We start from the raw sequence: 57,671 nt of genomic DNA on the forward strand, positions 1-57,671 counted from the left end.
GTCGGCCTTCCCTCTTTTTCAGAAGGAGGAAATATCTCGAATCAATCTTGGTTTGGCAGAGCAGTGGTCATCTACAACTGTAGGACTAGGCTGGGATGGAGGCTTGACGACGCTTTCAGGTAGAGCATATGCAAGTGTTCCAGGTCAAGGCTGTAGTGAAACGAGCACTCATCAGCGGTACTGCGCCGCTCACGAACGAGACCAGCCTGGCGGAGCTGGCGTAAGTGGTAGGAGACCAGGTTGAGTAGCTGTTTTACCTGCGCAACGAGTTCAGCCACACGGTAATCACTCTGTGTGAGCCGTTGGAGTAACGTCCACCGCAGATCGTGCGCCAGCAGTTTGAGCACTGACGGCGCTGGCTGTTCCATTGTCTGCATCGTCTCTTTTGCCCTAATCTTATTTGAAGCAATCCATTTTGAGATAACTATACCCAAGAATGGCTGATAAGTCAAGAGAGAAGGTCTGTGGCTCTGGGGAAGACAGCCTCATGATGGGGCTCGCGTGAGCCAGCCACCTATGCTTGGAACTACTGAGGAGGATCTCGCGGCTGGCGACAAAAGGAGGGACCAGATCTCGCTGGAATCCATATGCAGCCCTCCCACAACACACGAGACAGTCACCGGCTGTCCTCTGACCTTGCCTTTTTTGAGAAGGCGTGCTATAGTTCTGTTAAGCCTATTTGCTTCAAATGAGATTGGAATAAAATTTTCCTATTCATCCGAGGCAAGGATCTCTGCAAGCGGGGAAGCCCTTCTTTCGTTGAAGCGGAGAGCATGGGGGACGCGCAAAGATGTGGTTCTCCCCCTTCATTCCCGGACCTGTCGTTCAGTTGCCTATGTCAAAGAGAAAGGATACCTTCCCTTGACTGTCAACAATCGCTCTTTCGTGAGAAACGCATCGACCTACGTTCTTTGGCTTCTGGTTGTGGTTTATGCAGTAGTTAAACTGATGAATTCAGTGCTTCCACTCCATATTCCCACGGCGATCGGGCTTTTGATCCCGATCGTTTTTTTGGCTGCTTCATGGAGCTTTGCGCTACAAATGGAGCGGCATTCTCATCTTTCTTGTCCTTTGTCTGGTCGTCAGTAATCTTCTGGAAAACACCAGTATTCTGACTGGCTTTCCATTTGGTCACTATTATTACACCGACGGGTTTGGTCCCAAGCTCTTTCAGGTGCCTCTGCTGGTCGGTTTTGCCTACTTCCCCGGCTACTCCGCCTGGGTGCTTGCCACGGTGCTGATTGGTGATATTGACCGCAAGTCTAGTGCGTTCACCACGTTCGCCGTTCCGTTTATTGCTTCCTTTGGCATGGTCGCCAATGATCTGGGCTTGGATCCAACACTCTCGACGATCAATCATGTCTACATCTGGGAACAAGGCGGTGGCTACTTCGGGGTGCCATTCACCAACTACGCGGGGTGGCTCTTCACGGCGTATGTGCTCTTCCAATTGTTTGCCCTCTTTCTGCGTTTGCGCAGGACTGACAGCAAAGAGGAGGCGTCGGCCTTTCCCAAGTCGTACTACGCTCAGGCGATCATCGTGTTTGCCGTGGTTGGGTTGGCATATGTTGTGGCCTATCTCTCAGGCAGCGGCGATACGCTGGTTACTGACGCGATGGGGGTGGTCTGGCATACCAGAAGCATTGCTGAGGGGGAAGCGACGGTCATCATCTTTACGATGATCTTCATGGCAGCTTTATCAGCCGTGAAACTGCTTCAAAGGTCAGCCGTTGCTACGAGCATATCAAGTGAAACAGGATCAGGTGAAACAACTGCCAGAGAAGTCTCTCCAACGTTGAAATAACAAGGGAACTTTGGAAGTCACGCTTTTGCCCATGTGGAAATTTCATGAGTCTGGCACGAATTTGGAACTCCCAGGTTTGAGACCAACGGTTCTACAAGCGAACATCTGCACACCGCTTTTGTCAATTCGGGAGACAAACGCATCATGCATCACGCACCCAACCATCACCAGTCCACACAAACCGGTTTGCATCGCGCGAGCCTGCGAAATGGGCAAGCGCGTGGCCCCAGCGGACCCCAGGGGTGGGAAGCAAGAACAATGTGAAGCGCTTTCTTTAGCTTGCACAATTGTTCTTGTGTCACAACTAAGTCGTCTGTTTCAGCTTGTGTGTAAGGGGTGAAGCGAGAGAACACCTTGGAACTCCAAGAGGATAGGAGCAATGGCTCTCTGCCGCTCTCAATACGCTTCGAATGCGCACAAGCATCTGGCCGCACGGTCAGACAGAACACAACAAGAAAAGAATATATTGATGACGACACATTCGCATATTCAACCTCCGATGATCATTACAATCTTCGCTTGAGGATTTCGAGAGTACGGCGCTGAACCATCCAGTGTTTTTCTTGGAGAGGAAAGAGTGCCTGTCATACAGGGAAGAAATGGAGATGTCTGCGCTTTGGCAGGACAATCTCTAAGAGAAAGAGGGCGTTCTGATGAATATTACACATCTTTTGCGAATCATAGCCACAATTGCCGCGGTGGTAGCGGTTACGTTTGACATGGGCACGTATACTCACGCGAATTTTACCAGTATCCATATGCTGTTCGGGCTGTTTGTCGCTCTGATTCTACTGTTTCTGGCTCTCATGGCTGTTTTCAGCCGCGGGCTGAGAAGGCTGGGGACTGTGACGACTCCCCACGGCTAAAAGCCTGACACTTACACACAAATCTCAAAGCTTGCAGAAGATTCACAGAGGCATGCGATGGAGAGGCGCAGAAAAAAATACCCGCTGTTGTGCTTCCACTCTGGCAAGGCACAGGGCTTCTTCGCCAAAAGCAACCCACGAGTCATGCTGAAGAGACAAAGGCTGTGCAGCGCACCGCTTCCGTGTTTTTCTTCCAGGTTTCATATTTGTGTGTAAGTGTCAGGGCTAAAAGCCGGGGGCTTCTCAGGAGGCTTGCGCGCCCTGAAGGCTCCGTCCGAGCCAAAGCGCTTTGATGTTTATGGCGGCGTTGTGGTCACGGTCCAATTCAGTGCCGCACTCGCAGTGGGTGCGGCACGGTGGTCAAGCGTCTTCTTGATCACCGTGCCGCACCCACTGCATACCTGGCTGGTATACCTGGGGTCCACCTTTAAAACCCTCTCACAAATCGCTTCGGAGTATGGAACGCATACCAATGTCATTTCCCGATGGCGAGATCAAGCGCTTGCAGCTCTGCCAGGAGCCTTTAATGACCAGGCTGCAACAGATCAGGCAGCCAAAGAAGCAGCCTGGGAAAAAGAACGAGAGGAATTGTACGCCGAGATTGGGCGCGTTGAGTACACAACTGGCCTGGATCAAAAAAAATGTGGTCACCTGCTTGAGCCGCGATGAACGAGTCAGGCTGATAGACTGGAGCAAGGCAGACCTTTCCTTAAGCGTGCAAGCTCAATTATTGGGACTCAATCGAAGCAGCCTGTACTATCAGCCGGTTCCGCCTTCAGCCGAAGAAATTGCACTCAAGCATCGGATTGATCAGATCTCCACCGACCATCCCTGCTATGGATCGCGCCGAATCACAGAGCAACTCAAGCGGGAAGGGATGCAGGTCAATCGCAAAGCGGTCATCCGGCATATGCACGAGATGGGGTTGGTCGCTGTCTATCCCGGCCCCAATCTCTCCAAACGCGCTCATCAGGCTGCGATCTCTCCGTACTTGCTTACCAATATCACTGCAAGTTACCCCAACCATATCTGGGGGTTAGACATTTGCCAACCCACTGCTCACCGACTGGTGGGCTAAATCCACTAACCGCTGGGCCGTCTCACGCCCATAGTTGCGGGGAGCCGTCGCGCGCAAGATAGCCGCAATGGTATCCACTCCTGCGGCGCGGATGGCTCTTGCGCTGGGATGCGCCTGGAGCACCTCCGTAGCAGTCATGCGGCAGGGATCGGCAAACACCTGGGTGAACTCGCGGCGTGAGGACCACCAGCAACCCCTGGATCTCGTTCTTGTCACGAGCCAGCTTATCGCTCAATTGGGTATGCAATGGGAGGCAAAAGAGAGGAGCGGTTTGCTAACAAGACGAAAGAACAACCGCCGAAGTTCGGCGCGACTTCGGGGAACCATCACCGGGAGATCAGGAGACAGGTTGGCTTGGACAGAATCAGAGGCTTCTGACTCTGGTGTCTGTTCAAACTTTTTTTTAGCACATCTTCTTCCCCGTTGACTCGCAGGGCTGTTAAAAAGGCCATGGCAAGCATGGAGAGAGTCACGTGACGGAACTATCCCTGCCAGGAACACACTTCGTACTCATCCAGACCCACCTCTCCTTTCGCTTCCTCAAAACACTGTTCCACTGTCCAGCGCGCCCGCAATCCGCCTCCACCATCTCCTGTAACTTTTCGGCAGATATCATTCTCGATCCAGCCATGTGTGTCCACGCGAACTCGCTGAGGTGCGAAACACGCCTATCTGGCAATTTTCGATGCGTCCAGCCGTACCACTGTACTGAGCGCTCTCCTCCCACCGATTTGTGCCCCTTTTTGAGAAACCCAGTCTCGTCGATCACCAACACCGCATTGGGAGCTGCAAGCATCTCACGAACATATGCGCGCAACGCATCTCGCACCCTGTCACAATCCCACTTGGCTCGGTCCGTGCCGTTGTTGCATCGCATACGGAGTTGCTTCTCCCAACTCTTCCGCCACTTGCCACCCGTTTTTTCGTTCCACTGAACTCATCAGTCCCTGCATGTAGGCCAGGGCTCGCTGATAAGACTCTGATCGGACGAAAAAGCCGCTTATCTGCTGACTCAGTTGGTTGAATGCCATGGTCCATACCTCGCGCAGCGGGAAGAAGATGGACTTGCTGTAGGGAAAAGAAAGGGCATCTGAAGATTCCTTTGATGTTCTCATGTGCTTTTCGTGAAAAAGATCTTTGTAAGGTTTGCGCATACGGCGAAGAGGGATCAATACGCCGAACGAGCACGTGACGGATGAGGAAATGGAGAGGATTTCCCTCGTTTCCTCGCCATTTCCTCATGCTCTCTTCACTTACAGGGAGGTCGGAGTGGTAGACCGGCACAGGATGCGCGAAAGTACCTGTTCAAGGAACAACACTGGGTTCTTAGGCTGTATACTGCTGCGCCAGGCCACAAATCCATCAGGCCGCACCAGCACCACTCCCTCAACTGAGACTCCCATTTTTGTTTGCCAGCTATTCTCTCCATCCAGCAGCCCACCATCCGAGCCGATACGGTAGGCTGCTAGTTCGATCCCAAGTGACGCTGCCACCTCTGGTGCTGCCGCATCCCAGGCTGTACCACCAGGACCGGCAAGCAGAATGAAACGACCATCAAGCAGGTCCAGCGTGGAGAGGCGTTGCCCCTCTCGTTCGACCCATAGATGTGGCACCCGTGTCCCAGGCAATCCGTTCAACTCCAGGGGCTTGAGCAACTCGATCCCATCACGCGCTGGCGTGATCGCCTCTTCTGAAAGGATGGCCTCTGAACGATAGCGATACCCGACGATGGGATGCATGATGGAAAGCTGTTCCTGAAGATCAGGGAGGGCACTTCCCCTGGCTTCACTGATTTCTTTCCCAAACAAGATCGCTCCCGATCCCACCATCGACTGCTGAGCTGCCAACAAGCCGACGGGGCGCCGCTCCGTCTGATAGGTCGCCAACAGCTCTGGTGTCGCCTGCCTCTTGAGGACCGCAGCCAGTTTCCAGCCCAGGTTTTGCGCGCTTTGAATAGCTGTATTGACGCCCAGTCCCAGGTAGGGCGGCATGGTATGGGCCGCATCCCCCACCAGGAAGATCCGCCCTTGCTGGAACCGATCAGCCACCCGTTGAATGGGCTTCCAGTCGGCGATATCGACGACCGAGACGTCCAGATCTGCTTTCCCCAACGCCAGGCGAATCATCTCCTGACAGCGCTCGGCGGGATACTCCTGCGCCGTTTCCCCTCGGGCAGAGGAATAGCTGATCATAAATAAGCCACGCTGCTGATCGGTGATCATAAACATGCCGCGCACGTCCTTGTTCACGATCTGGAACACGTCATTTTCATAGCCTGCGACCAAAGACCCCCAGTTTGCGCGAAAGTACGCAAAGATCTGGCACTCTGGAAGCTCCCCGAGTCCTTGTGTGGAGATGGCGAGGGTCTCACGAATCCGGCTGTGCGCGCCATCAGCCGCAATCAGGTAGTCTGCGCGCACCTCGCTTTCTTTTCCGGTCGCGCGATCCTTGATGGCCGCAGTCACGCCTGCCTCATCTTGCGTGAAGGAGACGAGTTCGGTGCCATATCGGACATCCACGCTGCGTCTCCGCGCGTCAGCGAGCAGTAATGGTTCGAGCTTACTCTGGGGATAATACCAGGCGAGGGGCTCCTGGGTGATGTCTTCCAGATGCTCAACCATCGCGATGGGATTGAGGATTTCCTCTTGTTCGCTGGCGGCCAGACTGTGTTTGCGGAACATCCGCGAGAGCCTGGCTCCTCCAGCAAGGACCTCCGCTTCCAGTCCCAACCCTCGCAGCACTTCGATGGTACGGAAATTGAGGGAACGCGCGCGCGGATACCACGAGGTGTCGATCCGTCGCTCGATCAACCACGAGGAAATACCCTGCTGGTGCAACAAGAGGGACAGGGACAGGCCCGCGCCACCTGCTCCCACAATTAAAACGGGCACGTGTTCTTGAGTCATCACCAAATTCCTTTCTTTTTCACTGGTTGACATACTTCAATGATTTTTTCCTGCGCATGACTCTCAACCTGGTCATCTTCAGATGATGGGATTTGCCCACAGTTGGAGCAGAAAGTCGGAATCTGTTTGATTTTCTCCCCGTTAAGCTTGGAGAAGATAGGCTCTCCCTTTCCCATCCCAGGCGATTTCATTGACGAGTAAGCAGACAGTACGATACAAATGAGGCAAAACTGGAGCGACGCCGATATTGCCTGGATACGATAAGATTCCGACGTACCTCACCCCGGAACAGCGCCATACCCTGACCCATATTCCGCAAGATCCCTCTGATCGCGAGATTGCCCGCTACTACACCTTCACCGAAAAGGAGCTAGAACTCATCAATTACCGCAGACGAGGATCGAACCGCCTCGGCTTTGCCGTCCAATTAGCCCTGTTGAAATTTCCTGGGCGCACAGGGTCAATGGGGACAGGGAGGGAACAGATGAGGACGCCTGCTCCCTCTCTTGCCTCGCACGTCGGACAACTTGCGAGCTTCCCTGTCTCACTCACTCCTGCACCATCCACGTGCCACACGCATCAAGCCGAAGGCGTATGAGGACTGCCCTCCGTTCCCAGTAGGAACAACCAACCACTCGATAGCATCATCGATCATCTCAAGCAGTGGGTTTAGGTCCTTCCCAAAGAGTGCGTCGAAGTACCTCTGCATCATTTGCAGGTTTCCTTGAATGCGCTGTATACGCACCTGGAGATCCGTTTCGCTCACGGGATTGAGATTGGTCTGCATTTCATCTCTCTCTTTTCTCTGGTGATTCCCACTAGCTTGGCCGAAGCTCGCGCTTCTGGCATCACCTGTATCCATCTGACAGATTCAGTGGTCGGGCCTGCCGACTTGCGCCAAAGACAATCATCGCGCTGACGACTCACCATCGGGAGGAATGCCTCTTGGAGCCAGAGCCCTTTGCATCGCAGCCACGAATGACCTGGAGATTGTCAAACCCATTCCAGTCTTGGATGGATCAAGATGCCAGGTCACGCGAATGCGACAATGCACTGCTTCGCTTCCCTCCCGATACTTCTGCTCGTCTTCAAACAGTATAGAGAGCAGGAGGCTGGGGTGGCTTCGTCCTTTGGGACGATCTGCGGGATGAGAAATGGGAGCGCGTTGGGAGTTAGAGCAACTGGAGATTGCGTGCCCGAGCCAGTGCCTGGGTACGGCTGTTCACATGTAGTTTGCCATACCGGTTTCTGAGATGCGTTTTCACGGTACTGCGGGACACCACCAGCATCTGCGGCCATCTCTTGGGTCGAGCGACCTGCGGCCAGCAGGTGTAACACACGCTGTTCCTGAGCGGTCAGCGGTTCCAAATGATATATCCTTTCTTAAAAAACCAATAGCCACCTCTTCTATGATACCAAGCCAATGTCACAGTTTAGCTGTGATAATTGGCGAAAGCTGACGATAATTCTCTGGTAGTAAAATCTCTTTCCCTGGTAGTGCCATGCCTTGATAAGGACTGAGCAGTTCTGGCAAGATTGGAAGCCGCTTCTGAAGTGGCTTCCAATGTGCTGTATTGCTGTGCTGCTCAACCTTCGGATCTGTCCCGCTTTTGGTGATGGAGAGTGCCTTCACACAAGGCGACGAGCCTTGGGATAGAAAAACAGGTGTACCAGTGGGAAAAAGAGCCTCTTGCGAGACGAGGGCTGGCTTGAGAGCATTTCTGCATCACCAAAAGCGAGACAGACCCACATGGTAGGTCATTTACCAGTAGAGATTCGAGCTGGCACGAAAATCTGTCGGATTATCAAACCGGCCCGTAAAACCCCTGCCTTTAGGCATGGGGATAGAAGGGCCGTTCCTTATTGGAGTGGCTTGTGGAGCGGGGTAACAAGAATGCTTGACAGTATACAGATTCGTGCTATATACTGGTATATATGAGTGCAATACGATACAAATCGAACCGGAACGTCTATTACTCGTGCAAGTATCACGTGGTCTGGTGTCCCAAATATCGGCGCAAGGTGCTTGAAGAACCAATAGCACAACAGCTAAAGCACATCATTACGCAGGTGTGCCAGGAGCATCAGGCCGATATTTTGAGCATGGAAATCATGCCAGATCATGTGCATCTGCTTGTGGAATGCGACCCACAGTTTGGCATTCATCGCCTTGTGCGGCTGCTGAAAGGTCGCTCGTCACGTTTGTTACGTCAGGAGTTCCCGACGCTGAAGAGCAAGCTTCCAACGCTGTGGACGACAAGTTACTTTGTCTCGACGGTTGGGGGCGCTCCCCTTTCCGCCATCAAGCACTATATTGAGAACCAAAAACATGTCTAGCTTGAAAAGCTATAAATTCCGCTTGTATCCCACCAGAACACAAACTGAAAAGCTGGAATGGACGCTTGCCAGATGTTGTGAGTTGTACAATGCTGCTTTGCAAGAGCGTCGTGAGATGTACACGTACACTGGCAAGGGAACCACCTACAATGCGCAAGCCATGCAGCTCCCCGAGATCAAAGAGATCAGAGAGGAATATAAGCAGATTCACTCTCAGGTGTTGCAAGATGTGCTCAGGCGGGTGGATAAGGCGTTCAAAGCCTTCTTCAAGCGGGTCAAAGTAGGAAAGCGAGGGTTTCCACGCTTCCAGGGACGCAACCACTATGAGAGCTTTTGCTATCCTCAAGCTGGCTTCTCACTAGAGAACGGGCGTCTTGAATTGTCCAAGATTGGTCACGTGAAGATCAAGCTTCATCGCAAGGTGCATGGCACGATCAAAACCTGTACGCTCAAACGAGAGGGCGCGTGCTGGTATGTGTGCTTCTCCTGTGAAGTGGAAAGCGTCCCACGCACGCCTTACACAGATGAGGCGGTGGGCATTGACCTTGGTATCTCGAAGCTGGCAACCCTTTCTACTGGTGACGTGATTGAGAACCCGAAGCATTACCGACAGGCTGAAAAGCGTCTAGCGAAGGCACAGCAAGCCTTGTCTCGTAAAAAGCGGGGTTCCAAGAGGCGCAAGAAGGCCGTGCAGCGTGTGGCTCGTCTGCACAGGAAGGTAAGGAATCAGCGCAATGACTACTTGCATCAATGGTCGCGTCGTCTGGTGGACACCTACGAAACGATTGTCTTTGAGGACATTGCCCCTACCAATCTCTCTCGAAGAGCCAGACCCAGGCAAGACGAAGAGACAGGCAAGTATCTCCCGAATGGGGCGAGCGCGAAATCTGGTTTGAACAAATCGATACTCGATGCTGGTTGGAGTCAATTCATCGCCTTTTGTGAGTACAAAGCTGAGAATGCTGGTACAGTGCAAGTAGCGAAGGTTGACCCACGGATGACCAGCCAAGTATGCAGTGGGTGCGGTTCTGTGGTCAAGAAAGAGCTATCCGAGCGCTGGCATTCTTGTGAATGTGGCACTGAGCTAGATAGGGACCACAACGCCTCCATCAACATCAAACATCGTTGGCTCGGACGGAGCCTTCAGGAGACGCAAGCCTCCTGAGAAGCCCCCGGATTTATCCGTGGGGAGTCGTCACAAAGCGAAGTGATGCAAAAGCCGGGCCGAAATGGCAATGGTTTGAGAATTGTACCTATTTATCCCTTTTCGGGCCGGATCGAGCTTGGTATACTGAGGTTTATATGTCTCAAGCAAGAGGTAGTGGAAGTAGGGATAGAGGGACAGAGAGTATTTCCTCGGACTCTTTTTAATTAGCTGATGATGGAATATCGGAATAATTCTATGGGTAAGGCTTATGATTGGTAAATCGACGCAGGACTTAGTCAATCAACCAATTATTGACCGTTATCGCTTGCTGCACTTCATCAACCGTGGAGAGACGAAATCGGTCTACCAGGCTGTTGATGTCCGCACGGCACGGCCTGTCGCGTTCAAGCTTATGCGTCTGGACCAGGGGCCAACGGATAGGCAACAACGCATCCAACATTTCGGAAAGATTATGGAGGGGATTGTCACACTGGATCATCCCCATATTCTTCCGGTTCTTGATTTCGGGGTCATGGTAGACGAGCAGATTGATCGTGAGCACGATTATGTCTATGTTGTCATGCCACTGGTAGCGGAGCGCTCGCTTGATGGATGGCTTCGTGATTACTGGAAGAGAAGGAATAGCCCCCCGGCGCAGTTAGAGTTGCAGGATGTACAACAACTCGTACACCAGGCCGCGCAGAGCTTGCAATACGCGTACGAACGCAATGTGCTCCACCTTGGTATCAAGCAGACAAACTTCCTGGTACGACGTGAAAGCGATGATGAGCGTTTTCCGTACCTGGAGCTAGCGGATTTTAGTGTAGCTCGTTTGGCCACTCCTTCTCGTGACCAAACGGCGATGGCACCAGAACAGTTAGCGGGACGACCAGTAGCGGCTAGCGATCAATACGCGCTCGCGGCCATGGCCTATGAACTCCTCACAGGACATCCCTCTACATTTATGAGGCCGAATGGGCAGAGCTACTCCGCGTTGTTTGCCGCTGACGTGCAGGCTTCCAGGCTTTCAGCCGGGGCCAGTGAAGTACTGCAACGGGCACTCGCGCCTGACCCCCAGGCGCGATACACGTCAATTATTGAGTTCGCCGAAGAGTTCGCTCACGTGGCGGAGCGGGGAAAGCGCGGGGAGAACCTCTACATCTTGCTTGGCATCAGCCGAGCAGAGGCGCAATCCGGCACGAGCTTACCAGTGACGCTGGCGGGTAAGCGCCAGGTAATGGTCAACGTGCCGCCAAATGCGCATGCGGGACAGGTCTTGCAAATCGAGGATGCCGGAAAGCCATCGCAGTCGAGCGGCCCACGCGGCGCGCTGGTGGTGACGCTGGCGCTTCGTCCTGATCCCCCTGGCATCCAGCCGGGCAATAATCAGCCTGTGCTGGAAGAATTACAGCGCCTCTCTCATGATATTAAAGCTCTACAGGCGCGACCCACCAATGCCAGCACGACTCCTGCCAATGCCAGCGCAGACATGGCCGGGTTGTCGGAGCAGGTGACTAGGATTGAGCACATGATACGCATCCTCAGGACATTCGAGGATTATGTAGAGGTGGAAGGGCCGCAGGACATCCCACGCTATCTCGCCAAACAATTTCGGCCAGGGTTGGTCGTTGTTGGCATCGTGCTGGCGCTCATTATCATCTTGAGCAACTGTGTGCTTTCGGGTCAGCTCAAGGAGGCCATTTATTTGAATGGCACCAGCAATATCGATGCGATAATGGAAACCAACAAGGGCATGACAGCCACTGCTCAGGCAAATGTTAATGGCACCGCAACCACGAGCAAGAACGCCCAGGCTACGGCGACCGCTACATACTTACAGTCGGTACAGGCGGCGGCGGACTCGCAGACTATCCCTGCACTCTACCATACGAACGCTGCTCCTGAAAACGTGAGCCTTGTCTTTAACGACCTGTTAAATAAGTCCAATTCGGGACAATGGGAGAACTCCGCGACCGACGATGGCTCCGATTCTACATCTCAACAGAATCTTCCCTGCTTCTTTGGTAAGAGTGATAACTTCTATCACGCCAAAGCGAGCAAGAGTGGCACAGTACAGTTATGCCATTCATCAGGACCGGTGGGAACGCTCGAACGTGGAACTCACTTATTACTACAGGTGCAGGCATTTATCCTGATAGGTGATAGTAGTGGGATGCAATTCGGAACGAAAGATTCGTACTGCTACTTCTATATCACTCAAACCGGAGAGTACGAGATTGGTATGAACGGGAAGCCATTCACGAATGGCAAGGGGAAGAGTAGCGCGATCAATACCGGAACTGGAACGAAGGTCTCCAACTTAATCGCGATCAATATTAGCGATACTACTGTCACATTCTATGTGAACTTGCAACCCGTACTGACCGTCAACGAGGTTACGCTACCCGATAATGGCACTATAGCCCTGGCCGCGCGTAGCATTGGAGATCCAACGGATGCCGCTTATCAGAAGATAAAGGCATGGCAGTACTAATCGCTTGCCAGAGGATTCTGCGCAAGCGATTGAGCGACACAGACAGGGTAGTGGGAGCGCCTCTTCCCACTACCCTGCCTGTGTCATAGTTGTGCATCAAACAGGCCGATGAGGTACTCGCTGATCCGTTGAAGTTGGCGACGCGCGGCCACATTGATCTATACAATAGAACCAAGAGCAAAAGAAAAGGTCTACCGTTTATTCACTGTAAATGATAGACTTTTGAAGAGAGACATGGTTGTTTATCTTGACATCCTCCCCATGGCTAAAGCCCTGACACTTATACACAAATATGAACGTTTGCAGAAGATCCTCAGCATGATGCGAGGGAAAGGTGTTGAAAAAAAAGTCCCTTGATGCACAATGATGTGCTTTCAGCTTGGCGAGACAAGCGACTTTTTCACCAAAAGTGTGTCACCTCTCGTGTGGGGGAAAACGAGGCACCTGCAGCACATCGCTTCCGTGTTCTTTCTCAAGATCATATATTTATGTGTAAGTGTCAATGTTTCAAAACAGGGGTCTTCTGGCGCGGTTTGATAAAATGATTTACAGATATAGACCAGTTTCTGCCTTTCTAAATCTCCTCAAATGTGCGCGAAGCCCATTCGAATAGATCCAATTGCTGCACTTACCCCTCACAGGAAGCCTCTTTGACTTCTCCGCTGCTTTGGGTCGCCTGCAGCACACCGCACTCCACAGAGGGAGTGTGTGGCCCTCGCCGGGCAAGGAACCTCGTCAAAATGTTCACCGCGCTATTCTCATCGCGATCCATGACGAGTCCACATTCGACGCAACAGTAGGTTCTCTTCCACAGCGGCATGGCTTGCAGCTTCCCACAGCCACTACACTGCTTGGAGGTGTTGCGCTCATCTAAGAAGTGCAATTCTTTCCCGTACAATTGGCATTTGTACTTCAGCATTTCGAGGAAGGTGGAGAGTCCCCACTCATTATAGACCGCTCTATTGAGCTGCTTATTGCGCTCTACATGCTGTTTTGTGACCATTTGTCTCTGGGAGAGATCGCCAACCACAACGGTTCTTTCAACCAGTTTGTGGGCTATCAGGTGGGATGCTTTATGCAAACTATCCCGTTGTTTCTTGCGTTTTTTCTGGGAAACGCGCTTGTACACTTTGCTGAGATGGAGGTATCGACGTGACTTTTTCTTGCATTTATCACGCTTGGATCGAATGTTGTCCAGTTGCTTGTTATACCATTTTGCCCCTTTGAATCCGCCAATGGTGTAGACTCTGCCTTGCTCATTCACGCCTGTTGCCAGGGTTTTGATGCCAAGATCAAAGGCGGCAACATCATCAGTTGAACAGGGCTTTGATGGCCGCTCAGCCGGGAAGGAAGCATAGTAGTTGCCTCTGGCATCCCGACTGATCGCCACCTTTTTGAACTGTTCTGGCGGTCTCTCAGTGAGACGGGCAGTGACGTTGGGATGTACCTTTGCCCCATGCTTCCCGCCACCACCTGTAGGCAAGATGAGCTTGTCACCCTCACGTTTGAGGTACATGGCAGGATAGCAGAGCGTAAAAAAGCCGTGTCTTGGACGTACACGTGGAAATCCAGGCTTTTCACCTGCTTTCACCCTACGATAGAATGCTTTCATGGCCCCATCAAGGCGATAGTAGACCTCTTGAAGCAACTTGCCATACACCTGAATAAGCTCAGGATCATGGTGCTTACTTTCTTGTAAACTCCGTTTGGCTTCGTAGAGATTCCACTTCTCTCCTTCCCTGAGCCTCATAACCCACCAGTTGTACAGCCCTCGACATTTGCTTTGCATGAACTCAAGCGTAGCAGCGTCCTGCTCGCTCACGTCAATCTTGATCTTTTTGCAAAGCAGCATCTTTCATCACTTTCTTGTAGGATCTGAGTCCGTGAAGCCTGGTACTAAATACGGTTATGATGGCGATAAGATCGCGCACAAGCTCTTGCTCAGGAGAAAGGTGGTCACCATGAAGAAGAACCAGTTGGGTGTGATGCCGTTCGCAGAACGCCTCAAAGTAGTCATACCCAAACCGCACTAAGCGATCCTTATGGGCAATGATAATCGTGCGAACCTGCCCTAACTCAACCATCTCCATCACATGATTGAAGCCTTTGCGTTTGTAATTGAGTCCACTGCCAATATCCTGTACCCATTCATCGACAGTGATCTCATGAGCAGTACAATACGCTTGTAAGGCAGTCATTTGGTTGGTAAGGTCAGGTTTTTGTGAGACCCCTGAAACGCGCGCATAGACAATGGTACGTCCCTGTTCTGGTGCTTTGAGCCCGCGATACTCAAGATACTGATCGTGGGTGTAGTAGCGCCTGTTTGATTGTGGAGAACGATGAGCAACTAACTTGCCATCGCGGTCCCATTTTTGCAGCGTCTTGGTTGACTTGCCAATAAGCTTCCCAAATGCCTGAATGCTATATGTGTTTTGCATAAGCATATTTTAACATATTTGAGTGCTTATGCCAAAACAGTTTTATTTCTCCCCAAAAACGGCCATATGCCGTGAGAAAAAGCCGACAACAAAGAAAAGAGGAGAGGATGCAAATTGCATCCTCTCCTCTTCTAGAGAGTGTACGTGAATGGTTATCACACACCCTCTACGTCACATGAGCTTATTTATACGTGTTCGTGTTAGCACAGGGGGAATCGCCGGACTTGTAGATGTTCGCCCATTGCTGTGGAGGAATGATACCCTGTGCATTGTCCACGATACCCTGGACACAGGGCTTGAGGACATAGCTCGAGGCACGCTGGTCGAAAGGAATCCAGGCCGCATCCTCGACAAGCTGCTGCTCAACCTTGTTGTACTGGGCGATACGCTCAGTGGTGTTCTGATTGACATCAGCCTGCAACATGAGATCCTGCGTCTGCTGCTGAAGGGCAACATCCTTGGCCTTACCCAGACCGTAGTTGGTATCATTATTGGGTGAGCCCTTACCAAAGAGCAAGGTGGTCCAGTCCTCAGGATCGGGATAGTCAGCACCCCAGGCGGCGGCCCACATCTGCAGTTTGCCATTGCCGACGGTACCAGCAACATCAGCAAGGCGCTTATTGAAGTCTTCATCGTTGATAGTGACGTTAACACCCAGGGTATCTTTCCACTGCTGCTGCGCGAACTCGAAGAGGTTCTTGGCAGTTTGTGAACCACCACTGGCCGTTATCATCGTGATGGCGGGGAAGTTGGCGGTCGTGTAGCCTTCCTCCTGCATACCTTCCTGGAAAAGCTTCTTGGCCAGGTCTTTGTCACCCTTGGTGCTGGTCACGCCAGCGGGACCCTTCAGGTCGGGATTGTAGCCAGGCATACCCTGAGGCACGATATGGTTGGTCGCCAAACGCGCGCCCTTATTGATGTTCTTCTCGATCGCGGCCTTGTCGATGGAGAGCGCAAAGGCCTGGCGGATCTTGACGTTGTTGAAAGGCTTGGCCAGCCAGTTCATGGAGAAGTAGTCGATGGTCAACTGAGGCACCTGGCGGTACTGCTTGTTGGGCAGAGCGCGCGCCTCGGACAGGTTAGCGGTCGGCACGCCAGCATTGTCAAGCTGGTTGGTCTTGTAGGCTTTGTAAGCCGTCTGCGGATCTTTGTAGAAGGCGTAGACGACTTTCTTCAGCTGTGGTTTGCCACCCCAGTAGTTGGTGTTGGGCACAAAGCTGATATACTTCCCGGAGGTGTACTGATCCAGCTTGAAGGGACCAGAGCAGCCACCCTCATTCAGGTGCTTCAGGAAATCAGTGTCGCCATACTTCTGCACAAAGCTCTTCTCCAAGACCCAGGAGGTCGGGTAGGTCAGCGACTGCAAGAAGTACTGGGCGTTGCTGCTGGTCACGATTTTGACAGTTGTAGGATCGGGAGCAAAAAGGCTGTCACCGATCAGCGTGGGGACTTTGCCCGCGAAACGCTTATCGGAGTCCTTGATAAGTGACAAGTAAGAGGGGGCAACCGTCGACTTCAGCTCTGGTTTGAGCGCGCGGTCGATGCTGAAGACCACGTCATCGGCAGTGATAGGATTGCCATCACTGAACTTAATGCCGGGGCGCAGTTTGAAGGTCCAGGTCAGGCCATCGCTTGAGACCGTATAGGACTGAGCCAGTTCGGGATACACCTTCAGGTTGTTGTCGAGCTGGACCAGGCCCGTGAACATCAGATCAATAGAGCTGATCGAGGGGCTGTCGGTCGAGAGGCCAGGGTCGAGCGTCGCGACATCAGATAGACCACTCAACGGAGTGACATAGATCTGCTGATCAGCAGACAACTTGGTTGAAGAGGCACTATTCCCTGCTGAGTTGCCACCGCATGCTGCAACAAGCACAGCAAGCAGGGTCAGGAGCAATGGCAAAAATAGCGTCACAGGTTTCTTACCAGACTGCATTGAGTACATTCTCCTTAGAAAAGTATACAATTGGCCACGTCTGTTGAAATAGCAAAGAGCAAATATCGCCGTTTGAATCGGCTTATATAGCCTTTTCTTGGCTTTATCCGAGGATAAATTAGGCCCTCTCTATTCCCAAGTTCGCAAATACAACTGCAATGTGTTGTTTGTCAAAATAAAATTCCGTATCCAGACCATAACTTTTCGCAGCATCTTCGGATTTGAGATGCAAAACTGGTACGCTCTGCCTTATAACTTTTCGTTGCAGCAACCCAAACGTTTTCTTGTCCATCAGGATCGTGCAAACGGCCTTTCTCACTGACTCACGAAAAGTTATAAGGCAGAAATGCTGCCTTCTGACGCCGCTTCAGGTACGCCTTTAAAGCGCTGCACGAACGGTTATGTGTCAGAAAACCGTATGTTTTCGTTTGCGAGAGAACGGCCTCAGTCGAGAAAAACCGCTTCATGCTGCCTGGAAAATTTATCTGGCAGAGTTGGACGACTCACAAATGGATCCAATCCGCTCTCCTGGCTCATTCAGAGATTGCCTGGGAAGATATGGTATCGGAAAAACGCAAATTTATTCGACAATCAACACCATGTAAGTCGAGTAAAGGCAGGATTAGATCGCCTTTCTTGCCTTCACCTTTTCATATCCTTAGAAATGGATACTACCTTACCGCAGCGTATTGTATGTATATACGTCACGATTTTGTGTAATCTCTCGTTCAAAGTCCCAAAAACCAAAATTCACCTGCTTTGATAACTTATCAAACCGCGCCGTAAAACCCCTGGCTTTAGCCCTGACACTTATACACAAATATGCGATCTTGAGAAAGAACACGGAAGCGATGCGCTGCAGGTGCCTCGTTTTTTCCCACACGAGAGGTGACACACGTTCGCTGAAAACGTCGCTTGTCTCGCCAAACTGAAAGCACATCATTGTGCATCGATGCGCGTTTTTTTCAACACCTTTCCCTCGCATCATGCTGAGGATCTTCTGCAAACTTTCATATTTGTGTATAAGTGACAGGCTTTAGCCCTGATACTTACACATAAATCATGAAGGATGGAGAAGAGCGGCGAGATGAACGCCCTCCAAGACGTCCATGACCCGCATCCATCCTTTCCATAAGGTCTGCCATCCAGGGGGACCATCGCTCTTACGGTCGAGGTAGCCTCCCAGATGCGCGATGGCGTGCCACACCTCTTTCGCCGTGGTGATGCTGCAGTGGCGTTTATCTAGGAAGATGAGAACCTGGATGGCGTTTTGCGAAATCACGTCGGTTGCAGGCGTTTCCTCCGCCTCCTGCGCCGTGTGCCGAATGACCAACAACCGCAAGGCAATGGGCGTCAACAGCGCAAGCAGTTTCCATTGGGCCTGGATGCTTTGCAGGTTGCGCTGCTCCATCCGGCAGCCAGTTTTGAGTGCCTTGTGGAAATCTTCCAGCAGCCAACGCCAGCCATACCATTGCACCACCTCCCACGCCTCGTTGATGCAGGTGATCGGCAGCGTCGTCAACAAGATCCATTCTAACGGCTCCTGTCCTTCAGATGGCTGCGGTTCCCAGACGCGCACAACCCAGGCGCAAATCTCCGTTTGGCGTAAACAGGCGCCGTTTCTTGGCGGCTGGACGTGTACTTCCTGAAAATTCATCTGCAAGAGCGCTTCTCGCTTGGGCTGAGCACGTTGGGCAGGAATGGTCACCAGATGAGCATCCACGTGAGGTCGAGCACGAGCCAGCGTCTTGAGATGCCCTTCGTCAAGCTTGGCTTGCTCAGCCTCTTGAGCAACCTCGACGCGGCGATCCTGGTCCACTCGCAAGACAAAATCATACCCAAGCTCCTCACACGTTTGCCAAAACGTGTAGACCTCGCTGTTGCTGTCACTGACGTAGATCCATTGGTGCTGCTCAGGAACCTACCCAATCTGTTGGATACTCTTTTCCCACACCTGCGATTCTCGCTCCCGCTTTTGCGCTCTGCCTTTGTTTCCCCAACAGGGGCAAGCTGGCGAATGAAGGGAGAGAGCATCATGCATCCCAAGATCTCCTGGGTGTGGGCGTCCACCGCCAACACCGTGTGCAAACTGAACCCAATATCTTCTCGGCTGTTGCCTACCGGCCCCCGCCCTTTGAGGGCGTTATGCTTGGTAAAGTCAAACTCGGTGGTGTCAGCCAACAACAGCGTCCGAACCCGTTGGGTCGCGGCGTCGTAGGTTTGGCTCCAGTGGGGGAGGATGAGATCTTCGTATTCGAATGCCGGGTTACTCAGAAACCGATATCCCCCCTGCGTCTCTCCCCAGGTCTCTAGGGCATGGGGCAAAGAAGCCGATGGGTTCTCTGCCAAAGCGTTGGCGATCTTGATCAAACGATCCGTCCGACGTGGATCTCCCAATTCTGCGGCTCCGAAGGTCTGGACGACCCATTCTTCGGCGTGCTGTAAGGGTTCTTGTTCCATGAGCCTTCCTCCTTCGCTTGTTTCTGACGTCTCCTTTCAGCACGCCACAATTTATGTGTAAGTGTCAGGGTTGAAACACAGGGGTTTCCAGAAGCCGAGGTCCTATGAAACAGGCTTGACCCTTGGGTCAGAGATAGAGCAAGACCTCGCTTTGCCCACATCTTTCATTTGAACCAGATCGACCCACGGGATGCGCAACGAGATGCGCAGAAGCTCACAAAAGCAAGAGGAATATTTTCACAGAAAAGAAAAAGAGGTTTCAACAGTATTGAAAAAGCGAGGAAAATAGGTTAAGATGTAGTTATAGAACATATGTTTTAAGCAACAACCTTCTTCGAGCAGCGGCTCTGTGAAAGGATGTGAGGGATGATCAAGGCGCATAAGATCAGACTTCATCCCACAGCGGAGCAGGCGGTGTACTTTGCCAAAGCCGCCGGAACCGCACGCTTTGTCTGGAACTGGGCATTGGCTGAGTGGAATCGCCAATATGAGGCCGGGAGAAATCCCACCGCCTTCAAGCTCAAGAAGCAGTTTAACGAGATCAGGCGGGAGCAATTCCCCTGGACGTGGGAGGTCACCAAGAACGCCTCTGATCAGCCCTTTCTCGATTTGGGCAAGGCATTTACCGCGTTCTTTGAGGGTCGTGCCCGCCGCCCGAAGTTCAAAAGCAAGAAGCGTAGTACGCCGAGTTTCTACCTCGCCAACGATCAGTTTGAGCTGGGTGATCACCGCATGTGGATCCCCAAGCTTGGCTGGGTGAATATGGCCGAGAAGCTTCGGTTTGCGGGCCGCGCGAAGGGGGCACGCATCACCAAAACAGCCGAGTGGTGGTTTGTGTCCATCCAGGTCGAAATGCCAGAGACCATTCCGGAGAACAAGCCAACGGCCATAGGGATCGACGTGGGTCTCAACCGGCTGGCGACCTTGAGTACGGGAGAGGGAATCGAGAACCAAGCCTTCCTCAAAACGGCTCTGGGGAAACTCCGTCGGGCAAACAAGCGGCTCCATCGTCGGAAACTCGGATCAAAGAATCGGGAGAAAGCACGTCGGCAGGTGGCACGGCTGCATTTTCGGATTACCTGTCTGCGCGATGATGTGCTCCACAAGCTGACCACCAGGCTCGCCACCTCTTACGGGATCATCGGCATTGAGGACCTCCACCTCAAAGGGTTGCTGAAAAATCGCACGCTGGCTCGCTCGTTTTCGGACGCGGCGTTAGGCAGACTGCTCTCTCTGCTGAGCAGCAAAATGGAGCAGCGAGGAGGGCAGGTGATCAAAGTGGACCGCTTCTTTCCATCGAGTAAAACCTGCCATTGCTGCACCTGGAAGTGGGAAACCATGCAGTTGTCGGACCGTGTGTTCCTCTGCCAGAACCCCACATGTGCGTATTATCAATTCGGGCAGGATAGAGATCAGAACGCAGCGTTGAATATCTTGCAGGAAGCCCTCCGCTTGATCGGGCTCATTGATCAAGCCGTCTCCGGTACTGGCTCGGACGAAGACGCAAACGCGGGCTGTGGACGCGGGGTAAGACCAAAAGTGTGCAGGTCACATTGAGGCACCTACGAATGAAGCAGCAACAACGAAATTTGGTGTGAGTGTGTGCTTGCATACATTTGCATACAAAAATCGGAGCAGACTGTAGACTCTCTGATGGAGAGAACATGATTCTATCACCGATGACCTAAAATGGGGCCTCGATGAGGAAGAGAGCAAGAAGCGTAGCCCTTTCTATCTCTGTTGCACGATTGAGGCGACCTGCTCCTGAACAGAAATATGCTGTGTCTGATTATGCTCAGTGCGAGCCTGCTCCATTTCATTCAAATGCTCTTCTGCCCACTGACGTAAAGCTCCAATCGGTTCGATCAATGTCCTGCCTAGTGGGGTAAGGGAATATTCTACATGAGGCGGAACCACTGGATAGACAACGCGCTGGACCAGCCCATGGTACTCCAGATCACGCAGCGTTTGCGTCAACATTTTTTTTGAGACGCCATCAATCTGAGAGCACAACTGGCTAAAGCGCTTGGTGCCACTCTCCAAGGCATAGATGACTAACGCTGTCCACTGATCGCCGATCAGTTTGAGGACTGCTCGCGTGGTACAGGTTGAAAAAGAGATCATTGGCGATGCTTGCTTCTTTATGGTTTCCATAACGTTACTATAGCACTTTTTCGTTCCTTCTTACAAGAGAGAAGTCCTTCGGCTATAGTATGCGCAGGCACGGCGCAACAGGTGAGCACCGTGAAACATTCTAGTCTTCCATGAAGGAGAGAGCATCATGTTTGCTTTTGTCAATACGCCCAGAAATGAGATCCCAATCGAACTGCGCGAGGTAGCTGAACCGCAGGCGGCCGACCATGAGGCTATTGTGGAGGTCCAGGCTTTTTCGCTGAACCGGGGAGAACTGGCCTTGCTGGCCATGCGCCCGGAAGGATGGCGACCTGGCCAGGACATCGCGGGCATCGTGGTGAAGCGCGCTGCCGATGGGAGTGGCCCAGATGCTGGAACACGCGTCGTGGGGCTCGCTGAACAAGGAGGGTGGGGACAACACGCTGCACTTCCGACAGATCGCCTGGCTGTCTTGCCGGAACGTGTCAGCTTCGCCCAAGCTGCAGCCCTGCCAATGGCCGGTCATACGGCTCTGCGCATCCTGCGTTTCGGCGATGTGCTGCTGGGCAAGCGCATCTTGATTACAGGGGCCGCAGGTGGCGTTGGTCGTTTTGCTGTTCAACTGGCGGCCAGAGAGGGGGCAGAAGTCACAGGTGTGGTTGGTCGTCCCGAGCGGGCAGAGGGGCTGCGTGAGCTTGGAGCAAGTGAGGTGATCACACAGATTGAACAGGCACAGGGTCTCTTTGACGTGATCTTAGAATCAGCAGGAGGGGCTTCGTTAACCAAAGCGCTTCATCTGGTAGCTCCTCACGGGACGATTGTCGTTTTCGGCAACTCTTCAGGGGAAGACACGCCTTTCAATCTCTATCATCTGTTTGGGCACGAAGGCATGCGCCTGCAAACGTTCTTCTCATACAATCCAGGCACGACCACCACCCTGAGTGCCGATCTCACCTCTCTGGTGACCCTTGTCGCAGCAGGGAAACTGACGGCACCAATTGGATTAGAAACCAGTTGGCACGAACTCATCCCTACACTAACAGATCTACAAGATCGACAGATCCAGGGAAAAGCCGTCTTCCATGTGAGTTGAGTGAACAATCCAGGTCGAGCCATCCTTTGGGGAGCGGTACACCCACGAGAGGCGCAACGAGTTTGCATAGCTGATCCAGAGAGACTGGCGGAGCCATGAAAAAGGTGTCTCCTGAAAGAGAAGAAAGCTCAAATTTTTTCTCACAAGGAGGCACCTTTTCAGTATGACGCTTTCGACTGTCATCGTCCAGACGACACCAGAATCGCTGCCGTCCATCCCAGGCTGTTCTGTTTTACGTATGAGAGTAGAACTCAGTAAGGGGATAGACAAGACCTCTGAGATGTTTCCCGCACTTCCTACACTCAAGCTGCGCATTGAGCCTTTCTCCATCACCAGGACAGAACCAGTGCCACCCTCCATGAAATTGTTTGTTAAAAGGAGCATAAGAACAGCAATCAAAACGATGCGCAAACATGATCAAACGTGCGCTTGTTGCACACATTCGTATACGTTGACAGAGAGACGATAGTATCGTATGATACACCCATCAAATAAGAAAGAATGTTCTACATCAGGGCATCTTCTGTTTCTGGCAAGAGAAGATGTTTTCCGCCTTTCGGGGTGGTGTTGAAAGAGAAGGGGTTTCATGCTCCTCTGCAAAAAGATCAAGCTTGACCTTAGCGAGCAGGACACGGCCACCCTTGAGTTCATGCAAGGCAAATGCAGAGGCCTCTACAATTGGTGGGTCATGAGGCTCAGAGACGGAGAGAAGTGGCGCTTCAACGCCTGCAAGAAAACGCTGGCCGAGAGTCGTGCCTATGATCCTGAACTCAATCAGGTGTATGGCAAGTTGCTTGCCGAAGTCTACTATCGCCTGGATGCAGCCATGAAAGCCTTCTTTCGTCGGGTCGCCAATGGGGAAACCCCAGGCTTTCCCCGCGTGCGACCTCGCCATGGCTTCTTTACCCTGTGTTATCCGGCGATGTATCTCACGCGTGAGGGAAACACGCTCATCTTGCCCACAGGAGGCAAGGGCAAGCACAAACGCTTTCCTGCCATCCGTGCCGCACTCACGGAACTGCCTCCCGAAGGCTTTGGAGAGGTGGCCATCAGTCGCGATGGCAGGGGCAACTACTACGCCTCTTTCAGCTACCGACAGCCCGAGCAAGCCAAACGCGATGGTGACACCGTGGCTTTCGATCTGGGCATCAAGACGCTGGCAACTGGCGTCACGCAAGAGGGCCGGATCTATCACATCGGTGGGTTCAAAGGCTCGCGTTGGTACAACAGACAACGAGATAAGCTACGTTCGAAACGTAGCAAGTGCAAGAAGAAATCCCGTCGCTCTCTTCATCTGAGCAAGGTGTACAAGCGCGTTTCACAGAGGAAGCGCAACAAACAGCGCGATAGCCTGCACAAGGCGTCGCATCTCATCGCACGGCGATTGGTTGAGAGAACTGTCGTCGTGGGGGATCTCTCTCAACGGCAAATGGTCATGAAAGAGCATCAGGAGCGCAACAAGGCGCTCAATCGGGCAGTCTATAACGACTGGGGCTTGTCTGCCTTTGTCCAGATGCTCACCTACAAATGCCAGCTGTATGGGAAAGAGCTTCAGTTCGTAGATGAGCGCAACACGTCCAAGCAGTGTAGTGGCTGTGGAAATCTGCACGCCATGCCCCTGTGGAAAAGAACGTATCAGTGCGCGGAATGTGGACTCAGCATGGATCGAGACGACAATAGCGTCGTCAACATCTTGATGAGGTTCCTTGCCCGGCGAGGGCCACACACTCGGCTTACCGAGTGCGGTGTGCTGCAGGCGACCCAAAGCGGCGTAGATGCCATGGAGGCATCCTGTGAGGGGTAAGTGCAGCAATTGGATCTATTCGAATGGGCTTCGCGCACATTTGAGTAGATTTAGAAAGGCAGGAACAAGAGATGACAGAGACAGATGACCAGACACCAGCGGAAAGTGCCAATCTGAGCGCGCTGAGCGATCTGTGCACACCCTGGTGTATCCATGTGGTGGCAACCTTGCGGATCGCCGACCATATCGCCGCTGGCATCACCGCTATCAAGTCCCTTGCCGATAAGGCAGAGTGCAATGCCGACTTCCTACAGAGGGTGCTCAGGCACCTGGTGTGCAAGGGCGTCTTTGTCGAGCCAACACCCGGTCAATTCGCGTTGAATGAAGCAGCCCAGGGATTGCTCGATCCCGTCTTCCTTGATCTGGGCGGGATCGGCGGTCGCATAGCCTATGCCTGGGGCAGCCTTCTCAGCGCAGTTCGGACAGGCGCTCCCGCCTACCATGAGATTTTCGGTCTGCCTTTCTGGGAGGACCTGCAAGCGCATCCGGACGTCGCGGCGAGCTTTGACGCGCTGATGGGGTCGGCAGGTCACGGCACGCCCAACCCGGAGGTGCTCCTCACGGGAGACTGGGAGGAGGTCAAGACGGTGGTGGATGTCGGCGGTGGAACGGGAGCCTTGCTTGCGGAGATCTTACGTGCCCACCCTCAGATCCAGGGCACCCTGGTCGATTTCCCTGGGACGGTGGCCCGCGCAGGCTCGATCTTGCAGGAGGCTGGCGTGAGTGAACGTGTCCGAACGGTTGGGCAAAGCTTCTTCGACCCGCTGCCGGCCGGGGCGGATCTCTATCTCCTGAAGTCTATCCTCAACGATTGGCCCGACCGAGAAGCACAGCTCATCTTGAGCCGTTGTGCCGAGGCAGCACGCCCGAGCGGCCGCCTGATGATCCTGGGCGGGGTGTTGCCAGATGGCAGTGTGAATTCTCTTCTCACACCGGAGATAGTCTTACTTGGAGGCAAGGACCGCACGCTCAACGAGTTTCGAGAGCTTGCCCACCAGGCTGGGCTCAAGGTTCAGGCTGTCGGGCAGCTCCCATCTGGCCGCTTTGCTGTCGAGTGCCATCCAATGTGATGCCATTGCCATCCCACTGGATAATCGCTTGAGAAGCAAGAATGAAAACGGAGCGCCATCGCCGAAAGTGATGGCGTTCTTCTCTGAAAATATGATCAAAATTTGACACATATCGGAACTCCGTCAAGTTGGAGCCTTCCTCCGGCAGATCGATCAAGCCTATCCGCAGAGCGAGAAAATCTACGTGATCATGGATAATTGGTCGATTCACCAGCATCAAGAGATCAAGGCGGTTCTGGACACTCTGCCACGTCTGGAAGGAGTTTGGCTCCCAACCTATGCCCCTTGGCTTAATCCAATTGAGAAACTCTGGCGTAAGTTTTGTTAGGAGGTCTGGCATTTGCATCGTTTGGCGGACCAATGGGACATATTCCAACAGCGGGTCCATGCGTTCTTCGCCCAATTTTTTGCAGGGATCCACCGAGCTCTTGCGCTACGTTGGCTTACGGGGCGAAGGTATGCTTGCCACTGCTCTGTGCTACCCCTGATTACCGTTCTTGGTTGTTAATGTTTATCACACCGAGCGTAAAACCCTGACACTTACACACAAATCATGAAGGATGGAGACGAGCGGCGAGATGAACGCCCTCCAAGACGTCCATGACCCGCATCCATCCTTTCCATAAGGTCTGCCATCCTGGTGGTCCATCACTCTTCCGGTCGAGGTAACCTCCCAGACGGGCAATTGCGCGCCACAAGTGCTCGGCCGTCACAATGTTGCGGTAACGGTGATCCAACAAGATCACGGCCTGGATAGCCTCTTGAGAAACCACATTCCCCGCAGGGATCTCGGTGGCTTGCTGTGCCGCTTGTCGTATCAGCAACAGGCGCAAGGCAATGGGAGTGAGGATGGCTAACAGGTTCCATTGGGCCTGCATGCTTTGCAGATTGTGCTGCTCCATCCGACAGCCAGTTTTGAGTGCCTTGTGGAAGTCCTCCAGTAGCCAACGCCAGCCATACCATTGCACCACCTCCCATGCCTCGCTTGGGCAAGTGATCGGCAGCGTGGTCAACACGATCCATTCTAACGGTTCTTGCCCTTCGGGTGGGGACGGTTCCCAAACCCGGACGACCCAGGCGACAATCTCCGTTTTGCGCAAACAGGCTCCGTTCACAGGTGGCTGGACTCGCACCTTTTGAAAATTCATCTGTAAGAGTGCTTCTCGCTTGGGCTGAGCATGCTGGGCAGGAATGTGCACCAGATGGGCATCTACGCCAGGGAGGGCACGAGCCAGGGCCTTGAGATGCCCTTCGTCGAGCCTTGCTTGCGCATCCCCTTGGGAAATCTCCACGTTACGATCCTGGGCCACTCGCAACACAAAATCATACTCTAGATCCTCACACGTCTGCCAAAACGTGTAGACATCGCTGCCGCTATCGCTTACATAGACCCATTGATGATGCTCAGGCACTCGCCCGATCTGCCGCACGCTCTCTTCCCAGACGTGGGATTCTCGCTCTCTCTTTTTGCGCTCCGCCTTGGTTTCCCCAACGGGAGCAAGCTGACGAATGAAGGGTGAGAGCGTCATACATCCTAAGATCTGCTGGTTGTGCGGATTCATTGCAAGCACGGTGTGTAAACTGAAGCCAATATCTTTTTTGCTGTTGCCCATCGGCCCTCGTCCTTTGAGTGCATGATGGGTCGAAAAGTCAAACTCGGTCGTGTCTGCCAGCAGCAGGGTGCAAAAGTGTTGGGTTGCCTCGCCGTAGACCTGGCTCCAGTGGGGAGCCAGGATATCCTGATAGGTGATGGCGTCCAGATTCAGCAGGCGATAGGCCCCCTGCGTTTCGCCCCAGGTCTGCAACGCATGAGGCAAGGAACCCGATGGGGTTGTTGCCAACGCGCTGGAGACCTTGAGCAAACGATCTGTGCGTCGTGGATCCCCCAATTCTGCTGCTCCGAAGGTCTGGGCGGCCCATTCGTCGGCATGCTGCAAAGGTTCTTGTTCCATGAGCCTTCCTCCTTGGCTTTTTCACGCTTTTCTTTTCAGCACGCCAAAACTTGTGTGTAAGTGTCAGGCGTAAAACCCCTGGCTTTAGCCCTGGCACTTATACACAAATATGTGATCTTGAGAAAGAACACGGAAGCGATGCGCTGCAGGTGCCTCGTTTTCCCCCATACGAGAGGTGACACACTTTTGGTGAAAAAGTCGCTTGTCTCGTCAAGCTGAAAGCACATCATTGTGCATCAAGGGGCGTTTTTTTCTAGAGCCGCATTTTTTTCTGGGATGGCTGTTCCCATCTCCACATGCGAAACATGTACCTCTTCAGTGAGTCACGTCACAATTGAGTAGTCCTTCACGACAGCAGTGCTAGAACTTGCGAGTCAGCGCAGCTGTGCGAGTCCTCGACGAGCTTTGCGTTTGTCTCCCCAAGTAAAGGGCATCGGATCGGCATTCCAGTCAGCCACTCCCTGCTCCAGCCAAGCGATGATTTCTTCACCGTCTGTAGGTGGAATTGGAAATAGACTGGCACACGATGATACACTGCATCGACTCGGCCATATGTAGCCAGAACTCGCCCAAAGATGCAGAGATTCGACCATGCTTTCTTCCCAGATCAGATATGTCCCTCTCAACTGCGTGCTTGACGTTCAAAGTGGAGAATGCACACTCTTGACTGCAGGCGCAATCTTCTCTATACTGATACTAGTATCATTTGATACTAGTATCATAAATTTATCACAGAAGGAAGAAAACAACGATGACTGAACACACTCAGGAAAAGGCCAGCGAGCGGAAACGCTTTTACTTTCAAGACCCCTTCACCGATCTCGCTTTTCTTCACACCCTGACGCTGCATGGCTTCAAGGGCTCTGAGATTGGGGAATGTTACTCCGCCGCCGCCCAGATCCAGGAGGGCGACATCCAAAGCTGGAGAGATGCTTGGAACGGACTCGCGGAAAAGGTCGAAGAGGTTGGAAGACTTGCCGAAGCAAAGGGGCATCGGGTCAGCGCCAGGGAGGCCTATCTGCGGGCCGTCACCTATTACCGCAATGTGGCGTGGGGATGGCGAGTTTCTGATCCGCACTACCGAGCCACAATCGAGAAGTCGCGCGCTCTCTTCCAGCAGTTCGCGACGCTTTCCGATCCCCCCATTGAGGTCGTTGAGGTCCCCTATGAGGGAACCGTTCTTCCGGGGTACTTCCTGCGACCCGATGTAAGCTCGCGGCAGCGTCCGACGATCGTCATCGGCGATAATGCGAGCGAAGAACTCTACTACTGGGTGGCACCTCCTGCGCTGGAACGCGGCTACAACGCACTGCTGGTGGACCTGCCGGGCATCGGCTTGAACTCGTTCAATGGGCTCGTGTTCCGTAGTGATACCGAGGTGCCGGTCAAGGCTGTGATCGACTACCTGTGCTCACGCAACGACGTGGACCCGGCACGGATCGCGGCCTATGGAGGTGGCGAAGGGGGTGGCTATATCATGACTCGTGCGGCGTCCCGTGAGCATCGCATTGCCGCATGTGTGGTCGATCCGCTGGTCTTCAACATGGAGCCAATCGCGCCCCTGTTCTTCAAGAACGTCCTTCCCGGACCTGAGGATCAAGAAACGTTAGCCTCGAATGCTGGCACGGTTATCCCGCTCATTTGGGGCCTTACCAACCCTGAGGCCATCAAGCAAATGCAGGTTGAACTCGGTGACATTACGTGCCCAACCCTCTGCCTGAATGACTCACGCGATTATCCAGAACTGCTTGAGCAGGCCCGCGAAGCCGTTGCGACTATCGCGAACAGGCGAGCAAGTCAGCACATCTTCGTCCCCGAAGATGGGGCCAGCTACCGGCAACTCGACAATTTCGGTTTGAAGCATCGGGTGATGTTCGATTGGCTCGATGAGGTCTTTGCCTCTCAGGGAAGGTGACTCGTCCTGGGTGCAGTGAGGTGAAATATGCATAACGATGATCGGACGCTTGAGAACTGGCGCGAGCAGAAGAAGAACAAGACGAAAGCGGCCATTCAGCGGGAAGCCTTGCAATTGTTTCGTGAGCAGGGCTACAGCGCTACGACAGCAGAACAGATTGCCGAGGCAGCGGAGGTTTCGCGTGCGACATTCTTTCGCTACTTCCCCACCAAGGCCGATATCGTCCTCTACGATGTCTTCGCGTCAAAAACCCTGGCAAGATTTCTGGCGATGCCTGCTGAGATGAAACCGCTTCGGGCGCTTCAGCATGCGCTCCTGAAGGCGCTTGACGAAACCTCCGTTGAGGAGCGCGAGCAGGAGCGGCAACGCGAGGCATTGTTACGAACAGAACCGGAGTTGCGCAAGCAAATGCCTGACCTTTTTGCCAGGAGATTACCACTTGTTGCCGAGGCACTGGCAGAACGATTGGGACGGCCTCATGATGATCTGGAGGCCCTCGTTCTCGCTGGGGCGGTCGTAGGGATAGCGATGGCCTTATGGACTGTCGTAGAGCAGGATCTCTCTGAAGGCTTTATCGAACGCCATGTGGCTTTGCTCAACAAAGCTTTGGTGCTCCTGGCTGCAGTCATAGACAGGGATGGGTAGATGCCCTATCACTTACAGGAAAGAGAGAACACGGTATGTAACAAGCAAATTGCCTTTCAGTATATAGAAAACAAGCAGAAACAGCCAACCCATCTGATTGGATCTCTGTAAAAAGAATCCCAATCAACAGGTATATTGCCGTAAAAAGTGTATCACGGTACCAGAGAAAAGGGCAACTTGAAGCTGCAATACGCCTGTTGATTTCTCATGCCCCATTGGAATGGAAAGAAAGAAGGTGGCACCATGGCACGGCCTCAGCACACTTCGGACATGCTTCCCATCCATACTCTTGAGCCACTCTCGTCCACTTGCCTGACGTGTGGTAAGGCTGCCCATATCACCTACCATACGCAACGCACAGTTACCACGCTCACTGGACGTCATCGTTTGTACCTGTCAGTGCGTCGATGCATCTCTCCAGCCTGCCCACGCTATCACCAGCCCTATCGGCCAGAGGCTGAAGGAGCATGGGCAATTACCACATGGAGAATATGGATTAGACGTAATTGCACTCGTCGGCTTCCTGCGGTATCGACGACATCAAAGCCTGAGAGAGATCCATCAGAGCCTGCATGAACGTGGATTCTCAATTGGCGAACGGACCGTGCTCAATCTCCTGGCTCGCTATGAAGAGTTAGTCACCCTTCACATGACAGATCATCATCGGCTGAAAGCTCTTGTGTGTAAACAAGGATACCTCATTCTGGCAGTGGATGGATTGAAGCCAGATGTGGGTCATGAAGTGCTCTGGGTGGTACGCGATGGTGTGTCAGGTGAGGTTCTGCTTGCACGGCCTCTCCTCAGCGAGCGCGAGACCGACCTCGTGACACTGCTCAAGGAAGTACAAGATTTGCTCCCCGTTCCCATCCATGGGGTGATCTCGGATGGGCAACATTCTATTCGTAATGCAGTAGCGACGGCGTTTCCAGGGATACCTCATCAGTTATGTCACTTTCATTATCTGCGCGAAGCGGCAAAGCCGGTCTACGAAGCAGATCGCCACGCCAAGAAAGAAATGAAAAAGCAGGTTCGTGGTATTCGTCCAATTGAACGAGAAGTCGAGCAAGAGGAGAATGAGGAAGGGGTCATTACACGCAAGTATTGCCTCGCTGCCCGAAGTGCTTTGACCGACGACGGACATCCACCACTCTCTGCTCCTGGTCTCAAATTGTATGAGCGACTCTCCTTGATTACAGCCTCTCTGGAGCGAGTCGCTCAAAAAGGGGGCTGCCATCTCCCCTCAACAAACTGCATCAACTCCTGACAAAGGGATTAGCAGCGACGGAGCAGTTGTGGCCAGATGTGCAAGCAGGGTATATTTGGGTACATCAGGCTTCACATATCTTGACGAACGCCGACCATCTTTCCTCGACAGAGGTGCGACAACAGTATGAGGAACTGCTGGAGACGATGCGATCCAGTGGTGCCCTGAGTGCCTCACTCCAACAAATGGCTGAGACCTTTCTCAAAGTCACGGCGAGCTACTGGCCCGGGTTGTTTCACTGTTATGACGTGGCTGATCTCCCACGCACGAACAATGACCTCGAACACGTTTTTGGCTCCACGCGCTACCATGAGCGACGCGCAACGGGGCGGAAACAAGCCTCTCCTAGTCTCGTCGTGCGCGGATCAGTACGTCTTGTTGCAGCAGTTGCTACCCAGCATTACCACTTCAGTGGCTCCGACCTGGCCCCTCGCGACTTGACGCAGTGGCAAACGCTCAGAAAGCACGTTGACTATCGGCATGAAGCTCGACGTGAACAGCATCGTTTTCGGAAAGACCCTGACCGCTACTTACATGCTCTGGAGGAACAGCTCTCCCAGAGAAAAATGCGGTCCTAGTTTTTTTCAACACCTTTCCCTCGCACCATGCTGAGGATCTTCTGCAAACGTTCATATTTGTGTATAAGTGTCAGTCCTTCAGGCATGGGGAGTAGGTCAATAGGGTGATTAATCTAACTTGTAACTATTCACCTTGAAGTGATATGACGTAGAAGGAAAAGAGGAAAAGGTAGGCCCCTCCTGCATGGGTGTGGGGATCAGACACTGAGAATACCCTTGCAGAGAGTAAACAGTTACAGCCATGGGGGGCGGAATCACGCGTGATTCCGCCCCCATGGCTTTTCTCTATAACAGAGATGTGTTACACTAAAAATATCAAATACACCTTATATTTCTATTTCTACAGATACATTGAGGGCGTCAAATGGTCAATCTTGTAGGCCAGCAGTTGGGTAATTATCGTTTGCTGCATCTCCTTGGTCATGGTAGCTTCGCCGAGGTCTATCTCGGACAGCATATCTGGATCCGGAGCAAGCAAGCCGCAATAAAGATATTGCGTTCCCAGATAGCGGAAGAGTATATCACCGATTTCCAGCAGGAGGCAGAGTTCATCTCCTTGCTACACCATCCCCATATCGTTCCCATTCTCGATTACGCCGTTGAGCGAGACACAGCCTACCTGATCATGGATTACTACCCGGAGGGAACGCTCCGCAAGCGCCATCCACGCGGCTCACGTCTCCCCCTCGCGGAGGTCGTTTCCTACATTAAACAGGTCGCGGAGGCTCTCCAGTTCGCACACGATCACAAGCTCATCCACCGCGATGTCAAGCCGGAGAACATGCTTATTGGACACCAGGGCGAAATCCTGCTCTCCGATTTTGGCATTGCCGCTATGGCCCACCAGACATCTTCTATGAGCACCCAGAAGCCTACGGGAACCGTTCCCTACATGGCTCCTGAACAGATTAAAGGTGCGGCGCGTCCCGCCAGCGATCAATATGCCCTGGCAGCCATAGCCTATGAGTGGCTGGCGGGTGAGCGCCCCTTCAACGGCACCCATGATGAGATATATGCTCAACACCTGATGAGTTCGCCACCACCCTTGCGCGAGAAGATCAACAGTCTTCCCATAGAGGTTGAACAAGTCATCATGCGGGGGCTTGCGAAAGAGCCTGCTCAGCGCTTTCCTAGCATCTCAGATTTCGCGCTGGCCCTTGAAGCCGCCAGCCTCTCTGGCACAGTGGGCTCGCTCTCGGCCCTCCCGCGAGATCTCGCAACTCCCATGCCTACCTTCTCAGGCGAAGCCTCAATCCCGATTACGCCTCCCGAAGCCAATATTAACCCATCCCTCTCACACTCTCTCCAGACGCCTGCGAAGAGCACGCAGTCACCGCCACTATCCACACACGTGCTTGAGCTCCAGAGCCACGACCGGCGCAACCGCCCCCTCGGCATCACACTTATCGCCTGCGCCCTGCTGCTGATCCCTGGCGCGCTGGGCCTCTTTACCCATCAGCACCACGAGGAGCAGGTACAAAAAGCGAACGCCACCGCGACCACCAGTGCTCAGCAGACTGCTACAACCCGGGCCAATGTCAACGCAACGGCTACCTTCACCCATCTCTCGCCTCTCGAACAGTATAATCAGCTCAAGCGCACGCCACCGACGCTGAATGATCCCATGCGTGACAACTCACAGGGCGGTCATTGGGATGAGGAGGTGCGTAGCTTTGGCGCTTGCAAGTACCTCACGAACTCCTACCATAATGTTGTCACTTCATCCGGTTACTTTAACTCCTGCGGCGGAGGTATCGACGCTCCCATCCATGATTTCGCCTTCGAGATCCAGGCCGCCATTCTCCAGGGCGATAGTGGCGGTTTATCCTTTGGTTACAACAATCAACAAGGGTACCACTTTGCCATTCGCGCCGATGGCACCTATCTCGTCTTACACTACACAAAAACCGAAAACTCCCTTGAAACCCTAACGGAAGGCTCTTGTGTCGCCATTAAGCAAGGCTTCAAGCAGATAAATACCCTGGCAATCATTGTGCGCGGCAACAATTTTTCCTTCTTCGTCAATAGCCAGTATGCCGCCAACTGGACCGATACCTCCTACAACGCTGGATACCTGGGTGTCTATGCCGCCTCCGCTCAAAGCCCCACCGAGGTCGCCTATAGCAACGCCCGTGTCTGGAAACTGTAATTTAGATACCTCCGAAGAAGTGGCGTGTTTGTGGATTCTCATATATAGCTCTTGTCCACATTCGGGATTTCTGCTTGCTTCCCAGGAGGTGATAACATACAAGGAAAAACTTTCAAGGAGACCATTCCAAACTGAGTTCTGGAAAATGCTTCGTATGACTGCCCAGTCAACACTCATGTCTCCCATTGCGCCAAACTTGTCTTCAAAGGGCACAATGTTCCTGGAATGGTATCAGAATCAGCGCAGGTAGTAGGTCAGGATCACATCTCGACGGTTATGCCCCAGCGCTCGTGAGACAGCCAGTACTGCCTTCTCATCCAGAATGCCACGCGGAAGTCGACCAGTGGCAGGAGGGTGTGGCAGCCCTGAGAGTTGCTGATAGAGCGCCTGCGCATACTGCCGACGGTAGGCGTGGATATCCAGGTGACTGGGGATCTGAGCAAAGACCTTTTCTTCCTCGTTCCTGCCTTGCACCAGGCTGAGCACGGTTGCTTCTTGCCCTGATATGACCGGGACCTGGCGCACTTTGCCCCCTTTGCCCTGCACACGAAGCATGACGCGTCCATCTGGTTGCTCCTGAATGTGTGCAACGTGCAGCATTCTCACTTCGCGCCGCCGTAATCCGGTCACGCGAAGGAAGGCCAGGAGGGCTGCCAGTGCTCGGGTTGAAAATGGGGTGAGGGTTGTTCCTCAGACTCGGGAGACTGGCGAGAACGATGAATTTCTTCCCGGTGGCGTGGTGGGAGTGGAACGGCTTCTGCCAGGAGTGGAGACCCGAAGAAGAGCCGTAACGCGCTGCGTTCGGTGGCCAGGGTATAGCCTTCCTGTACGCGCAAGAGCACATAGGCTGATAGTAAATTGGGTCAAACTCACACAGATTTTAGGGCGAAACCAAGGAAATCGGCGCGAAACCGAGGAATTGACCATTCATCGCCTGAGAACGCCGCTTCTGAAGCAGCTTGTTGTACGCTGTTTCTGTAAATTCGGGAGACCAGCATGTAAATTACGGGATTATGATAGCGGAATTTACACAAAGCGGGCCAAAATTGCCCTGTTACTGTGAGATACTTCTGGTAAGAGAAATGTATTGTTGCGAGACAAGAAAGGGTATTTCAATGACCTCACAGAATTTTAAAGCTATTGTCCTCGACCTTTTGCGGCAGGGGCGGCTCGATGAAGAAGCGTTTTGGCAGGGGATGAGCGAGACTGAGCGCGATGCGGATGGGACGTGGGAACGCTGGTCCGCTAAAGATCACATCGCTCATAGGACATTCTGGCGTCAGGACCTCATCCGGAAGTTGACGGCCCTTCTACAGCATCAGGACATACCATCGAGCGATGAGGATGAAGAACACCTGAACGCGACGACGTATGGGAAGCAACAGAAGCGCTCCGCGTCAGAGATTCAGGCGGACTCTGAGCGGACCTACGCCGAACTCTTTGCTTTGACCGAGCAACTGAGCGAAGACGATCTGATCTCCACGCGCTTCCCCAAAATTTCTGGAGAACATCCGCTGTATACAACCTTCCTTGGTGCTCTCTACGAGCACGAACAAGAGCATCTCGCACAGTACTATCTCGACCATAATGATCTCCCGAAGGCGATTGAGGTCCGTGAGAGGTGTGCTAGCAAAATCCTTCAGGCTGAGGTGCCGCAATGGGTGAAAGGGTGGTTTCTCTATAATCTGGCCAGCTTCTACACCCAGCAGAACCAGTTGGAGAAAGCTCACGCTCTTCTCCTGGAAGCGTTGACATCCGCTCCCGAACTCGAAGAGCGCTCAAAGAGCGATCCCGACCTGGCTGCGTTACGCGGTAAATAGGGGTTTCTCCTGAGGATGCCCATGCTGACCTTTCGGATGTATATGGGCAGGGCGCATTGCCCACTTAACGCGAAGAGTCGAAATTGACCATCCAGCCCTGGAGAAATCGCTCCTCATCTGGTTTCTTTCCTCTTCATTCTGTTCATCACGATCTCATAGCTCATGTTCCTTTGCGGTTCTAACCAAAAGCTCTTGGAGGCCCTCACGAAAAGGCTCGATGTAACTGCTTGAATTGCTTGTAGTGCGAGCGCTCATGGGTAGCAAGCCATTCGGCGTAAAATTTTACTGTGCGAACAAGTGGCTTTCCGGCACCCGTTATCGTAGCAGTACGAGACCATGCGACGGCAGATAAGGATTCCAGCAGGGTCAGGAGTTCGGCACGTTGAGCAGTGTACGCCTGCAAGGAGGGCTCAAATTCCAAGGTGGGATAGTCCACCCCTTTGACCCAAGCCGACGGGTGGACTGCACGAAGAGTTGGCTGTTCCTCAACCAAGATTGCATGTATACACTGACCCCACACATCCGCACATGAACGCAGATGGGCCAATACGTCAGTAGCGGACCACGCTCCCCCATGCGGTGATGTGCGCAACTGCGCGGGCGATAGGTCGGAGGTGAGGGCTGCAATCCGTGTTGGCCCTTCGCCCAACAGGGAAAGGATTTTCTCGACAGGCAATTCTGCATGAGGCATGGGAGAGCGTCTCCTTTTTTGAAGAGATTTTATCACAGAATGAGTTCTCATCAAGAGCCAGGGCTGAGACAGTCAACTACGCATCTCTTTTGCTGTAAATCACGGGATTATGATAGCGGAATTTGTATAATTCCGCTATCATAATCCCGTGATTTACAGCATGCACATTCAATCCTTCAGCCTTCTTCGGTCGAGAAGTGGCGGGAATTTCCCGATCATCTTGCCGTGAATTTACAAATGACGAGTATTGCGAGCCCCTTCTGGAGCCATATGTTCAGACAACCAATGCTCGATTCCTCGGTTTCGCGCCGATTTCCTTAGTTTCGCCCTAAAATTGTCACTCGCGGCATAAAATGGCCGCCAAAAACGGCATAACTTGGCCGATAAGCCGAAGCATTCAAGCTCAATTGCTGTTGTGCTAAAACAGCATAATGTGGCCGAGAGTGCAGAAAGCAAGCATAACTTGGCCGAAAGTGCAGACTTCGCCAGTACGTTTAATCGGCTTCCGAAGCCAATCAGATTTTCAGGTATTGCTGAGAAATCTGCAAAGTGGCCTGTCTGGCTGGTCAAATCCGAATCGGAAGTATTGCCAGAACGTCGAAATGTGGCCGAGGCGGCCAAGTTATGCCGAGAGTCACATAATTTTGCGTACTTGTTTCTTTCACTGTTCTCCTGTATTGTGATTGTGGCAGGACGTGGGGAGCATGGCAAACGAAGCCAGCTTGCGCTGGAGCAAGAAGATCACCTTCTCTCATCCTGAACCAAATAGATTGAGGCTGCGAGACCGATGCCATCGCTATTGAGAAGCGAGGGCATGTCGTTAGCTCGTCTTGTCATCTATATGAACGTGTCAAATACTCCTGTAGGCCCAGGAATCATCTGGTCACATATGTTGGGAACAGCCACCATAACAGAGAATTGATTGTTGTTTGTCAATCCCAACAGTCTGAAGATCCTGGAAAGCTGTCACAAAAAGGACCGTTCAATCCTCTTTCTTTGTAGTGATCACGTTGTGATCATCACCGTAGGCAAACCCCTCCTTGAGGCAGGGGTTCCAGTTAGCACAATCCGTAAGGAAACAAAAGGAAAAAAGATGTTCAGTATCAAACGAATGATGTCGCTGGGGCTGATGCTCTCCATGCTCAGTACCATGTTGGTTTTCACCACAGGAGTTGCCTCCGCGCACACCACTTCCACAGCGCTTGCTGCGACAAGCTGTTATAACACAACTTGTGATGGGAAAAGTCCCGTCTCTACGGGCTGCGATAGTTCTGCACTCACTGAATGGACGGCAACGAGTGCCGATTTAGGAGGAGGGTTGAGAGCAACCGCTTACCTTCGCTTTAGCGCAACGTGCCAGGCCGCGTGGGCAAAAGTGGTGTTTAACAAACCGCTGACATATCCTCACGGAGGATTGGCGATAATAAAGCGGAACGATGGTAAGTCTTATGATTGCGCTGATGCAGGCGGCAATGGACTTGTTGCTGTCACTCAGACATCATGCTATAGTGCAATGGTGGGTGATGCTAGCGGGTATTCCGCCCGTGCTAGTGCCCAATATTATATCAACGAAACATTTCAAACGGTAGCCACCACAGCAAGCTATTAGTCCCTCTCTGACCTTTCTGGAGTCAAGTAACTGGCTTGCACATTTCCAATGCAAGCCAGTCCCAGGCCACTTGATATCGATCCCACCTGTCTGCTGGCGAACATTGCAGACAGGTGGGATTGACAAACAATGATCTACGCTCTGGTGCCTCAGTGGCCTACTTACACTGTGGTGATAGCAAAAAAACATCGGGAACGGATTTATCTGGATGACCACCACCGATTCCCGTGATTGACACCGATTTCAAATCGGTCGAAGTTTGCCCAATGTGGGGGTTTTTGCATATCGGGGTTTGAGCATGGTAGGAACCAAAAGTCGGAGTAGCGTGCTGAACTGGCCTGGAGCGCGCACAGAGAAAGCTCTCCATCAGACGGTCAAGAAGCAATGTTCAGCGAAATATCTCTCTCAAAAAGTCGTTTCTGCTGTTTTCACCTCTCAAGTCAAAGGAAACTGGTTGCTTTTTCTTAGTTATTCCGACTTTTGGTTCCTACCGTGCTCAAACCCCGAGTTTGCCCAGATGCTGCGCACCCGGACAGGCGAACGCCTCGATGCGTGGCTTGCCAAGGTCGTTGACAGCCAGATCCCCGAATTACAGAGCTTTACTCTTGGCATCCAGCGAGATAAAGCGGCTGTCGTTGCAGGCTTGACTTTGCCTCACAGCAATGGCATCGTCGAGGGAAAAGTGAACAAATTAAAGCTGATTAAACGCATGGGGTACGGCAGAGCGGGATTTGCATTGCTGCGCCAGCGGGTGCTGCATGCGCTTTAGAACCTGAAGGAGCAGGTCTACCAGAGTTGGGCGAAATCTTCATAGGTATGGGTTGGCTCTCTCTCCACAAACATTTTCAGAGAAGAGCCTGGCTCAAAGAGACCCACATTGACCACCCGTTTCTTGTAGACCCACTGGTCTGAAAGCGAGAGGCGCAGATTGTAGGCAATACGTACCCACTGATGAACTGGCAGAGACCATGCCGTTCTTGCGAGGGCAAAGCGTCTTGGAACGCCCTCAGCACGCTCCCATTCCACTGTCATCTGAAGCAGGTTCTCCTGCAGAGTGAGGGCAAGGCAATCCAGCCGGAAGGGATGAGCGAATTCCAGTTGTTCCCACTTTTCTCTAGGATGTTGGAAGTGATTATGCTCACCATAGACGACCTCATGGAGAAAAACCTCTTCCTTGAACACAGGAGAAGGAAAAGCTGGCAATTCAAGGGCCTGAGGGGTATGGCTTCTGGCCGAGGCATTGGTCCCTCCGCGCGATGCTTTTGTCCAATTGGTGCAGATGCTCTGAATCACGATCAGCCGGGGAGAAAATGACATCGTGTGCTCCTGCTCTCTTCAATCAATAACAACCTCTACAGCAACAAACGATCCAGCAGTGCTGAAGTATCATTGGCAAGCGAGCAGGCAGATTCACCAAACCAGGGGAAGACCCACTTAATTCCGTGGTTTACAGCTGAGGACAGTATGTGGTAAGGTCAGAATACGCCGGCGCAATTGTGCCTCTGCGAGGCACTCAGAGCAGATATGAAAGAAAAATGATGTACTCAAAAGCCTGGGACGTGGGATGGTTTTGTCATAGAGACGGAGAAGTTCTGTATGATATGTTGTGGCCGGAAGGTACGCGCGGGAAGCGAAAGTATCCGGGCAAGATAATCAAGATCCAATGAGGTAGGCTGGATCAGTACCAGATGCGGACTCGGTGTCCTCCAGCAGCGATGAAACTTCTCTGGGCCTTTTTGAAGAATATGAGTCAGTGTTGTCCTGCACCCCTAATGGTTGATCTCATCACAGCGTAAGAGCAGGCACGCCAGCCGCTCAAAGGTCTAACTTTGGTAGGGAAGTCCTAACTCCACAGGCCGCGTACGTGCCGTCTGCACCACCAGGGCTTTATTCTCTGGTGTATAGCGCGACGGGGCTCCTGAACGAGGCTCGCCCTCTAGCCCGGAGAGTCTCTGTTTCTCAAAGCGCTTGAACCACTTGCGCACGGTATTTGATGAGGGATGGAGTTCGCTCATGATCTGGGGAATTGTTCTTCCCTGGCTGGCCGGGTACATGACCCTGGCTCGTTCTATCAGGCGCACTGAAGCGGTCTGAGAACGCACCAATTTCCCAATCACACGTCCTTCCTCTTCGCTCAAAGGCCGCAAATACAATGGAGTCCGCATATCCTCGCCTTTCTTCTTCGTTCCATCTCCCTCCTTTCTATTCTATCATTTACTTGGCGAATGCACCACGTAGGAGAAACTTGTCATCGCGAGGGAAAGCGTTTTACGTCAGCTTCGTTGTTGATTCTCTTCCAGCAGATGCATATAGTTCTCTCCCCACTTACTCATCTGTTGCAGAATGGGTTGTAGGCTGGCGCCGAAACTGGTAAGCGAGTATTCGACTTTGGGTGGTACTTGGCGATAGACCTGGCGATCAATGATGCCATCCGCCTCTAATTCACGTAATTGGAGCGTGAGCATACGCAGGGTAACACCAGGTATCAAGCGTTGCAATTCTCCGAAGCGTTTTTTTTCAGCGAGCAGATGATAGATGATGAGGCTTTTCCACTTTCCGCCAATAACATCTACAGTGGCCTCAACAGGGCAGGAATACGCTTTGTTGACACGTTGCTGGCAGTATTTCTTCAAAGCATCCTCCTCAGAAAGCGACCCTTCCTTTACTCTCATTTTTGGTACTATATCACAAATATGTGCGTACTTGTAAAGAGGAAAGGATACACATACACTACTCTCAGCAAGATTATGAGAGATCTTGTACCATATTTACCTTCTGGGAAGGATACCATCATGTCATTCATGAAAGCGATACAAATCCACTCGTTTGGTGAGAGCGATGTGCTCACCTATGAAAACGTGGAGCGACCAAAGCCACAGATGGGGGAAGTGCTGGTACGTGTACGTGCTGTTGGGCTCAACCCCGTGGACGTTGCCTCGCGTAAAGCGCCGTTGCCCTTCACCACTGGGGCTAAGGGACTTCCCTATATCCTGGGTTGGGATATTGCAGGCGAGGTCATCGCGCTCGGCCCAGGTGTCACACAATTTGCACTTGGCAATGAAATCTATGGCATGCCTCGTTTTCCCAACGAGGCCAAAGCCTATAGTGAGTATGTTAGCGCGCCAGTTTCAGATATTGCACTCAAACCACAACGTCTGACTCATCTGCAAGCTGCTGGTGTTCCACTCGCTGCACTTACCGCGTGGCAGATGCTCTTCGAGGTTGCTCATCTGCAGGCTGGGCAGACCGTCTTCGTTGCTGGTGGAGCGGGCGGCGTAGGCCACTTTGCCATCCAACTTGCGAAGTGGAAAGGTGCGAGAGTTATCACTACAACCTCGACACGCAATGTGACATTTGTGCGGAACCTGGGAGCTGATGTCGTCATCGATTACACGAAGCAGGCATTTGAAGACGTAGTAAAGGAGGTGGATGGAGTGCTCAATACGACGACTGATAAGCATGTCTTCAGACATTTGTTTCAGGTGGTCAAACGCGGCGGCTGGCTGGTTTCTCTCCGTGCCGAAAAAGCGATAAAAGAGCTTGGCGATCAGCTCGCTTCGGAAGCAGCAGTTCAGTTTTTCCTTCCTCTGGTACATCCATCAGGGAAGCAACTAGCCGAGATTGCCAAACTGTTTGATGATGATCATCTCAAGGTCCATCTTGACGCAGTTCTCCCTCTCAAAGACGTAGCCCAGGCACACAAGTTGAGTGAGGGCGGCCATGTACGTGGAAAACTCGTGCTAATGGTTGGATAACCGCCGAAAGCGTCCTGAGACAGCCATTATCGTGCCTCTTGTGAGAAGGTACAATAATGGCTGTCCATCAGAGCAAAGTAGCTGATATATTGTTGCTCGTATTGGTAAATTGGTTGGAAATTCGGACAAAGAGCGATCGACCCAGCATTTGCGTCTCAACGTTCAGCCAATTTACTAGAACACCGGTCGAGAAATCACGCAATCTCCTGAAGCTCAACGCTTCCTCTCGCTGCTCCATCTGATCCCAACTCCGATCAAGCGCTGCCTTCAGGCTCGGCGCGCAGACCATTTCGGCACCCGCCTCTTTCCCTACCTTGACCAGTTCCTGCCCTTGCTGCTGAGCCACTGGCCTATCGGTGTATTTTTGACGAAAAAGTACGACGTACCAGATAACTGAGGCTGAGCTTGCTTTTATTGTATTTTTCTACACGAAAAAAGATGGTGTTCTTCCTCCGAGCAAGTCCGTTTCAAGAGCACGGTCTCAAACCACGCTCTGGTCTATGATCATCCTCAATGAACGGGTGATCGCTCTCTCCAACCACCTCTCAAGCCTCTTCATTTGAAACACATCCGTAGTTATCTGGTACGTCGTACTTTTTCGTTAAAAATACACTGATAGGCCAAATGGTAAGAGCGTAACTGCTTAATGCCATTTACCATCGACTGTCAGTTCCACGACTGGCATTGGAAAGGCTGGAGAGACAAGTTTTGAATATGCATAAATCTACCTTTGAGATTACCATGGCAACGATAGAACATGTAGCACTCATTGCACCGCTCTTCGACGCATATCGCCAGTTCTATCAGCAAGCAACAGACATAGTAGCCGCGCAAAACTTCCTTACCGCGCGACTGCAGGAAAACAGTTCAGTGATCTTCCTCGCTCTGTCACTCAAAAGTGACGAAAATGGAGTACGGCAGGCGTATGGATTTACGCAGCTATACCCCTCCTTCTCCTCGGTCTCACTGAAACCTCTGTGGATATTAAACGATCTTTTTGTCATACAGGGAGCAAGACGTTCTGGTGTTGGCAAGGCCCTCTTAGATCGTGCAAGAGAATTTGCCGTAGAAACCCAGGCCAGAGGCTTAACCTTAAAAACTGCCGTCAATAATAGCGATGCACAAACGCTCTACGAGGTCGCAGGGTGGCAGAAAGACAGACAGTTCTATTCATATAATCTGTATTTATAGCGAAGAAGTTGAGTTGAAACTAAATTCTGCTCTTTTGTTCTCCATGAAAGATCAGCATTTTTGGGGGTTGTAGACATACGCTCCTGTCTGTTCTTCTTATTGAAACGTTTTGAAGACCTCGCTTGCTCGTAAATGGCCCCCTTATTATAGCTATGAATGGCTCTTTTAACAGTTCCATTGTCGTGGTATACTGCTGCCATCGAGATGGTAGTAAGTGCGACGAGTTGACAGATTTTAGGGCGAAGAGTGATCAATCGGCGCGAAGAGTGATCAGCTCATCTCTTGCTGATGAGCAACATGGCTCTACAAGCAGATTTACCACTTTCAATAGTGTAAATTCATGAGCAAAAATTGCTTGGATTGTGAGCTTCTGCTGCCCTGTTCCGGCCTTTTTTGGGCTGAAGCAGGCGCGTCTCGCTGGGGTTTATGCTACTATAGCCCACTCATAACAGGCAAAAACAGGAAAATTCGCACGCGAATTGACAGAAACGATTGAGAACGATCCGCATCTCAAGCGGCTTCCCTCGTCGCCAATAGTTGAGCTGATCACTCTTCGCGCCGATTGATCACTCTTCGCCCTAAAATCTGATCACTCGTCACCTTATTTACCAAGCCTTGCTTAAGGAAAACAGGCGCTGAAAAAACCTGAGATCCTTTTACTTCCTAACAAAAATTCATTGATGGAGACCCCTATGCTCGATTTTAGTGCAGTGACAAGCGGCTCTCAGACCCTGGCAGACATAGCCGCTGGTCTGACAAAGACCGATCTTTATCAGCTTACCGATGAAACGATCAATGTAATGCAAGAGATCATTACTGATACAGTTGATGCGGACGTGACATTCGTGCCGCTAGATCCCCAGGCGAACGATACCTTTGGGAATTCTGAAGAGGCCGCCCTGGCGTGGACCCTGGGCCACGTGGTGGTTCACGCCACCGCTTCATCCGAAGAGGCCGCCGCCCTGGCTCTCGTGCTGGCCCGTGGTCTGCAGGTTGAGGGTCGTTCGCGCTACGAGACTCCCTGGGAGAGCGTGACAAGTATCGCTCAGGTGCGCCAGCGTCTTGAGGAGAGCCGTCGTATGCGTAAAGCTATGCTCGACGCGTGGCCTGACGAGCCTCACCTGGATACTATAATGACATATTCATTCTTCCCGCAAGCTGGCGAACTCAATGCCATTGGCCGCTTTATCCTGGGTTTATACCACGATGCATCTCATCTGGATCAAATGCGTGAAATAGTGCACCAGGCAAGCGCGCCTCGTGTGTGACATTGTTGTGATGGGGCGGCTAAAGTCGCTCCATAGCTCTGCAAAAATGCTAACGCCAAAACAAAAGTACAGGCTAGCAGCAAGAAAACCATCCGCGTGGCTTTCACTACACGGATGGTTTTTCAGGTTCAACACCCTATTTGACTGACGTTTCTCAGAATACTTTTCGTTTTTCTCTCAGAATACTTTTCTAGAAGATCTCTTCAGATGGCCTAAGAAGCGATATCATTGATGAACTGTGGTGTTTCTTTTTCTCACATAACTTTTCCATGTTGTGTTTGGCATGTTGTTCTCAGCAAACGACGCCGTATGACCGTTTTTTCTCGCATACATTTTCGTTCCTGCGGAGAATAAACCCACTGATACAAGGATTGAAACGTTTGCCTCTACTTGTACGGATAGGTAGGGACTTACGTCCTTTCCCCCCGTCCAAACGCAGCAGGCGAGTTTCCCCGCACTGCGCTTTCCAGTACTCGACATGACCTATTCGGCCCTTGCGTATGAGGTGGTGGATTTGGGTTGCCCCCGTGAAGAGCACCAGTTTGAGCACAGCACAACCTGTTGCATGGCATCCCCCACTCTGCTGGAGAACATGATGCCACTACTCCAACCGTCATCTGCTTTCCTCACTGCATCCATTCTTCCTCTCGTCAAGCGTCTTTCCCTGGCGGACCTTCACCATGTCCTCGCCATTACAGCGTGGCGTTCGGTTACTATGCCGCCTCCGCCCTCTCTGCCGCACGCTAGCATTCTCGCGTCTCTGTCGAGTAAAGCGGTTTGAGAGTTCCCCCATTCCAAGTAAAGAAGTTCTAGTGACCCTTAGCTCGCCTCCTATACGCCGGGCGGACTTCGGAGCAATTCCAGCCATAATTTACACATAGCCGGACAGCCGCCATCCCATTTTGGGTCGGGTGTGTCAGCCATTTCACCCGTCTTATCTAACGACGCTTCGGACGAAGGTTTCTCTCGTCGGCATAGGTCACAGGGTTCGGTCTTGGGTCCTTTCGGCTAGGATCACAAGCTCCTTTGTCAGCGGGCTTCACACCTAAAGCCTTGCTGAGGCTTTACGCATGCCGCTCAACCCTTATGCCATTACTCAAGCATATCTCTTTTGAGAAACTCCTTTACCCGTGAAAGGGCGCACGTAAATCCCATAATTAAACTGGCGGGAGCGGCATAATTATCCTGGTCAGTGGTGAGACATTGGTTGAGAGAGGAAGATAGCTCATTTCGCCTCTCAAGCGCGAAGAGCAGTAAGCAGAGAAAGCCGCACGCCACCAGAATAATTGTACTCCTCCGCCAGTTTAATTGTGGGATTTACACAACACTCATGAAAAAAGCGCTATGGGGCGAGACCGAAGGATCGCCCACTTCTCTAGCCGTAATACTCTGGCAACTTTTTCAATGCCTTCCACCCATCGCTATCATGTCCACAAACGACCAATGTCACCTTCTCCCGTTCTGCCAAGTCTATCAGCTTTCGTGTGCTCGCAATGGTCCCATCCCTATCCATATCCATTGGCCCTGTCTCCCGATCTACACGCCAGAACTCTTTTCTCGTGACAGCATCGATTGCTAACAACACTGCACCTGTCTGTGGTAAATGGATCAGGACTGACTGATGACCCGGCACGTGACCGCTCGTATCAACTACATGCAATCCTGGAAACAATTCAACATCTCCATCAATCAGACGGTATTTTCTCCCAGGAAGATCCCAATGAATCCGACTAAGAGCGAAACGCTCTAGCCCATGAAGAGCCGCCTCATGGTGTTTTCGCTGCACCACAAACTCTGCATTGGTGAACTCGCTATGATAGCCTATATGGTCTCGATCATAATGGGTACAGACAATTGTATCAATGTCTTCAGGCTCTAGACCTATCTCGGCAAGTTGCTCAACCACATTCTTCCCCCAAATAGGAGGCTGACCATCAGATTCCTCATGACTGAAAGGCAAGCCACTATCGACGAGCACATTCTTTCCATCTTTTGTCTGCACAAGATAGCAGCCAACCGGCCAATCAGGATCAGGTACCACTAATATGAAATACAAACGCTCTAGAGTTGAACCAGCCATTGTCGTGTTTTAGACCTTTCTTCGTGTTCCTATTTTGCATACTCATCTTTGGCGAAGGAGCGATCCGCAATGCGAGAACAGATCGATGCCCGAGACCTCGGATAGCACCATGAGCCAGCCTCCAACAGGAGCGGGGGACGCGAGCAGATTGGGCGGCTCAATCAGTCGCGCGACAAAGAACACAATTTACACCGTCCAGAAGAAGTATATCAGATAGGAAGCGGTTTTCCCGGACACATCTGCCCTAGTGCTCACTCGTCGCACCGATTGCTCATCCGTCCCCCGAAAACTTGCTCACTCGTCGTGCTTATTACCACTAGTTTTGCTTCACTCTCCACAGTATCACGCTGTTGTCTGTCTAACTATCCAATGAAGGTAGGTACGCTCTTCTCTCTTGTGAGGAAAGTGCCGTTCCTTCTTGCAACGGTTATTGCACATATTTGTCAAGGTTCATTCGTCTAGGTTTGCTACCCCACCCCTCCTAGAGAAGGCGCACCCGAAACCAGGTTCGCTTCCCGACACGAAACACATCACCATCACACACTTCAACCACTTGTTCGGGCTGACGCAATACCTCATTGTTGCGCGAAACCCCTCCCTGCTCACACAGGCGTCGCAGTTCGCGGTTACTCTTTTGCCCAGCAAAGAGCTCTTTGAGCAACTCTAAAAGCGTTTGTGTGGCTTGCTCAAGTGTGATTTCAGGAATATCTTCGGGAGTCTGACGTGCTGAGAAGGTCTCTTGGAACCAGCGCAACTCTTGCTCAGCCACCGCCTCTCCATGATAGCGCTTGACGATCTCATAGGCGAGGCGAAGCTTGCATTGCATCGGTTCCTTCCCTACATGTCGGCGGATCTCATCTATATCTTCTATGGGTAGATCAGTGTAGACCTCAAAGTAGGTCACGATCAAGGAATCGGGTAGCGTCATCGTGCGCCCAAACTTATCACGTGGACTATGTCCCAATCCAATGTAGTTGCCCAGGCTCTTGCTCTGTTTGGCCTTGCCATCTATCCCTGGCGTAATCTTTGTCGTAATCACAACCTGAGGTGACTGACCGAGGTGCTCCTGGTAGAAGCGCCCCATCAGTTCATTGAACAGTTGATCGGAACCAATAATGGTCAGATCAGAGTCAAGCATAAAGGAGTCGTAGCCTTGCAACACCGGATACAGCAACTCATGCATATGTATTTCGAGCCCCTGCTTCATACGCATTTGAAACATGTCGCGAGCGACGAGGCGCGAATGGGTTACCATTGAGAGCAAGTGGAGGAGTTCTTGCACAGACATCGCCTGATACCACTCCGAGTTACGCCTGATCTCTAACAGATCTGGATCGTCAAAGCGCAGCACCATCCTGGCTTGCTTGATAAATTCCTGGGCGTTGGCTTCAATTTCTTCAGATGGGATAATGGGTCGTAACTTGTTACGCCCCGTTGGATCGCCGATAGTTGTTGTAAAATCCCCAAGAAGAAAGATCACTTTGTGTCCTAAATCCTGCATTTGGCGCATCATCCAGAGATTGACGGCATGACCCAGGTGCAGAAACGGAGCGGTTACATCGACCCCATACTTGATGCGTAACTGGCGACCACTCCGAAGGAGACGCTGAAATTCCTCCAACGAGAACCACTCCTCGCTTGTTCGCTCAAAACTTGCCAGTAACTCTTGTTCTGCATGTTCCGCCTCGTGTTGCAACATATTTTTACTCTCCTTTGTTCTCTTGCTTTGTAGACATCACCTGAGAAAAAAGCAATAAAAAAGCAGAGGTTGCTCACCTCTGCCCTTGGTTCTGGTACGCGGATCTTTGTTTTCTCTTATGTGAGGCACACAACAATTACCGCTCTCCCTCGCCAAAGGGCAGATCGGTAATAATAGCTTTTCTGTTGGTGTATCAGGGTTGTCGTTTGCATAGACTTAAGTATAGTCGAAAGGGTCAAGAGCGTCAAGAAAGAAACGACAAATCGCATTCAGGCCGGATGGTCAATCTTCAATCACTTTCCAGATCTGTTCCTGCTCTACCCAACGTCGTTCTCCTTTTGGTGGTGGGGTTAAGCGCCTTTGATGCGATGGGAAATGAGGCTGATCTTTGGGAGATTTGAGGGTACGGCGTGCGCCGCAAGCAGGACATTCGACACAGGTGCTGCCAGCTTCTTGAAATTGGGGTCCCGACATATTTTCCCCTCTAAATTCCTGTAAGAGTAGCCCTGCCCCTAACGGAATTTAGAGGGGAAAATATGTCGGGACCGCACCTACACAAAGTGCATAGTCGCCTTATCCTTCCTCGAAAAGGATAGCAGTTCGCCGCCCTTTTCAAGGAAGGACGAAGATCCTGGCGAAAATGTGCACTAGACCCTTGCCTATGATTTGTACTTCGGCTCTAGAAAAGCAGGTCACCTGGTTCATGACGGCAGGGACACAGCAAGCAGGGAAGAAGGAGACCTGCGCCTGAGATGATGCAACCCTCTGCCACATGCTCGATCCTGGGAAGGAACTGGTGTGGCAGAGGGCTTTTCTTTGGGGAAGAAAACAGATATACTGGGGAAGGATACCTGAACTAACCATCATTAGTTCAGGTATAGAGAACCCAGATTCGACCCCCCTCAACCAGGTCATGCGACGACAGGGAAACACAAAGATCGAGGCCAGGCAGAGGGGACCCAGAGGGCAGGGAGACATGACCGACCCATCTCCCACCTCTCACCCACGACACACCTATATATAGGAAGGGATTCACCCTATGCACACTCACCAGTCAGCGACCCACCAGGATCACCACAGCGACAGAGCAGACACTGCGCACCTCCCCATCCTCCAGAGCCAGGCTCTCACAGGGGAACAGGTCTTTCAGTGCATTGTCACAGGATGCCCACACCTGGTGCATCTGCCCGAGGATGGCATCCTGGTGGCCTGGCTGGATGCCAAGACCGGCAAATCACACAGTCGCAAGACCCATCTCGCCTATCATAGTACGGCCCTCTCCTGCCGTGACGCGCTGCGCGCCCAGGGCTATGACCTCTTCATGGATCTCTCGGAGCGCGGGACCCGAGCGCACTGGCTCCTGATTGTCCAGCGCTGGGCCGGGGAACGTGCCGCTACCTCGACCCGCGCCGGCGCACCCGCCAATAGCACCTATAACCAACGCCTGGCGATTCTCAGCAGCCTCTTTGTCTATGCCCATCGGCAGCAACTCTACCAGGGCGACAATCCCATTGAACTGCTGGAGCGGCGCAAAGTCTATGACTATGCCAGTGCCGAGGCCATCGAACCCCTCGACATGCGCAAGCTTCTGGCTGCTATTGACCGGACAACTATCAGTGGCCTGCGTGATTACGCCCTCCTGAGCCTGGCGCTGCATACCGGTCAACGGGTCCAGGTGCTCGCCGACATGCGGGTCGGCCATCTCACCCGCGCTGGCGCTGCGCTCCGCGTGACCTTCCCACGCGCCAAGGGCGGCAAACGCAGCACGCGGCAGCTCGGAGAAGAAACGAGTGCCGCGCTGATCACCTACCTGGAACAAGTTTATGGCACAGGATGGGCTGCCCAAGGTGAAGCTCCTGTGTGGATGTCGCTCTCACGCAACCAGAGCCGCGGGCAGTCCCTCTCGCTCCAGGCCCTGGAACAAATCTGTGCGCGTCGCCTGGGAACCAGTAAATTCCACGTGACCCGTCACACGGCTGCCAAGACCCTCGACCAGCTGGGAGTCAGCGCGAGCGAGATCCAGGAGTTCCTTGACCATGAGAGCCTAGCGACCACTGGGCGCTACTTAAAAGTACTCAAGCGGGCGGAGCACAAGTATAGTCGCGACCTGGAACAAATCTTTGGCATCGAGGCACCCTCTTCATCATTCTAGTAAATAGCGTGAATGTTCGAGGCTTTTTGAGGTGAAACCTGGGAAATCGGCACGAAATAGAGAAATCGACGGCCCAACGTCCGGAGAAACCCCTTCCCATCTGGCCTGTCAGTGCCTTTCTGACGAAAAGATACCTGGACTTTGCACATTTTTACGGAAGAGTCTTTTTGACCTCTGCCAGTAGACTGCAAGGAATAGGGGGTATCCGTTGTGCGAGAAAAGGAGGTTTCTTCCAGTGTTCCCACATCCTCTTGCGAGCCTTTTAGCTCCATTCCGAGTAGCTTTCACAAAGCCAACCTGGCAAAAGGTCGTGCAACTTATTGAAGGAGTGCTCCTGACGCGTGGGCGCAGGACCATAACGGCAGCGCTACGAGCAGTCGGACTGCAAGAGGAAAGGCATTTCAATCTGTTCCACCATGTCCTCAATCGTGCGCGCTGGTCTCCTCTTCGAATCAGTCGCCTTCTGTTGCTGCTGCTTGTTCAGACGTTTGTTCCTAAAGGAGCAACTGTTGAAATCGTAGCAGATGAAACGTTAGAGCGGCGATGGGGGCCACATATTACCAAGTGTGGATACTACCATGACCCTGTGCGCTCATCAGAGAAGCACAAGAGGATCAGCCGTGGTTTGAGGTGGCTCTGTCTGATGCTCATCGTCATCCCTCCTTGGGCGAGCCGACCCTGGGCACTTCCTTTTCTCTGTGTCTTGTTTGACTTCCGAGGAGGTAGATACAAGGGGAGGACGCCGACAGAAAACCGTTCCAGACTGGACAAAACAACTCATGAGGCTTGTACGTCGATGGCTCCCTGATCGAGCTATCAAGCTTGTTGGTGATGGCGCGTATAGTGTTGTAGAGTTGGGAACGGCTTGCCGAAAGCAGCAGATAATGCTCATCGCCCCGTTGCGTTTTGATGCCTGTCTCTATACGCCTCCTCCCGCACGTCAACCACGCCAAATGGGGCGACCACGCCTGATTGGACAACGCCTCCCGCAGTTGGATCAGGTGCTCTTTGACTCACATACTCCCTGGCAGCAAGCCTGGATCACATGGTATGGACAAGGCAAACGGCTGATCGAATGGTGCAGTGCAACGGCACTGTGGTATCGCGGAGGTCAAACGCCTTTACCTATCCGATGGGTTTTGACCCGGGATCCCGAGCGGAAACACGAGCCACGAGCCTACTTCTCGACCGATCAAGCTCAATCTGGCCTTTCCATCATTACCGATTTTATGAAACGCTGGTGTGCTGAAGTCACCTTTGAAGAGAGCCGGGCACATTTGGGGGTGGAGACACAGCGACAATGGTCAGACAAGGCGATCGAGCGGATGACGCCTTGCCTCTTTGGGCTCTACAGCTTGGTCGCGTTGCTTGGTCACCACCTCCATCCTACAGGGGATATTCCATTCCAACAAACAGCGTGGTATCGAAAGCGCCAGGCGACGTTCGCCGATGTGCTTGCTGCTATACGGCGTCATCTGTGGAATGATTTCCGTTATTCGACATTGCCCCAAAACCCTGATGTCATTTTACTTCCGCGCTCAGACCTCTCTCGCTTCGCTGATATCGTCTGTTCCTCAGCTTAAAATGTGCAAAGTCCAGGATACGACGTACCAGATAACTGCAATTAACAGAGATCACTGATCTTCTTCGTCATTCCCTAACAGTGAGAGTTGGGTAGGGAACACATCCTCTCCTTCCTGTAAAAGAACAGCTTCTGTCTCCGTGCTTTTTAAGTGGTAAATTAGCTGAAGGGTGGACCGATTTTGCACTGAAGAGTGGGAATTTGATCTGAATCATGGGAATTGACGCTTCGATGCCTGAGAAAACCGCTCCACATCTGATATATTTCTTCTAGAAGCTGTAAATTGCGTCTTTTATCTCAGACAGACTGACTGGTGGAACGCTTCGAAGAACCCTGGAATATTGTGATTTTCATCCTGGAGGACAGATTATGAACGAGCAGATCAAATCGGATGAGATGGCGCCGGCACTCACAGCCTCGGAAGCCGAGCGAATGATCGTCAAGAATCTCCCACCGATTGATCACCATGGTGAAAGAGTGGAGCACGTAGGCAGCAATTCAATTCGCGTTCGTTTGCCCTACAACTCAGCATTCATGGGGACAGAGCCATGGCAGGACGGCAGTGGACAGGTATTTTCAGGTCCGATGGTTATGGGATTTGCTGATACCGCCATGTACTGCTGTGTAATGGCGGCGTTGGGGGCCGAAGTGATACCTGTGATGACTAATCTCAATATCACTTTTCTTCGACCAGCGCGAGCGTCCGACCTGATTGCTGAAGCCCGCATCGTTCGGCGTGGTGGCAGACTCTCTTATCTGGAATGCTGGCTGAAGTCAGATGGAGAGACCGAACCCTGCGCCCATATCACATCCACCTATCGGGTATCAAAGCGGTAAATTAGCCTGTGAAGAGCAAGAGAACTGTGCGACTCGTTCTCTTGCTCTTCACAGGCTAATTTACCAGATGTCGATGGAAGAAGCCAGTTGTGAAGCGGTTTTCCCAGGCATCAAAGCGTCAATTCCCATGATTCAGATCAAATTCCCACCCTTCAGAGCGTGTTTTGGAATGCGCAAAAGGGCTATCTGAATATGAAGAAGAAAAACCTCCTCGAGGAGCCTGTGAGATCGTGGACCTTTTGCCGACCTGATGAGAGATGGGAAAAGCAGATCCGTATCGACTTCCGTTTGTTTGTTGACTTGAGGAGACGCGCCTGATGGGGAGGGCCTCTTGAGAGCGATCTTCGTGTGAATCTCTGTATGTATGGGTTTTAAATGAGTCCCCCCACTCGTGTGTTGACAAGCGGGGGCTCACGGTATTCCTTTGAGATGCACGGCAAAGGGCGTGACACACCTTCCTATTTGGCCAGCCATGTTCGGACGCCCGAGCGTAGGTAGCGACCCACAGGAATCTAGAGGATGTAAGGTGCTTCGAGCCGTCGTATTTCTTCGTCGCTCAGTTTGAGATCGACTGCCGCGCCAGCGTCCGTTAGATGTTGTGGTTTGGTCGCGCCAACAATAGGCGCAGTCACCGCCTCCTTATGCAGCAGCCATGCCAGAGCGATTTGCGCCATGGGAACCTGGCGTTCTCGGGCAATAGTTCTCACGGTCTCGACGATCTGTTGGTTGGCTTCCTCCGTCTTGGAGTAAAGGGCTTTCGTAAACTGGTCGGTTGCACTACGTTTGGTTTGCGCATTCCATTCGTGAGTTAATAGGCCTCGCGCTAACGGACTCCACGGAACCACCCCAATCCCCTGGTTGAGACAGAACGGCAACATTTCCCGTTCTTCTTCGCGCATGAGCAAGTTGTAATGGTCTTGCATCGAGACAAAGCGGGTCCAGCCATGCAAATCAGCCACATACTGTGCTTGAACAAACTGCCAGGCAGGCATGCTGCTGGCACCGATATAGCGCACTTTGCCGCTCTTCACCAGATCGTGCAAGGCTTCCAACGTTTCTTCTATCGGAGTATCGGGGTCGTAGCGATGAATCTGATACAGGTCGATATAGTCCGTCTTGAGCCGCTTCAAACTCTGCTCGACTTGCGCAAAGAGAGCGGCCCGGGAGAGTCCAGTATCTTTGGGACCCGGCCCCATCGGGAAAAAGACCTTGGTCGCAAGAATCACGTCGTCGCGTCTGGCCAGTTCAAAGAGGACTTTGCCAATAATCTCCTCACTGGCACCGAGCGAATAAGAATTAGCCGTATCAAACGTCGTAATTCCCGCTTCCAGAGCTTGCTTAAGAATGGGCCGAGCCTCGTCGATCCCGAGCGCCCACTTATTCGCGTTATACGTGTCAAGTGATGAGTCCCCAAAACCCATACAGCCCAAAATGATCCGTGAAACTTTCAACCCTGAATTGCCTAGCCGTTTGTATTCCATATCTCTCTCTCCTTTGGATTGTTGGATAGCCAGCGTAGAACGCTGAGAATGGAAGAGCCTCTTTCAATTCCATCTCTCTCAGTCCTTCTCCATCGCTCTTCGGAGACTGTCCAGAGCTGTTCGGTGTTGCCTCCTGCTCCCCTGGTAGTCATTATAGACGCACCTTCGCACCAGGTGATAGAATGATTCTCGCCAATGATTGTCTGATTCTGCACGTCTTCCAGACCTGCCAGCGATAAACCAGAGGAGAGGTTTCGATGAGTGTCATGATCCACAAGCCAGCAGAGCGCGAAACGAAGAGGCTCGCAGCCAATCGTGAAGAACTGAGCGAGCGAATTGGGCGGGCCATGAGTTTCGATGGGACCAGCCAGCCGCTCCAGGGGTTGCATCTGTCCCGCTCCTCAGCCCCTTTCAAGTCGCATCACAGTGTCCTTGAGCCATCCTTGTGTGTCACTGCTCAGGGAAGCAAAGAAGTGCTTTTTGGTGAGAGCCGCTACCAGTACAATCCCATGCATTACCTGCTTATCACCGTCGAGATGCCCAATGTCTCTCAGGTTCTGGAAGCCTCGAAGGAGCGGCCCTACCTCGGCCTTCGCCTGAAACTGGACCCCGCCCTTGTCAGTGCAGCGATGCTTGAGGCGAGTTACACCTTGCCTCCCGGCACTGCCCATACGAGGGCCATTGATGTCGCCCTATTGGATGTCCATCTGCTGGATGCCATCGTTCGGCTTGTCAGGCTCCTGGATACCCCTGACGAAGCGCCAGTTCTTCAGCCACTGATCACACGGGAAATTATGTATCGGCTTCTAAAGGGAGAACAGGGGAGCAGGCTCCGGCACCTGGCGATCCAGGAGGGCCATACCACCCATATTAGCAGAGCAGTTGCGCTCCTCCATCAAAACTTCGACCAGCCACTGCGTATTGAGACTCTCGCGCACGAACTGGGTATGAGCGTCTCAGCGTTCCACCACCACTTCAAAGCCGTCACAACGTTGAGCCCTCTGCAATTCCAGAAACAGTTGCGACTCCAGGAAGCACGACGTCTGATGCTGAGTGAAGACCTCGACGCGGCCAGCGCAGCCTATCGTGTGGGCTACCAGGACGCCTCCCACTTCAATCGTGAGTACAAAAACCTCTTCGGTGCCCCCCCGATGCGCGACGTTCAACGGTTGCGGGAAGAGGTCCTCACACGCTCTGATAGTAGTAAGTGCGAAGAGTTGACAGATTTTCGGGCGAAGAGTGATCAATCGGCGCGAAGAGTGATCAGCTCATCAGCAAGAGATGAGCAACATGGCTCTACAAGCAGATTTACCACTTTCAATAGTGTAAATTCATGAGCAAAAATTGCTTGGATTGTGAGCTTCTGCTGCCCTGTTCCGGCCTTTTTTGGACTGAAGCAGGCGCGTCTCGCTGGGTTTCATGCTACTATAGCCCACTCATAACAGGCAAAAACAGGAAAATTCGCACGCGAATTTACAGAAATGATTGAGAATGATCCGCATTTGAAGCGGCTGCGCTCGCAGTCATGAACTGAACTGCTCATATCGGTGGGCAAGTGCTTACATCGGAGGGCCAAACTCGCTTATGTCGCAAGTCATTTACCAACGCGCTCTTAACCAGGCAGGAAATGAGGCAAATTTAGAAAATGATACTACAGAACTGACCCACTGGAAACTTGATCAAGACATGGTTTGCACATACCGTTAGTAATGCTTGCGATAAAAATGAAAGTTTATAGGTTCCTTCTGTTACTGAAGGATCAAAGAGAGAGTGACGAACCCATTTGTTCTTCGTGTAACGTAACCGGTAAAATAGACAGTAAAAGAAGAGAGGGAATATTCATGTAAATGTACAGCACCACTTGGAAAATTTAAGCGCAGTATAAATATTTTAAGGAGTTGAGATTGCTATGGAAGTATTTATCCGCGAAATTGAAAAAAAAGACTACCCTGCGGTTTTGTCTTTGTGGAATGATGAGATTGGCAATAAATGGGTGACTGCTCAAAACATCGCTCCGCATTATGACAGAGTAAAAAACGATGATAATTACAAAACATTTGTAGCTGTAATTGAGAATGATGTTGTTGGATTTGTTGCTTCCGTACAAACGTATGCAGTAGGCTTTGAGGAACAACAGATGCAAATTACTGGTATTGCAGTTAAAAGCGATAAAAACAATAAAGGCATTGGAACAAAGTTGATTCAGTTTATCGAGAAATACGCACAAGATAAAGGCGTAGTAAATATTTACTTATGTTGTGGTGTACAGCGTACAAATGCGCATGCTTTTTATAAGCGTAATGGTTATGACAATCATTCATGGTGTTTTGGTAAAAAACTTTAATTTCCATCAATGAACAATTTTGGTGGAAAGGCGGTGTATTCGAGTGATGCACCGCCTTTGTATATATTCTCCTATTTGCGCTCCTCGCTCTTTAGGGGTTTTGACCCCAAAGCACGACGGGCCTAATTATCTCGTAATTGATCTGTGCGGTATCTTTGAGCAGTGGATGGATCTGTTGCCAATCATTCGTAGGCTCTCTACGTTTATATCGACGTTTCGGCACAAGAACCCCTCTCAGTGCTCTACCAACACCAGGGACACTTCCGATGAGAAACGACAACTCTCCATGCTTGTAGTGTACTCAAATCTCTTTGCTCTGTGCAATAATTTTATCGCAAGCATTACTAACGGTATGTGCAAACCATGTCTTGATCAAGTTTCCCCACTGGGTACGTGTTCACTCGACGCTGAGATTCGTGAAAGAGGACTTCTGCCAGCATCTCGAATTTGAAAACGACTATGATCGTCTTCATCTCAAAGTGGTAGTAATCACCAAGAGTAAGCAGGTTTTGAGGTCAAGAGTGATCAATCGGCGCGAAGAGTGAACAGCTCAGCTATTGCTGGCGAGAGAAACCGCTTGAGATGCGGATTGTTCTGAATCGTTTCTGTAAATTCGCACGCGATTTTTCCCGCTTTTGCCTGTTATATGCAGACAGCGGTAGCAGGCTGACCTGAATAGATCGCTCCTTTCAGCCAAAAAGCTGGGCCGAAGGATAGGGGCTTCTGCTCACAATTCAAGCAAATTTTGCTCATGAATTTACATCGCCGAAAGCTGTGAACGGGCTTCTAGAGCCATCTCGCTAAACAGAAATGGTTGTGTTGCTCACTCTTGGCGCTGATTGCTCGCTCTTGACCCAAAAACCTGCTCGCTCTTCACCTTATTTACCAATGGCTTCCTACGCGGAACGTCCGCGCTAACTCAAAATGGCTCTGTGAAGCATATGCTGGCAGCAGGTAGGCCCACTTTTGCGCCAGAAGCATCTGGATGAGATGCGCAGCTCTCCAAAGCTGTATTTTCATTAAGTACGCTTCAGGTAAGTCTAGAACTGGCCTGAGCCACTATTCAGACGCAAATGTGGTTTGTGAAGCATATCGTGCCGATGCGCCTGTGAAG

At 52.1% G+C, this 57,671-nt stretch carries 50 protein-coding genes and 4 pseudogenes; 28 read left to right on the forward strand and 26 right to left on the reverse strand.

Features of this window, described 5'->3' with window-relative positions:
* Positions 1–71: 71 nt before the first annotated feature.
* Positions 72–377: a helix-turn-helix transcriptional regulator gene (locus tag KTE_RS33795; RefSeq protein ID WP_236600780.1), complete on the reverse strand. Its 306-nt coding sequence runs from the start codon at positions 375–377 to the stop codon at positions 72–74.
* A 653-nt stretch (positions 378–1,030) separates the two neighbouring features.
* Here KTE_RS33795 and KTE_RS33800 point away from each other — a divergent pair.
* Positions 1,031–1,804, forward strand: coding sequence for a carotenoid biosynthesis protein (locus KTE_RS33800; RefSeq protein WP_201389424.1), 774 nt, complete (start codon positions 1,031–1,033; stop codon positions 1,802–1,804).
* Positions 1,805–2,913: 1,109 nt separating this feature from the next.
* On the opposite strand, the pseudogene KTE_RS49950 reads toward KTE_RS33800, so the two are convergent.
* Positions 2,914–3,095 (reverse strand): annotated as a pseudogene (locus tag KTE_RS49950) (zinc ribbon domain-containing protein); the annotation flags it as partial.
* A 185-nt stretch (positions 3,096–3,280) separates the two neighbouring features.
* On the opposite strand from KTE_RS49950, the gene KTE_RS33810 reads away from it, so the two are divergent.
* Positions 3,281–3,748: an IS3 family transposase gene (locus KTE_RS33810; RefSeq protein WP_236600782.1), complete on the forward strand. Its 468-nt coding sequence runs from the start codon at positions 3,281–3,283 to the stop codon at positions 3,746–3,748.
* Here the strand turns inward: KTE_RS33810 and KTE_RS33815 are convergent.
* From KTE_RS33815 to KTE_RS33825, 4 genes are all read right to left on the reverse strand, one after another.
* Positions 3,707–3,964, reverse strand: coding sequence for a hypothetical protein (locus tag KTE_RS33815; RefSeq protein WP_236600783.1), 258 nt, complete (start codon positions 3,962–3,964; stop codon positions 3,707–3,709). The two genes, KTE_RS33810 and KTE_RS33815, sit on opposite strands and share 42 nt — an antisense overlap.
* Before the next feature lie 253 nt (positions 3,965–4,217).
* On the reverse strand, positions 4,218–4,625 hold the full coding sequence (locus KTE_RS33820) for a transposase (RefSeq protein ID WP_374226834.1): 408 nt from the start codon (positions 4,623–4,625) through the stop codon (positions 4,218–4,220).
* Positions 4,582–4,863, reverse strand: coding sequence for a hypothetical protein (locus tag KTE_RS49955; protein ID WP_374226863.1), 282 nt, complete (start codon positions 4,861–4,863; stop codon positions 4,582–4,584). The genes KTE_RS33820 and KTE_RS49955 overlap by 44 nt, the downstream gene beginning before the upstream one ends.
* 138 nt (positions 4,864–5,001) lie before the next feature.
* Positions 5,002–6,654 carry an FAD-dependent monooxygenase gene (locus KTE_RS33825; RefSeq protein WP_201389428.1) on the reverse strand — a complete coding sequence of 551 codons (1,653 nt, stop codon included), beginning with the start codon at positions 6,652–6,654 and terminating at the stop codon, positions 5,002–5,004.
* Positions 6,655–6,901: 247 nt separating this feature from the next.
* Here KTE_RS33825 and KTE_RS49960 point away from each other — a divergent pair, with 247 nt between their 5' ends.
* Positions 6,902–7,252, forward strand: coding sequence for a DUF4158 domain-containing protein (locus KTE_RS49960; protein ID WP_201389430.1), 351 nt, complete (start codon positions 6,902–6,904; stop codon positions 7,250–7,252).
* On the opposite strand, the gene KTE_RS33835 is transcribed toward KTE_RS49960, so the two are convergent.
* The 3 genes from KTE_RS33835 to KTE_RS33845 form a co-directional block, all read right to left on the reverse strand.
* Positions 7,199–7,441: a hypothetical protein gene (locus KTE_RS33835; protein WP_201391122.1), complete on the reverse strand. Its 243-nt coding sequence runs from the start codon at positions 7,439–7,441 to the stop codon at positions 7,199–7,201. The two genes, KTE_RS49960 and KTE_RS33835, sit on opposite strands and share 54 nt — an antisense overlap.
* A gap of 385 nt (positions 7,442–7,826) precedes the next feature.
* Positions 7,827–7,943: a LuxR C-terminal-related transcriptional regulator gene (locus KTE_RS49965; RefSeq protein WP_201389432.1), complete on the reverse strand. Its 117-nt coding sequence runs from the start codon at positions 7,941–7,943 to the stop codon at positions 7,827–7,829.
* 137 nt (positions 7,944–8,080) lie between these two features.
* The gene (locus tag KTE_RS33845; RefSeq protein WP_201389434.1) at positions 8,081–8,287 is read right to left on the reverse strand and encodes a hypothetical protein; all 207 of its coding nucleotides are present in this window, start codon (positions 8,285–8,287) and stop codon (positions 8,081–8,083) included.
* A gap of 302 nt (positions 8,288–8,589) precedes the next feature.
* Here KTE_RS33845 and tnpA point away from each other — a divergent pair, with 302 nt between their 5' ends.
* From tnpA to KTE_RS33860, 3 genes are all read left to right on the forward strand, one after another.
* Entirely contained in the window at positions 8,590–8,991 is a 402-nt protein-coding gene (tnpA, locus tag KTE_RS33850) for an IS200/IS605 family transposase (RefSeq protein ID WP_201389444.1), read from the forward strand.
* Complete coding sequence (locus tag KTE_RS33855; protein ID WP_201389446.1) at positions 8,984–10,156, forward strand: RNA-guided endonuclease TnpB family protein; 1,173 nt, start codon at positions 8,984–8,986, stop codon at positions 10,154–10,156. Before tnpA ends, KTE_RS33855 begins: the two co-directional genes overlap by 8 nt.
* Positions 10,157–10,406: 250 nt before the next feature.
* Positions 10,407–12,632: a serine/threonine-protein kinase gene (locus tag KTE_RS33860; protein ID WP_201389456.1), complete on the forward strand. Its 2,226-nt coding sequence runs from the start codon at positions 10,407–10,409 to the stop codon at positions 12,630–12,632.
* A gap of 628 nt (positions 12,633–13,260) precedes the next feature.
* Here KTE_RS33860 and KTE_RS33865 read toward each other — a convergent pair.
* The 5 genes and pseudogenes from KTE_RS33865 to KTE_RS48060 all read right to left on the reverse strand — a co-directional run.
* On the reverse strand, positions 13,261–14,484 hold the full coding sequence (locus tag KTE_RS33865) for an RNA-guided endonuclease TnpB family protein (RefSeq protein ID WP_201389458.1): 1,224 nt from the start codon (positions 14,482–14,484) through the stop codon (positions 13,261–13,263).
* Positions 14,456–15,070: an IS607 family transposase gene (locus tag KTE_RS33870; protein ID WP_201389460.1), complete on the reverse strand. Its 615-nt coding sequence runs from the start codon at positions 15,068–15,070 to the stop codon at positions 14,456–14,458. The genes KTE_RS33865 and KTE_RS33870 overlap by 29 nt, the downstream gene beginning before the upstream one ends.
* Positions 15,071–15,251: 181 nt before the next feature.
* Positions 15,252–17,006, reverse strand: a complete 1,755-nt coding sequence (locus tag KTE_RS33875; RefSeq protein ID WP_201389462.1) for an ABC transporter substrate-binding protein — start codon at positions 17,004–17,006, stop codon at positions 15,252–15,254.
* Between the two features lie 1,060 nt (positions 17,007–18,066).
* The gene (locus tag KTE_RS33880; protein ID WP_201391060.1) at positions 18,067–18,906 is read right to left on the reverse strand and encodes an IS4 family transposase; all 840 of its coding nucleotides are present in this window, start codon (positions 18,904–18,906) and stop codon (positions 18,067–18,069) included.
* 419 nt (positions 18,907–19,325) lie between these two features.
* A pseudogene (locus tag KTE_RS48060) lies at positions 19,326–19,466 on the reverse strand (transposase DNA-binding-containing protein); the annotation flags it as partial.
* A 366-nt stretch (positions 19,467–19,832) separates the two neighbouring features.
* Here KTE_RS48060 and KTE_RS33885 point away from each other — a divergent pair.
* On the forward strand, positions 19,833–21,023 hold the full coding sequence (locus KTE_RS33885; RefSeq protein ID WP_201389464.1) for an RNA-guided endonuclease TnpB family protein: 1,191 nt from the start codon (positions 19,833–19,835) through the stop codon (positions 21,021–21,023).
* A gap of 174 nt (positions 21,024–21,197) precedes the next feature.
* Here KTE_RS33885 and KTE_RS33890 read toward each other — a convergent pair whose 3' ends face one another.
* Entirely contained in the window at positions 21,198–21,590 is a 393-nt protein-coding gene (locus tag KTE_RS33890) for a helix-turn-helix domain-containing protein (RefSeq protein ID WP_201379618.1), read from the reverse strand.
* 157 nt (positions 21,591–21,747) lie between these two features.
* Here KTE_RS33890 and KTE_RS33895 point away from each other — a divergent pair, with 157 nt between their 5' ends.
* From KTE_RS33895 to KTE_RS49970, 4 genes are all read left to right on the forward strand, one after another.
* Positions 21,748–22,671, forward strand: coding sequence for a zinc-binding dehydrogenase (locus KTE_RS33895; RefSeq protein ID WP_201389468.1), 924 nt, complete (start codon positions 21,748–21,750; stop codon positions 22,669–22,671).
* 586 nt (positions 22,672–23,257) lie between these two features.
* Positions 23,258–24,475 (forward strand): RNA-guided endonuclease TnpB family protein, encoded by a 1,218-nt coding sequence (locus KTE_RS33900; RefSeq protein WP_201389470.1) that lies wholly within the window; start codon positions 23,258–23,260, stop codon positions 24,473–24,475.
* Between the two features lie 71 nt (positions 24,476–24,546).
* Positions 24,547–25,545 (forward strand): methyltransferase, encoded by a 999-nt coding sequence (locus KTE_RS33905; RefSeq protein WP_201389472.1) that lies wholly within the window; start codon positions 24,547–24,549, stop codon positions 25,543–25,545.
* A 109-nt stretch (positions 25,546–25,654) separates the two neighbouring features.
* Positions 25,655–25,873: a transposase gene (locus KTE_RS49970; RefSeq protein WP_201391062.1), complete on the forward strand. Its 219-nt coding sequence runs from the start codon at positions 25,655–25,657 to the stop codon at positions 25,871–25,873.
* A gap of 223 nt (positions 25,874–26,096) precedes the next feature.
* On the opposite strand, the gene KTE_RS33915 is transcribed toward KTE_RS49970, so the two are convergent.
* The gene (locus tag KTE_RS33915) at positions 26,097–27,497 is read right to left on the reverse strand and encodes an IS4 family transposase (protein ID WP_201389474.1); all 1,401 of its coding nucleotides are present in this window, start codon (positions 27,495–27,497) and stop codon (positions 26,097–26,099) included.
* Between the two features lie 751 nt (positions 27,498–28,248).
* Here KTE_RS33915 and KTE_RS33920 point away from each other — a divergent pair.
* From KTE_RS33920 to KTE_RS33935, 4 genes and pseudogenes are all read left to right on the forward strand, one after another.
* Entirely contained in the window at positions 28,249–29,412 is a 1,164-nt protein-coding gene (locus tag KTE_RS33920; protein WP_201389476.1) for a S9 family peptidase, read from the forward strand.
* 27 nt (positions 29,413–29,439) lie between these two features.
* Positions 29,440–30,057, forward strand: a complete 618-nt coding sequence (locus tag KTE_RS33925) for a TetR family transcriptional regulator (RefSeq protein WP_201389478.1) — start codon at positions 29,440–29,442, stop codon at positions 30,055–30,057.
* A gap of 243 nt (positions 30,058–30,300) precedes the next feature.
* A pseudogene (locus tag KTE_RS33930) lies at positions 30,301–31,899 on the forward strand (transposase).
* 364 nt (positions 31,900–32,263) lie between these two features.
* Entirely contained in the window at positions 32,264–34,048 is a 1,785-nt protein-coding gene (locus KTE_RS33935; protein ID WP_201389486.1) for a serine/threonine-protein kinase, read from the forward strand.
* 237 nt (positions 34,049–34,285) lie between these two features.
* Here KTE_RS33935 and KTE_RS33940 read toward each other — a convergent pair whose 3' ends face one another.
* Together KTE_RS33940 and KTE_RS33945 are read right to left on the reverse strand one after the other, a co-directional pair.
* Positions 34,286–34,648: a hypothetical protein gene (locus tag KTE_RS33940; protein ID WP_201389488.1), complete on the reverse strand. Its 363-nt coding sequence runs from the start codon at positions 34,646–34,648 to the stop codon at positions 34,286–34,288.
* A 26-nt stretch (positions 34,649–34,674) separates the two neighbouring features.
* Positions 34,675–34,884: a hypothetical protein gene (locus KTE_RS33945; protein WP_201389490.1), complete on the reverse strand. Its 210-nt coding sequence runs from the start codon at positions 34,882–34,884 to the stop codon at positions 34,675–34,677.
* Positions 34,885–35,163: 279 nt separating this feature from the next.
* Between KTE_RS33945 and KTE_RS33950 the strand changes: the two genes are divergently transcribed.
* Positions 35,164–35,868: a DinB family protein gene (locus tag KTE_RS33950; RefSeq protein WP_201389492.1), complete on the forward strand. Its 705-nt coding sequence runs from the start codon at positions 35,164–35,166 to the stop codon at positions 35,866–35,868.
* 202 nt (positions 35,869–36,070) lie between these two features.
* Here the strand turns inward: KTE_RS33950 and KTE_RS33955 are convergent, their stop codons facing one another.
* Positions 36,071–36,559 carry a DinB family protein gene (locus KTE_RS33955; protein ID WP_201389494.1) on the reverse strand — a complete coding sequence of 163 codons (489 nt, stop codon included), beginning with the start codon at positions 36,557–36,559 and terminating at the stop codon, positions 36,071–36,073.
* Positions 36,560–36,935: 376 nt separating this feature from the next.
* Between KTE_RS33955 and KTE_RS33960 the strand changes: the two genes are divergently transcribed.
* The 3 genes and pseudogenes from KTE_RS33960 to KTE_RS33970 form a co-directional block, all read left to right on the forward strand.
* Positions 36,936–37,319, forward strand: a complete 384-nt coding sequence (locus tag KTE_RS33960; protein WP_201389496.1) for a hypothetical protein — start codon at positions 36,936–36,938, stop codon at positions 37,317–37,319.
* A gap of 165 nt (positions 37,320–37,484) precedes the next feature.
* Entirely contained in the window at positions 37,485–38,168 is a 684-nt protein-coding gene (locus KTE_RS33965; RefSeq protein WP_201389498.1) for a DUF2690 domain-containing protein, read from the forward strand.
* Between the two features lie 505 nt (positions 38,169–38,673).
* Positions 38,674–38,937, forward strand: a pseudogene (locus KTE_RS33970) (transposase); the annotation flags it as partial.
* 17 nt (positions 38,938–38,954) lie between these two features.
* On the opposite strand, the gene KTE_RS33975 reads toward KTE_RS33970, so the two are convergent.
* From KTE_RS33975 to KTE_RS33985, 3 genes are all read right to left on the reverse strand, one after another.
* Positions 38,955–39,485 carry a hypothetical protein gene (locus KTE_RS33975; protein ID WP_201389500.1) on the reverse strand — a complete coding sequence of 177 codons (531 nt, stop codon included), beginning with the start codon at positions 39,483–39,485 and terminating at the stop codon, positions 38,955–38,957.
* 506 nt (positions 39,486–39,991) lie between these two features.
* On the reverse strand, positions 39,992–40,333 hold the full coding sequence (locus KTE_RS33980; RefSeq protein ID WP_201389502.1) for a helix-turn-helix domain-containing protein: 342 nt from the start codon (positions 40,331–40,333) through the stop codon (positions 39,992–39,994).
* A gap of 108 nt (positions 40,334–40,441) precedes the next feature.
* The gene (locus KTE_RS33985) at positions 40,442–40,801 is read right to left on the reverse strand and encodes a helix-turn-helix domain-containing protein (RefSeq protein ID WP_236600785.1); all 360 of its coding nucleotides are present in this window, start codon (positions 40,799–40,801) and stop codon (positions 40,442–40,444) included.
* A 159-nt stretch (positions 40,802–40,960) separates the two neighbouring features.
* Here KTE_RS33985 and KTE_RS33990 point away from each other — a divergent pair, with 159 nt between their 5' ends.
* Complete coding sequence (locus KTE_RS33990; RefSeq protein WP_201389506.1) at positions 40,961–41,923, forward strand: NADP-dependent oxidoreductase; 963 nt, start codon at positions 40,961–40,963, stop codon at positions 41,921–41,923.
* A gap of 67 nt (positions 41,924–41,990) precedes the next feature.
* Here the strand turns inward: KTE_RS33990 and KTE_RS33995 are convergent, their stop codons facing one another.
* On the reverse strand, positions 41,991–42,269 hold the full coding sequence (locus tag KTE_RS33995; protein WP_201389508.1) for a hypothetical protein: 279 nt from the start codon (positions 42,267–42,269) through the stop codon (positions 41,991–41,993).
* 395 nt (positions 42,270–42,664) lie between these two features.
* Between KTE_RS33995 and KTE_RS34000 the strand changes: the two genes are divergently transcribed.
* Together KTE_RS34000 and KTE_RS34005 are read left to right on the forward strand one after the other, a co-directional pair.
* On the forward strand, positions 42,665–43,114 hold the full coding sequence (locus tag KTE_RS34000) for an N-acetyltransferase (protein WP_236600786.1): 450 nt from the start codon (positions 42,665–42,667) through the stop codon (positions 43,112–43,114).
* A 692-nt stretch (positions 43,115–43,806) separates the two neighbouring features.
* A complete protein-coding gene (locus KTE_RS34005; protein WP_201389512.1) occupies positions 43,807–44,382 on the forward strand; it encodes a DinB family protein in 576 nt (191 codons plus the stop codon).
* 1,375 nt (positions 44,383–45,757) lie between these two features.
* Here the strand turns inward: KTE_RS34005 and KTE_RS34010 are convergent.
* The gene (locus KTE_RS34010; protein WP_201389514.1) at positions 45,758–46,462 is read right to left on the reverse strand and encodes an N-acyl homoserine lactonase family protein; all 705 of its coding nucleotides are present in this window, start codon (positions 46,460–46,462) and stop codon (positions 45,758–45,760) included.
* A gap of 481 nt (positions 46,463–46,943) precedes the next feature.
* A complete protein-coding gene (gene tyrS / locus KTE_RS34015; protein ID WP_201389516.1) occupies positions 46,944–48,161 on the reverse strand; it encodes a tyrosine--tRNA ligase in 1,218 nt (405 codons plus the stop codon).
* A 1,039-nt stretch (positions 48,162–49,200) separates the two neighbouring features.
* Between tyrS and KTE_RS34020 the strand changes: the two genes are divergently transcribed.
* The 4 genes from KTE_RS34020 to KTE_RS34030 all read left to right on the forward strand — a co-directional run bounded on the left by KTE_RS34020 (position 49,201) and on the right by KTE_RS34030 (position 52,732).
* Positions 49,201–50,313: a tyrosine-type recombinase/integrase gene (locus tag KTE_RS34020; protein ID WP_201389526.1), complete on the forward strand. Its 1,113-nt coding sequence runs from the start codon at positions 49,201–49,203 to the stop codon at positions 50,311–50,313.
* 328 nt (positions 50,314–50,641) lie between these two features.
* A complete protein-coding gene (locus KTE_RS49975; RefSeq protein ID WP_374226853.1) occupies positions 50,642–51,121 on the forward strand; it encodes a transposase in 480 nt (159 codons plus the stop codon).
* Positions 51,093–51,896: a hypothetical protein gene (locus tag KTE_RS49980; RefSeq protein ID WP_374226835.1), complete on the forward strand. Its 804-nt coding sequence runs from the start codon at positions 51,093–51,095 to the stop codon at positions 51,894–51,896. Before KTE_RS49975 ends, KTE_RS49980 begins: the two co-directional genes overlap by 29 nt.
* Before the next feature lie 368 nt (positions 51,897–52,264).
* Positions 52,265–52,732: a PaaI family thioesterase gene (locus KTE_RS34030; protein WP_201389528.1), complete on the forward strand. Its 468-nt coding sequence runs from the start codon at positions 52,265–52,267 to the stop codon at positions 52,730–52,732.
* Between the two features lie 512 nt (positions 52,733–53,244).
* On the opposite strand, the gene KTE_RS34035 is transcribed toward KTE_RS34030, so the two are convergent.
* Positions 53,245–54,213, reverse strand: a complete 969-nt coding sequence (locus tag KTE_RS34035; RefSeq protein ID WP_201389530.1) for an aldo/keto reductase — start codon at positions 54,211–54,213, stop codon at positions 53,245–53,247.
* Positions 54,214–54,470: 257 nt separating this feature from the next.
* Here KTE_RS34035 and KTE_RS34040 point away from each other — a divergent pair, with 257 nt between their 5' ends.
* The gene (locus tag KTE_RS34040) at positions 54,471–55,550 is read left to right on the forward strand and encodes an AraC family transcriptional regulator (RefSeq protein ID WP_236600787.1); all 1,080 of its coding nucleotides are present in this window, start codon (positions 54,471–54,473) and stop codon (positions 55,548–55,550) included.
* Positions 55,551–56,122: 572 nt separating this feature from the next.
* Positions 56,123–56,557 carry a GNAT family N-acetyltransferase gene (locus KTE_RS34045; protein ID WP_201389532.1) on the forward strand — a complete coding sequence of 145 codons (435 nt, stop codon included), beginning with the start codon at positions 56,123–56,125 and terminating at the stop codon, positions 56,555–56,557.
* Positions 56,558–57,671: the final 1,114 nt, after the last annotated feature.

The sequence above is a fragment of the Ktedonobacter sp. SOSP1-85 genome (genome assembly GCF_016587415.1).
Taxonomy (GTDB): domain Bacteria; phylum Chloroflexota; class Ktedonobacteria; order Ktedonobacterales; family Ktedonobacteraceae; genus Ktedonobacter.

Coding starts and splice junctions, on each gene's coding strand:
- KTE_RS33975 (WP_201389500.1), bottom strand. CDS start 39,485: ATGTCATTTTCTCCCCGGCTGATCGTGATTCAGAGCATCTGCACCAAT.
- KTE_RS33795 (WP_236600780.1), bottom strand. CDS start 377: ATGCAGACAATGGAACAGCCAGCGCCGTCAGTGCTCAAACTGCTGGCG.
- KTE_RS33825 (WP_201389428.1), bottom strand. CDS start 6,654: ATGACTCAAGAACACGTGCCCGTTTTAATTGTGGGAGCAGGTGGCGCG.
- KTE_RS33920 (WP_201389476.1), top strand. CDS start 28,249: ATGACTGAACACACTCAGGAAAAGGCCAGCGAGCGGAAACGCTTTTAC.
- KTE_RS33890 (WP_201379618.1), bottom strand. CDS start 21,590: ATGATCTCTTTTTCAACCTGTACCACGCGAGCAGTCCTCAAACTGATC.
- KTE_RS34005 (WP_201389512.1), top strand. CDS start 43,807: ATGCTCGATTTTAGTGCAGTGACAAGCGGCTCTCAGACCCTGGCAGAC.
- KTE_RS34040 (WP_236600787.1), top strand. CDS start 54,471: ATGAGTGTCATGATCCACAAGCCAGCAGAGCGCGAAACGAAGAGGCTC.
- KTE_RS33905 (WP_201389472.1), top strand. CDS start 24,547: ATGACAGAGACAGATGACCAGACACCAGCGGAAAGTGCCAATCTGAGC.
- KTE_RS33870 (WP_201389460.1), bottom strand. CDS start 15,070: ATGCAAAACACATATAGCATTCAGGCATTTGGGAAGCTTATTGGCAAG.
- KTE_RS33865 (WP_201389458.1), bottom strand. CDS start 14,484: ATGCTGCTTTGCAAAAAGATCAAGATTGACGTGAGCGAGCAGGACGCT.
- KTE_RS33895 (WP_201389468.1), top strand. CDS start 21,748: ATGTTTGCTTTTGTCAATACGCCCAGAAATGAGATCCCAATCGAACTG.
- KTE_RS33915 (WP_201389474.1), bottom strand. CDS start 27,497: ATGGAACAAGAACCTTTGCAGCATGCCGACGAATGGGCCGCCCAGACC.
- KTE_RS34020 (WP_201389526.1), top strand. CDS start 49,201: ATGCACACTCACCAGTCAGCGACCCACCAGGATCACCACAGCGACAGA.
- KTE_RS33820 (WP_374226834.1), bottom strand. CDS start 4,625: ATGCGATGCAACAACGGCACGGACCGAGCCAAGTGGGATTGTGACAGG.
- KTE_RS34030 (WP_201389528.1), top strand. CDS start 52,265: ATGAACGAGCAGATCAAATCGGATGAGATGGCGCCGGCACTCACAGCC.
- KTE_RS33835 (WP_201391122.1), bottom strand. CDS start 7,441: ATGCAGACCAATCTCAATCCCGTGAGCGAAACGGATCTCCAGGTGCGT.
- KTE_RS33900 (WP_201389470.1), top strand. CDS start 23,258: ATGCTCCTCTGCAAAAAGATCAAGCTTGACCTTAGCGAGCAGGACACG.
- KTE_RS33950 (WP_201389492.1), top strand. CDS start 35,164: ATGACCTCACAGAATTTTAAAGCTATTGTCCTCGACCTTTTGCGGCAG.
- KTE_RS33990 (WP_201389506.1), top strand. CDS start 40,961: ATGTCATTCATGAAAGCGATACAAATCCACTCGTTTGGTGAGAGCGAT.
- KTE_RS33940 (WP_201389488.1), bottom strand. CDS start 34,648: ATGCTGCACGTTGCACACATTCAGGAGCAACCAGATGGACGCGTCATG.
- KTE_RS33875 (WP_201389462.1), bottom strand. CDS start 17,006: ATGCAGTCTGGTAAGAAACCTGTGACGCTATTTTTGCCATTGCTCCTG.
- KTE_RS34035 (WP_201389530.1), bottom strand. CDS start 54,213: ATGGAATACAAACGGCTAGGCAATTCAGGGTTGAAAGTTTCACGGATC.
- KTE_RS49965 (WP_201389432.1), bottom strand. CDS start 7,943: ATGCTGGTGGTGTCCCGCAGTACCGTGAAAACGCATCTCAGAAACCGG.
- KTE_RS49955 (WP_374226863.1), bottom strand. CDS start 4,863: ATGAGAACATCAAAGGAATCTTCAGATGCCCTTTCTTTTCCCTACAGC.
- tnpA (WP_201389444.1), top strand. CDS start 8,590: ATGAGTGCAATACGATACAAATCGAACCGGAACGTCTATTACTCGTGC.
- KTE_RS34000 (WP_236600786.1), top strand. CDS start 42,665: ATGGCAACGATAGAACATGTAGCACTCATTGCACCGCTCTTCGACGCA.
- KTE_RS33855 (WP_201389446.1), top strand. CDS start 8,984: ATGTCTAGCTTGAAAAGCTATAAATTCCGCTTGTATCCCACCAGAACA.
- KTE_RS33935 (WP_201389486.1), top strand. CDS start 32,264: ATGGTCAATCTTGTAGGCCAGCAGTTGGGTAATTATCGTTTGCTGCAT.
- KTE_RS33885 (WP_201389464.1), top strand. CDS start 19,833: ATGATCAAGGCGCATAAGATCAGACTTCATCCCACAGCGGAGCAGGCG.
- KTE_RS49980 (WP_374226835.1), top strand. CDS start 51,093: ATGAGGCTTGTACGTCGATGGCTCCCTGATCGAGCTATCAAGCTTGTT.
- tyrS (WP_201389516.1), bottom strand. CDS start 48,161: ATGTTGCAACACGAGGCGGAACATGCAGAACAAGAGTTACTGGCAAGT.
- KTE_RS33980 (WP_201389502.1), bottom strand. CDS start 40,333: ATGCGGACTCCATTGTATTTGCGGCCTTTGAGCGAAGAGGAAGGACGT.
- KTE_RS33925 (WP_201389478.1), top strand. CDS start 29,440: ATGCATAACGATGATCGGACGCTTGAGAACTGGCGCGAGCAGAAGAAG.
- KTE_RS34045 (WP_201389532.1), top strand. CDS start 56,123: ATGGAAGTATTTATCCGCGAAATTGAAAAAAAAGACTACCCTGCGGTT.
- KTE_RS34010 (WP_201389514.1), bottom strand. CDS start 46,462: ATGGCTGGTTCAACTCTAGAGCGTTTGTATTTCATATTAGTGGTACCT.
- KTE_RS33860 (WP_201389456.1), top strand. CDS start 10,407: ATGATTGGTAAATCGACGCAGGACTTAGTCAATCAACCAATTATTGAC.
- KTE_RS33955 (WP_201389494.1), bottom strand. CDS start 36,559: ATGCCTCATGCAGAATTGCCTGTCGAGAAAATCCTTTCCCTGTTGGGC.